Below are 43,618 nucleotides of genomic sequence, written 5' to 3'. Positions count from 1 at the left end.
GCCTGCTCAATCGCCGCAGGGGCTTGAAGTGGCTCACTCGTCCGCAGGGGCTTGAAAAGCTCACCCGTCCGCAGGGGCTTGAAAGATGCTGCTCACCCGTCCGCAGGGGATTGAATGGCTGGAGCGTGTCAGCCCGCTGTGTTGACCATTGAAGCTGCCGCGTATGTCAGGTAGTTCCACAGGGTGCGTTCGTGTTCCTCGGAGAGGTTGAGGTCCTCTACTGCCGCCTGCATGTGCTTCAGCCACGCGTCGTGGGCCGCGCGGTCGACCTGGAACGGGGCGTGGCGCATGCGCAGGCGCGGGTGGCCGCGGTTGTCGCTGTAGGTGCGGGGGCCGCCCCAGTACTGCATGAGGAACAGCGCGAGGCGCTCCTCGGCGGGGCCCAGGTCCTCCTCCGGGTACATGGGACGCAGCAGCGGGTCCTGTGCGACGCCCTCGTAGAAGCGGTGCACGAGGCGGCGGAACGTCTCCTCGCCACCCACCTGCTCGTAGAACGTCTGCTCCTGAAGCGTGTCGCGCGGGATCTCAGTCACCCGTCCATGGTCTCAGACACACCGGCCGGGGACCGGGGACCTAGGTCCCCTCCGACCGCGGAACGGGGGTCGCCGTTTTCCGGTTCGGGCAGGACAGTGGACATATGGGCGCAGAGCACACCCGGGACCTCGAGCAGCTCGCCGTACGGGCGCGGGCCCGGCTCGTGCGCGAGATCGATCACAGTGGTGCCTGGGACGCCGACCCCGCCTGGCGGGAGGCGTTCGCGGAGGTGCCGCGGCATCTGTTCGTGCCGTACTACTTCGTGGGTGCCCCGGGAGGCTACGAGCGGCTGTGGGGCGAACACCCCGACCCGGAGCGGCGCGAGCGCTGGCTGCGCGGCGCCTACGCCGACGAGCCGCTGGCCACCCGGCTGCGCGACGGCGTGCTGGTCTCCTCCAGCAGCCAGCCGTCCCTGATGGCGCGGATGCTCGCGGAGCTGCGGGTACGGGACGGGGACCGGGTTCTGGAGATCGGTGCGGGGACCGGGTACAACGCGGCGCTGCTCGCGCACCGGGTCGGTGCGGGGAACGTCACGTCCGTCGACCTCGATCCGGAGATCGCCGAGTCCGCCAGGTCTCATCTCGCCGCCGCCGGGTACCGGACGGGCGTCGTCACCGGTGACGGGACGCGCGGCTGCCCGGAGCGGGCGCCGTACGACCGGATCGTGGCGACGTGCGCGTTGCGTTCGGTGCCGACGGGCTGGCTCGGGCAGTGTGCGGCCGGTGCGCGGATCCTCGCGCCCCTGTCGACCGGGCTCGTGGCCCTCGATGTGAGGGAGGGGGAGGTGGAAGGGCGGTATGCGGAGGGGCGGTTTCTGCATACTTCCGCGTACTTCATGGCGCTGCGCGGCGGCCCGGAGCGGGCGCCCGAGCCCCGGGCCGGTGGCTTGCCGCACCCCGTGCTGCGCGAGGAGTTGTTCCGGTTCCTGCTGACGTTGACGTCGGGCCGCCTGGACCCGTACGACGCGCTCGCGCTGTGGGAGCGGGAGGGCAGGCCCGAGCGCGAGCGGTTCGGGGTGACCGTGCGCGGCGGGCGCCAGCGGGCCTGGCTGGACGATCCGGAGGGGCCCCACACATGGGAGTTGCCGGGCACCACCCTCTAGGTGCAGGTGCCCGGCAACGTCCTACGACTGCGTGTGCTCAGCCGCGCCGGATCGTGATCGTCGTCCACGCTCCGACGTGCACCCGGTCGCCGTCCTGCAGCGGTACGGGGACGAACGGCTGGATCGGCTCGTCGCCGTTGTTGACGGTCGTGCCGTTCGTCGAGTTCTGGTCGACGACCGCCCACGTACCGTCCGGCTGCTGCACGAGCACCGCGTGCTGGTGCGAGACGCCCGGGTCCTCCGGCGGCACCGACAGGTCGATGTCGGGGGACTCCCCGGTGGAGTGCCGGCGTCGGCCGATCGACAGCTGGTTCCCGGTGAGCGGGCGCTGCTGCTCAGGCGAGTACGCGGGCAGGTTGAGCCCCGAGGCCTCGGGGCCGCTGCGCTGCATCATCGCCATGAAGTAGTCGCGGTCCGGACCGATCGTCGCCGACCACGACATCGGGGCGTACTGCTGCTGCTGCGGCGGCTGCTGCTGCTGGAACGGCGGCGGGGTCGTGGAGGGACCCGCGGGCGCCGACGGGTCCGACGACGGAGGCGGCAGCATCCAGTCGTCCCCGTTCGCGCCACCGGGGCCACCAGGACCACCAGGACCGCCGAAGGAAGGGTTGGGCGGCGGGGGCTGCATGGGCCCCGGCTGCACGGGCTGCGGCGGGCCGGGTTGGCCGTGCGGACCCGGCTGGCCGTACGGGCCCGGGTGCGTGGGCGGAGCCGGCGCGGGCGCCGGAGCCTGCTGCTGGAAGCCCTGCGGGGCACCGCCACCGGTCTCGTACGGGCTCGGGCCGTCGAAGGACGGCGGGGGAGGCGGCGGGGCCTGACCCGACGGCTCGTTCCCGAACGACGGCTCGTTGCCGAACGGGGACGGCGGGATCGGCTCCGCGGGCCGGTTGATCTGCGAGGGCCGCGAGCCCTGGTACTCGTACGAGTCCGGGCCGGGCGGCGGAGGCTGCTGCTGGAACTGCAGCGCCGGGTTCGGGCCCTGCGGCTCGTGGGGCTGCGGGAAGCCGGGTGCGGCGGGGCCGCCCTGGCCGCCCGACGTGGGCATCGGCGGGTTCGGGGCCGCGGGCGTGTACGACGTCGCCGTGTTCGTGAGGAAGTTCCAGCGGCACTCCTCGCAGAACGGCGCGCCGCCCTCACGCGGCGTACGGCACTGCGGGCACAGTTCGGGCGTACCCGCCCCACCTTGCGGCGCCTGCGGCGCGGCCGGCTGCGGGTAGCCGTAACCGGCGGCCGGAGGCGGCGGAGGGGGCGGGGGCACGGCACCGGCCATGCGGTGACCGCAGACCTCGCACCAGTCTTCGGAACCCGACTGGTGTCCGTTCGGGCAGGTCGGCATGTCGGCGCTTCCCCCTCTCCTTCATGTGCAAGCAGGGCTTGCCGTAGTGCGTGGGTGGATATTTTGTACGTGGGAGGTTACTTCTTGACGCGAACTGTCTTGGTCGACCGGGTTTCGAGAGTCATCTCGTCGGCCTCCGCGACCTTCGCCTTCAATCGAACAGTACCTTCCGTGGCGTCCACAACGTCCACCACCTTCGAAAGCAGCTTGGCCGTATCCGCGTTCCCGGAGAGGGCCGCGAGCTGCACCGCGCGGCCCAACTTCGCGGTCGCCCCGTCCGAATCGCCCGACTTTCGTGCGTCAAGTCCCTGCTGGATGGCTTGTGCGAGTTCTTCCTGACCCGTGTAGTGGGCGACCTGCGGGTTGATCGACGTAGAGGCTGCCATGTCGTCCGTCCACACCGCCCGTACGAGACCCTGTGCGCCCAGCGGAACGGCCTGTGCCGAGCCGTCCGGCTGCGGGATCACCAGGGAGACGCGGGCGGCGAGCATCTCCTGGCCGAGATCGGCGTCCGGGACCCGCACGCACACGTGGTAGTCGCGGGACTCGTCGCCCCAGGAGCCGGTGGGGTAGTCGCCGGCCCGCGGGCCCGCCTCGGTGCGACGCTCCGTCAACTCCTCGACGCGCGGGGCGACTTGCTTCACGAACGTGATCTCCGAGCCGAGCGGTGTCCACAGGCGTAGAGCGACGTCCGCGATCTCCTTGCCCATCGCCGTCTCCATCATCTGCGTGAAGTCCTCGGCGAGATGGGCCGGGTCGGCGACGATGTCGGCGGTGCCGAGGAGGGCGGAGGCGATGCCTGTGACCTCCTTCACCTCCCAGTCCGTGCCGACGCCGCGGGCGTCGCAGGTGAAGCGGCCCGCGCCCGCCTCCAGCGTGGCGCGCAGATCCTCCGGCGACTCGTGCTCGTTGCGGCCGTCGGTGAGCAGGATGCCGTGCCGGATCGACACGTCCGCCGAGGCCAGGAGCCGGTCGGCCAGCCGCAGCCAGGTGCCGATCGCGGTGCCGCCGCTCGCGGACAGCTTGCGCAGCGCCTGCTTGGCCTGCCCGCGCGTGGTCCGGTCCGCGACGGCGAGCCGGCCCTCGCCCGGGTAGATCTCCTTGGCCACATGGGTGCCGGCGATCACCGCGAAGTGCACACCGTCGCGCAGCGCGTCGATCGCGGCGGCCGAGGCCTCGCGCGCGCCGCGCATCTTGGTGGGCGGGTAGTCCATCGAGCCGGAGCAGTCCACCATCAGCACCACCGCGGCGTCCGTGCCCTCGCCCGCGACGCTGAACAGGTGCGGCGCGCTGACCGCGCCGCCCACGGTGCCGCCCCCGGTCGAGGTCACCGTGACGATCGCGTTGACGTCACGGCCGCCCTCCGGCAGATATTCGTTCTGGTAGACCTCGACGGCGAATTGCGGAACGTGCGATTTCGAGAAATTTGCCATGGTGACATGTCCCCCCTGAACAAGACCATTTGTGCGCTTCCCGGCCTAGGGCCTGTCGTTTGGGTCAGGCCGGGCTCGCGGGGCCTGGCACGCACGCTCGCGGCGTTGTCGTCGGTCGACGACTTCCCCAAGCTCTCGGCTTCGCTCGAGCAGGGGAGGCCCCATTCGCGTCGCCTCCCTCCTCCGCCTTGCGATCGCACGCACCAGGCCCCGCTCCCTGATCCGGCCTGACCCAAACGACAGGCCCTACGCCGATCCTGCCCCCGACTGCGGCACAGGGAACGGCAGCACCGCCACTGTTACGTTGTCGTGGCCCCCGCCGTCGAGGGCGTGGCCGACCAGGACCTGGGCGCTGCGCAGCGGGTTGTCCGCCGCGTCCGCGGGCAGCAGGCGGGCCATCTCGTCGGCGGACTCCGCGTAGTTCCACAGTCCGTCGGAGCAGACCACGACCACTCCGGGGCGGTCCGGCTTGAACGACGCGGTGTGCGGCTCCAGTTCGTACGCGTCCGCGCCGAGCCAGCCCGTGATCGCGTGCGCCCGCTCGTCCGCGTACGCCTCCGCCTCGCTCATCAGGCCCGCCGCGACCATCTGCGCGGCCCACGAGTCGTCCTCGGTGAGCCGGGCGGCGGGCGCCTCGCGGTCGTCGGGCACCCAGTAGGCGCGGGAATCGCCGATCCAGCCGACGATGAGCAGCTCCTTGGTGACGACGGAGGCGACGAAGGTGCACGCCGGAGCGTTCTGGTGCGGCTTGTGCTCGCGGGCCGTCTCGGGCTCGTCCGCGAGGGCGTTGACCGCCTCGGCGGCAGCGACGATCGACTCGTGCATGGCCTGCTGCGGGTGGGTGCCGCGCGGCAGCGCCTCGTGCAGCGCCTCGGTGGCGGCGCGGGACGCGGCGAGCGAGGCGTCGTCGGGCCGGGTCGCCGACGACACGCCGTCGCAGACCACGGCGACGACGGCCGCGGAGCCGTCGGGCAGCGCGGCGGAGGAGATCGTGAAGAAGTCCTCGTTCCTGTGGTGCCGCAGGCCCCGGTCGCTGACCGCGGCGACCGCGTCCAACTCCTGCTCCATGTGGTCGCGTTCGCGGGGTTGGGCGTGGCCGCAGTTCTCGCAGTAGCCGTCCGGGTCGACGTGCCCGGCGCGGCAGGCCACGCACAGCTTGGTGCCGGCGGGAATGGGGTATCCCCTGCTCGAGTTTGTTCGAGAGCTTGGGGAAGTGGCGGACCCCAGTTGCTCGGGCGTCGCGGTGCGGGGGTCGGGCGCGGCGATCCTGAACTCCTCATCGGACGGTGGACCGTCGAAGCGTACGTCGGTGGGCAGTTCGGAGCCGCCGGAGTCCGTGCCCTCCAGGTCGGTCGGCAGGTGGACCGGGGCGGGCGGGTCCGAACTGTCCAGGTCGGGGGCGGCGGGCCACTCCACGGAGGCGTCGGAAGCGCCCGGCTCCTCGGCGCGCGGCTGCTCCTCGGCGCGCGGCTGCGCCGACAGGTCGTATCCGCATGCCCCGCAGAAGCGATCGGCCTCTTCGAGAGGCTCCTCGCAGCTGGGACACACTGACATAGCGGCCGCCTTGTGCGTCTGCGACATCCTCACACCCACGTCCGGGGGCGGTAGCGGTTGGCCCGCTCCACCAGTTCGATCCTCTCCTCGCCGCGCTGAGCGAGCCTGGCCAGAGTCCGGTACGAGCGTTCAAGACCGAGGCGGAGGCCGCGCTCGTCCAGATCGCTGCCGAGCACCACCGTGCGCACGGGGTCCTGTGGCGGACCGGAACCCTGCCTACCGGAGAGTACCCAGTCCAGGGCCGTGCCGAGCACTTCGGTGGACAACTGCTCGCGGCGCACCGCGTCGAGACCGAACCCGTCGAGCGCCTCGACCTGTCCCGCCGCGGCTGTCAGGTCGTGCAGCAACGGGTCGCCGTTCGCCCCCTGCGCCGTCCTGCCCCGCAGCCGCGAGCGCACCGCGGCGACCCGCGCCGCCGTGTAGTGGATCGACGACTCGGGCACCGACTCCAGGGTGCGCACGGCGCCGACCCGGTCGCCCGCGGCGAGCTGCACGCGCGCGAGGCCGAACGCCGCGCTCACGTAACTCGGATCCGTCGACCACACCAGGCGGTAGTACTCCGCCGCGTTGTCGAGCTGGCCGAGCACCTCCGCGCACACGCCGAGCGCCAGCTTCGGCGCGGGCTCGCCCGGGAACGCGTCGTATATGGCGTCGAAGGACAGCGCCGCGTTCGTGTGGTCGCCGATCGCGAGCGCCGCGACGCCCCGGTACCAGACCACCCGCCAGTCGTCGGGGTGGTCGGCCTCAAGGGCGGCCAGACCGCTGAGCGCGGCGTCCAGTTCTCGTCGACCCGCTCCGTCCTCACCTGCCGCTTCGCCCGGTCGACCGGCTTGTCCGGCCGGGGGCCCGGGGGTTGTCCCCCGGGAGGAGACGCCGCCCATTTCGAGGCGGGCCCGCAGCTCGCGCAGGCGCAGTTCGAGGGAGTCGGCGGGCGCCGCGTGCAGGGCCGCGATCAGCTCGGCGGGGGCCGAGGCGATGAGGCCCGCGAGGAAACCGGCGTTCGGATCGCCCGGGTCGACGCGCGGCACCGGGAGCGCGAGCGCGGTGCCCTGCGCCTGAAGCGGCTTGACGATCTCGGCGGACGACGGCGGCAGGGCGGGCGCGACGGGCGGCGGTGGCAGCGCGGCCGCGGCTTTCCGCGGACCCCGGCCGTTCCGTACGCGTACGGGCGTCTCGCGCGCCCCTAGCGCTGACACCTCGCCCGCGAGCAGGCCGAACAACTCGGTGTCCGTGACCTTCACTTCGGGCCCGAACAGCGTGGAGAGGGCGGGCCGCGGCCGGTTCGTCTGGAGCGCGACGACCTCGCGCAGGACGCCCGTCAGCTGCTCCGCCATCTCCTGCGCGGAGGCGAAGCGGCGGGCCGGGTCCGGGTCCGTGGCGCGCACGAGGAGCCGGTAGAACGACTCGTAGGTGCGGAACACCTCGATGTTGTCGGGGTCGGGCAGCGAGTCCACGAACACGTTCGTGTAGCCCTGGAAGTCGAAGGTGAGGAGGGCGAGCGTACGGGCCACGGTGTAGAGGTCCGAGGCGATGGAGGGCCCCAACTCGGCGACTTCGGGCGCCTGGAAGCCGACGGTCCCGTAGATCGCGCTCTCGTCGTCGTCCATCCTGCGGACCGCGCCCATGTCGATGAGCTTGAGCTGGTCCTCGGTCTGGATCGCGTTGTCGACCTTGAAGTCGCAGTAGAGGAGGTTGCGGCTGTGCAGATGACCGAGCGCCTCAAGGGCCTCGATGCCGTACGCGCACGCCTGCTCGACCGGCAGCGGGTCCCGCCTGCCCTCGGGGGTGCGCCGCTCGTTGGCGATCTCCTTGAGGGACTTGCCGCCCACGTACTCCATGACGATGTAGCCGTCCAGGGAGCCGGTGCGCTGGTCGAGGTGCTCGACGAAGTTGTAGATGCGGACGATGTTGGAGTGCTCGATCTCCGCGAGGAAGCGGCGCTCCGAGATCGCGGCGGCCATCGCGTCCTGGTCGCCCGTGTCTAGCAGGCCCTTGAGGACGACCCAGCGGTCGGAGACGGCGCGGTCGACGGCGAGGTAGACCCAGCCGAGCCCGCCGTGCGCCAGACAGCCCACGACCTCGTACTGACCGTGCACGACGTCGCCCGTGGCCAGCTTCGGCACGAAGGAGTACGGGTGGCCGCACTTGGTGCAGAAGCCTTCCGTGCGGCCAGGGCGCTCGCCCCGTGAACGGCCCACCGGGGCGCCGCAGTCGGAGCGCGAGCAGAACCGCTTCCGCTCGGGGACCTCGGGGTGCTCCTGCACCATCGCGCGCGGGTCGGGCCGCGGCACGTCCGGCACGTTGACCAGGCCGACGCCGAGCCGGGAACGGGCCGACGTACCCGCCGACGCACCGGAGCTGCGCACCGACACCGAGCGCGAGGTCGAACTTCCGGACAGGGAGCGGGAGAGCCGGCCCGACACGGACCGGCGGGACTGCGAGGAGCGCGCCGACGTCCTGGCCGATGCCCGCGAACTGGAGGAGTTCTGCGAGCCGCGCTGCCCGCCACCGGCGATCCCGGTCGGCGGCGACGCCACCATTCCGCTCGGCGACACGACCGGGGCCAGCCCGCACGTGCCGCAGTACAGCTCGCCGCCGCCCATGTCCTCGTAGGAACCGGTACAGCCGGGCCGCTGACAGGAGGACGCCGCGGCCGGAGCACCCACGGGGGCGACCTGCGGCCGGGCGGCGGGCCGGTGGGTGGGGGCGCTGCCCCCGTAGGTGCCACCGGACGCACCGGCCGGCTGCGGTTTCAGGCCGCACGTGTTGCAGTACAGCTCCCCGCCCATGTCCTCGTACGTGCCCGTGCAACCCGCTCTGCCGCACTTCTGTGGCGCCACGCTCACGACTCCCCCCTGGCCGATCTGTCGGCGGGCGCGGACAGCGCGTCCGCCGCCGCCCGTTGATATCGCAGCACCGCCGCCTCCGCGGCGCGCAGATTGCAGGGCGCGCTCCACAGCATGCGCCGCGCCGCGTCGTACCGCTCCACCAGGAACGGATCCTCGGCGAAACCGAGCCTCGCCACCTTCGCCTTGTACGCGTCGAGCCGCCCGCGCAGCTCCGCGCGGACCGCCAGCGGGGCCGTCACCGCCGTCAACGACTCACGCGCGCGCAGCAGTTCGTCCTCCGCCTTCGACTCCAGCGACTCCAGGAGCGGCGAGAGCCGGTTCCACTGGGCGCGCCTGCGGTACTCGGCCGCCGTCGCCAACTGCTCCTGCAGCACCGTCGGCGGACCCGACACCGCGGGCACGTCGGACCCGGCTATCTTCGCGAGCACCTCGATGCGCGCCGACCGCGCCTCGGCGAGCGTGCGGTCCGCGCGCGACAGCACGTCCCGCAGCCGGCCGAGCCGCACCTCCGCGTCCTGCCGGACGCCGAGCACGGCCTCGATCTCCCGGCGCACGTCCTCCAGGGCGCGGGCCTCCCGGTCGTACGCCGTGGTGTCGGGGCGGCCGCCGCCGGGCGCCGAACTCCCCGCCGCCTGCTGCCAGTACGTGAGCGGGTCGGAGACCACTTCCTCGCGCATCCGGGTCAGCGAGCCGGTGATCCGCTCCAGGTCGTCGCCCGCCGGATGCTCACCGGGACGCACTCCTACGGAGTGCGCGAGCTGCCGGGTGCGGGCCAGCTCGGCGGCGAGCATGTCGATACGGGCGGGCAGCGCAGACCACACGGCGTCGGCGGCCACCACCATGTCGAGGGACGACGCGTACAGCGCGTTCATCCGGTCGACGAGCGCCGCGAGGGTGAACTGCTCGGACAGCTTCGCGGGCCCGGTGATCGAGGGCGAGGCGCCGCCCGCACCCGGGCCCGCCGCGATGGTGACGGACTCGCCGCGCAGCAGCTCCGTCAGCTCCGTCAGGTCGCCGCGGTTGGGCAGCCGGCGCCGCGAGCGGATCTCCCGCGCCGTGCGCAGCGCGCCCGCGTACGCGTCGAAGTACGCCCACAGCAGCGTGATCTCCAGGTCGGCCGAGGCCCAGCGCTCCTGCGTCGTCCCGGTCAGCCGGGCGCCCTCCAGGAGTCTGCGCCCCGCGTGGTCCTGGAGGGCGAGCAGGGACGACTCGATCGCTTCGTGCTCCGCGCCGAGCCGGGCCAGGGCACGGTCCACCTCGTCCCGGTCCATCACTGGGCCGGCGGGTCCCGCGACGCCCATCGATCACCTCTCGCTTTCCCGAGTTCTCGTCAAGTCCCTGCCGTACTGCGTGTGTTACGTGTCCTGCCTACTTGTACTTCGGTGCGGGCGGCCCCGAGGAGGAGCCGAGCGCCGGCTTCAGCCAGTGGTCGTACGACTTCTGCCAGCCGTCCGACTTGCGGTAGTCCACCAGCACCTGGTTGACCCGGCGCACCAGGTCGTCCGCGCCCTTCTTCATGGCGACGCCGTAGAACTCCTTGGTGTAGGGCTCGCCCTTGACCTGCACCGTCGGGTCCTGCGCGGCCTGGCTCGCGGCGAGCGCGCCGTCGGTGACCACCGCGTCGACCTCGCCGAGTTGCAGCCGCACCAGGCAGTCCAGCTGGTTCGGCACGGTCGTGGAGATGTCCGTGCTCTGCGGCAGACCGCCCTCGTCCACCGGCTTCTTCTTGCCGTCCTCCAGCGACGACGCGGCCGTCGAACCGGTCGCCGTGCAGATCCGCTTGCCGGCGAGCGAGGCCCCGTACCCCTTGATGTCCGAGGTCTTCGGGGCGAGCACCTGCTGGCCGGTCTGGAAGTACGCGGTGGAGAACGCGACGTCCTTGAGGCGGTCGCAGCTGATGGTCATCGTGCGCACCACCATGTCGACGTCGCCGTGCTGGATCGCCGGGATGCGCTCGTTCGTGGGGATGGCGCGGAAGCGGATCGCGTCCCGGTCGCCGAGGATGTCGCCCGCGATCTCGTGCGCGAGATCGATGTCGAAGCCCTCCAACTCGCTTGTCTTCGCGGTGCTGTTGGGGTCGCGGTAGCCCCAGCGGTAGCTGTTCTGGTCGACGCCGACCGAGAGGTAGCCGCGGTCCTTGACGGCCTGCACGGCGCTGCCGCTCTCGCTGCCCGAGGGGGAGAGGCTGCGCTCCGGCTCCTTGCCCTTCACCGAGGCGTCGCAGTCGTCCGCCTTGGCCTGCCTGCCGTCGGCGACGCCACCGGAGGCATAGCTCGTCGTGCCGTCGTGCGAGGGGCGCTGTTGCTGGGTCAGCGGGAGCAGCAGCGCGAACACCGCCGTCAGGGCGCAGGCCACCGCCATGGCGGCCACGCCGCCCCAGCCGCGCAGAGTCACCCTTCGCGCCGTCCCTAGCTCGTTCATCGCCGCACCCCCTCTCACCTGTACTCCGAAAGCCTGCGCCCGATGCCGAACACCGCGCCACCCGCGGCGAGCACCGCCAACAGCGCAGCCCCGGCGGGCAGTCCGGTCATCGCGTCGAGACCGTTGCCCGCGTCGGCGCTGAACTGACGCTGCTCGTGAACGAGGGCCGTGTCCAGATTCTTGTCCACCAGATCGAAGCATTCACCTGTCGGCTTGTCCTTCTTCGAACCGATGATCTTGTCGAGCGCGCCCTGGTAGTTGCCGGAGTCGTCCTGCTCGCGCGCGTCCTGGTGGCGCTTTCGCCACTCCTTCATGCTGGCGTTCGCCTTGGTCACGGGCGCCCGGCCCGCGGTGTCGCCCTCGCCGTCGGCGAGCGCGTACGCGGCGTTCAGCTTGCCGGCGAGCGCGGTCATCTCCTGCTGGAAGTCGACGTCGTACTTGTCCTTGGTCTTGCCCTTCACCGACACCGTCTCGGCGCCGCGGCTGACCAGCGTCAGGTTCTCGCTGCCCCGCGCCTTCAGAGAGGCGATGCTCGCGTCGTGCAACACGTTCAAGGACCGTACGCCATGGTCGTACGACGAACTCAGCCCGCTGCGGGCGACGGTGTGACCGACGACGAGCCACAGCAGCACCACGGTGGACGCCGCGGTGGCGGCGAGCAGCCCCTGGTTGAACACCCGGTTCGTACGGCGGTAGTTGCGGCGCTGCGCCCACGCGAGGCCGGCGAGGGCGAGCACGCCGAGGGCGATCGCGATCCACGGGTAGGGCGTCGCCGAGTCGTAGTCGTCCCGCAGCCGCTGGTTCTCCGTCTTGTAGAGATCCTCGGCGGCCGGGAGCATCTCGGTCTGCATCTTCTCGTTCGCGTACCGCAGATAGGCGCCGCCCAGCGGGAAGCCCTGCCGGTTGTTGGCCCGGGCCCGCTCGATGAGGCCCTTGTACTGCGGCAGCAGCTTGTTCAGCTCCGCGATCGTCCCCGCCGAGCGGGTGCCGGGGTCGGTGCTGGTCGCCGCCGTCACCAGCTTGTCCGCGGCGTTCCTGATGTCGCGCTCGTACCGGTCGCGCGTATCCGCGGGTTCCTCGCCCCCCGCGAGGAACCCGCTGGACGCCGCCGTGTTGGCGTCGGCGAGCGAGCGGTAGATGTCGGCGGCGTCGGCGCTCAGCGGCTGGCTGGAGTGCAGCACGTCGTCGGCGGCGGCCGAGCGGTCCGTCATCTGCCAGGCCGTCGTCGCGCCGAACGCCACGACGAGCAGCGCGAGTACGGCGCCGATGATGCGGAGCCGGCCCGGCTCGGTCGTGGCCCCCGCCTTCAGCCGGTCCACGCCCTCCGCCCAGGCGGTGCGCCGCCGGGGCGTGGGCGCGGGTGCGCCGGGCGGGCCGCCGCCGCGTTGCGCCTGCGGTGGCACGCCCGGCGTCGGCGGTGTGGCGGGGCGCTCCGGCGGCGCCACGCTTCCGTTCGACGGGTATGTCACTTCGACCCTCCCCCATGGTCGTACGTCGGTCGCAAGTATCGCTTGGGCGACTGACATCCGCACAGCCATTCCCTGGATCTTGTGCGGAAGCGCTCCGTTCTGGAACACGTGGGGGAGGGGGGTTCGGTTCCCCGTTTGTGTTCGCGGCGGCGTTGTTGCGGTCGCGGGGCGCTGCCCCGGACCCCGCGCCTCAATCGCCGGCGGGGCTTGAGTGGGGGGCTGGGTTTGCGTACTCGGCGCGCGTACGCGCGTGGGACTCCGGGGGTGCGCCCACCGCGTCCAGGCCCAACAGGGCTGCCCCCAGGACCGGAGGTTCTGCCACCACCCGGGAGGTTGCCCGTGGGGCCCGCTCGGAGAGCAAGGTGCTGACACGGTCGTTGAGTTGGGGGTGGCGGGCGGCCAGGACGCTGCCGCCGAGGAGTACCGGGACCTCCTCTTCGAGGAGGTCGAGGCGGCGCAGGGCGACCGTTGCCATCGCCACCACCTCGTCGGCCATCCGCTCGACCAGGGCTCGGGCCACCGGGTCGCCGTCCGCCGCCGTGGCGAAGAGGACCGGGGTGAGCTCGTGGCGGCGGACCGCGGGGATGTGGCCCAGGTGCAGCGCCTCGATCAGGGCGTACATGGAGGGGAGGGAGAAGTGGGCGGGCAGGGCGTGCATCAGCGCCGTGGGGTCGCCGCGGCCGTCCTCCGCGCGTGCGGCGAACCAGATGGCCTCCTCCGCGAGGCCGCCCCCGCCGCCCCAGTCACCGGAGAGCCGGCCGATCGCGGGGAACCGGGCCGTGCGGCCGTCGGGCAGCATCCCCGCGCAGTTGACGCCCGCCCCGCACACGACGGCGACGCCGCGCGGCTCGGCGTCCTCCAGGAGCCCGGCGCGCAGCACGGCGAAGGTGTCGTTGCGGACGTCGACCCGCGATCCCCAGCGGCGCGCGGTCAGGGCGCGCGCCAACTCCCGTTCCTCCACGGGCAGGTCCGCGTTGGCCAGGCACGCCGACACATGGTCGACCGCGCCCACGCCCGCCTGCGCGAACGCCCGGCCGACCGCTTCCGCCAGGACGTCCACGGCGGGTTCCGCGTTCGTCCGGTGGGGCTGGAACCCGCCGCCGCGGGCCGCGCCGACGACAGTGCCGTCGGCCGCGACCACCGCGACGTCGGTCTTGCTGTTCCCCGCGTCGATGGCAAGGACGGTCATGCCCACGCGAGGTGCTCCCGGTTGTGTGCGATCAGTTCGTCCGTGAGCTGCTCGGCGTACTCGATCTGGCCGATCAGCGGGTGCGCGAGCAGTGCGTTGAAGACGCGGTCGCGGCCGCCCTTCAGGGCCGCCTCCAGGGCGAGGTCCTCGTACGCCGTGACGTTCGCGATCAGGCCTGCGTACAGGGGGTTGAGTGCCGGTACGGGCAGCGGCTTCGCGCCCTTGGCGTCGACCGACGCCTGCACCTCGATGACGGCGTCGTCGGGGAGGAAGGGGAGCGTGCCGTTGTTGTACGTGTTCACCACCTGGTGCGGGGAGCCTCCGCCGCCCAACAAGGAGGCGGCCAGGTCGACCGCCGCCTCGCTGTAGAAGGCGCCGCCGCGCTTGGCGAGCAGCTCCGGCTTCTCGTCGAGCGTCGGGTCGCCGTACATCTTCAGCAACTCGCGCTCCATCTCCGCCACTTGCGCGGCACGGGACGGCTTCGTGCGCAGCTCTCGTACGACGGCGTCGTGCTGGTAGTAGTAGCGCAGGTAGTAGGACGGGACGACGCCGAGGCGGTCGACGACCGTGCGCGGCATGTGCAGGTCCTCGGCGATGGCGTCGCCCTGCTCGGCGATCAGGCGCGGCAGCAGGTTCTCGCCGTCGGGGCCACCGAGGCGCACGCCCAGTTCCCACGTCAGGTGGTTGAGGCCGACGTGGTCCAGGTGCACCTGGGACGGCTCGACCTCGAGGAGGCGCGCGAACTTCCGCTGGAAGCCGATCGCGACGTTGCACAGGCCGACGGCCTTGTGGCCCGCCTGGAGCAGCGCGCGCGTCACGATGCCCACCGGGTTGGTGAAGTCGATGATCCAGGCGTCCGGGTTGGCGCGGCGGACCCGTTCGGCGATGTCGAGGACGACCGGGACCGTGCGCAGCGCCTTCGCGAGGCCGCCCGCGCCGGTCGTCTCCTGCCCGACGCAGCCGCAGTCGAGCGGCCACGTCTCGTCCTGGAGGCGCGCCGCCTGCCCGCCGACGCGGAGCTGGAGCAGCACGGCGTCGGCGTCCGCGACACCGGCGTCCACGTCGGACGTTGTACGTATAACGCCCGGGTGCCCCTGCTTGACGAAGATGCGGCGGGCGAGGCCGCCGACCAGTTCGAGGCGGTCCGCGGCCGGGTCGACGAGCACGAGCTCCTCGATCGGCAGCGTGTCCCGCAGACGCGCGAACCCGTCGATGAGTTCGGGTGTGTAGGTCGATCCTCCGCCGACCACGGCGAGCTTCATAGAAATCCCTTAGCCCTTTACTCCGGTGAGAGTGACGCCTTCGACGAAGGCCTTCTGTGCGAAGAAGAAGACGAGGCAGACCGGCGCCATCACCAGGAGCGTGGCCGCCATCGTCAGGTTCCAGTTGACGCTGTGCGCGGACTTGAAGGACTCAAGGCCGTAACTCAGCGTCCAGGAAGCCGGGTTCTGGGCCGCGTAGATCTGCGGCCCGAAGTAGTCGTTCCAGCAGTAGAAGAACTGGAAGAGGGCGACCGCGGCGATGCCCGGCTTGGCCATCGGCACCACGACCTTCAGCAGCGTGCGCAGTTCGCCGCAGCCGTCGACCTTCGCCGACTCGATGTACTCCTTCGGGATCGTCAGCAGGAACTGACGGAGGAGGAAGATCGAGTACGCGTCGCCGAACGCCATCGGGATGATCAGCGGCCACAGCGTCCCGGACAGGTGGAACTGCTGCGCCCACACCAGGTACATGGGGATCACGATGACCTGCGGCGGCAGCATCATCGTCGAGATGACGAGGAGCATCGCCGTGCGCCGCCCGCGGAAGCGGAACTTGGCGAGCGCGTACGCGACGGGTATCGCCGAGCACACGGTGAACAGCGTGCCGAGGCCCGCGTACACCAGCGAGTTCTTCCACCAGTCGAGGAAGCCGTCCGTCTGGAGGACCGCCTTGTAGTTCTCCCAGTGCCAGGAGTCCGGCCACAGGTCGCCGCTCATCGCCTGCCCGTCGCTCATTACGGACGTCAGGAAGACGAACACGAAGGGGAGGACGAAGAGCAGCGCGACCGCGATCGCGATGCTGTGCACGGCGATCCAGTGCAGGACCCGCTGCCGGCGGGCGCGCCGGCCCGCGGGCCCGTCGGCGTGCACGGGCTCGGCGTCCGTGTGCGTGGCGCCGGGGCTCAGTGTCGTAGTCGTCATGTCGATCAGTCCTCCGCCGCGAGCAGACCCGAGCGCTTGCGCATGAGCAGCGAGGTCACGGCCATGGCAATGGCGAACAGGACGAGCGAGAGCACGCACGCCGCGCCGGTGTTGAAGTTCTGGAAGCCCATCGAGTAGACGAGCTGCGGGACGGTGAGCGTCGAGTGGTCCGGGTATCCCGGCTGGATGACGCTGCCGGGGCCGATGGAGACGCCCGAGGCGATCTTTCCGGCGACGAGGGCCTGCGTGTAGTACTGCATGGTCTGCACGACGCCCGTCACCACGGCGAACATGACGATCGGGGTGATCGAGGGCCACGTCACGTAGCGGAACTTGGTCAGCGGCCCCGCGCCGTCCAACTCGGCGGCCTCGTACTGCTCCTTCGGTACGTCGAGCAGCGCGGCCATGAAGATGACCATGAGGTCGCCGATGCCCCACAGTGAGAGCAGGACGAGCGAGGGCTTGGCCCAGGTGGGGTCGTTGAACCAGTTGGGCCCGTCTATGCCGACCTTGGCGAGGATCTCGTTGACCGGCCCTGAGCCGGGGTTGAGCAGAAAGACGAAGGCGACGGTCGCGGCGACGGGCGGCGCGAGATACGGCAGATAGAAGGCGGTCCTGAAGAACCCGACCCCGCTCTTTATCTTCGTGACGAGCAGCCCGAGCGAGAGCCCGAACACCACGCGCAGCGCCACCATCACCACGACGAGCCACACCGTGTTCCACAGGGCGGGCCCGAACAGGGGCATGTCCCGGAACACGTACACCCAGTTCCGCAGCCCCACGAAAGTGGGCGCCTTGATCTGGTTGTAGTGCATGAACGAGAAATAGACGGTGGCGAGCAGCGGATAGGCGAAGAAGGCGCTGAATCCGATCAGCCAGGGGGAGAGAAATCCCAGGGTGCGCAGTCTGCGGCGGGCAGGCCTGGAAAGGGTGAGTGCCATACGAGAATGTCCCGTTCCTCAGTTCTGCGACTGCAGGGTGTCGGCGTCGATGAGTTTGTCGAGGCGCCGCAGGCCGCCCTTCAGGTCGTGGACCTCGCCGGCCTCCTCGCCGTAACTGAAGTCCTGAAGCTGCACGATGTACATGCCGCCGTTCGTGGAGGGCGGCATGACCTGGCTGTCCTTGTTCTGCGCGATGTCGACGAAGGCGCGGAACGTCGGATCGGCGTCCAGCTTCGGCGACTTGAGGGCGGCGTTCGTCGACGGCACGTTGTGGATCGCGTTGGCGAACTTCACGACCTGATCGGTGTCGGCGGTCAGGAATTTCACCAGCTCCCAGGCCGCGTTCTGATGCTTGCTGCTGTGCGCGATGCCGGCGACGGTGCCGGTCAGATAGCCGCGCCCGTACGTCTCGGCCTGGTCGTCGGGGACGGGCATCGGAGCGACGCCCCAGTCGAACTTGGCCTTCGCGTCGTTCAGCATCAGCCCGCGCCACTCACCGTCGAGATGCATGGCGAGCTTTCCGCTCAGAAAGGCATTCTGGTTGGACATCTCGTCGCCGAACGAGGTCCGGAACCTCTCCAGCGCCTTGTAACCGCCCTGCGCGTCGACGAGTTTCCGCGCCGTCTTGAAGAAGTCGTACGTGGCGGGATCCTCGGCGAGCCGCGAATTCCCGTCTCCATCGAAGTACTTGGGGCCCCACTGGGCGAACAGCCGGTCCGGGCTGTTCTGGTAGAGCCGGAAGTTCGGCATGAAGCCGACGCGCTTGTACGAGGAGCCGTCCTTGACGGTGAGCTTCTTGGAGTCGGCGACGAACTCGGACATGGTCCGCGGCGGCCGCTCGATGCCCGCCTTCTTGAAGGCGTCCTTGTTGTAGTACATGCCGAAGGCGTCCGCGAGCAGCGGCAGGGCGCACTGGTTCCCGCGGTAACCGGTGTAATCGAGAAGGGACTTGGGGAAGACCTTCTCCTTCTTCAGGCCGGTCTTCTTCATGAACGGATCGAGGTCGACCCACATACCGGAGTCGCAGTACTGGCCGACGTTGTTCGTGGTGAAGGAGGAGACGACATCGGGGGCCTCGTCGCCACCGGCCCGCAGGGCCTGATTGGTGGTGGCATCCGAGACGTTGCCGGTGGCCTGCACCTTGATGTTCGGGTGCAGCTTCTCGAAGCGGGCGATCGAGTCGTTGATCGCCTTCACCTCGCCGGGCGCCGACCAGCCGTGCCAGAACTTCAGCGTGACGGGCTTGGTCGGGTCGTCGGCGGCGCTGCCGGTACTCGGATTGGCGCAGCCGGCGAGCAGCAGTCCGGCCGCGGCGAGCCCTACGGGCGCGCGCAGGGGTATGCGCCATCGCGGCATGGCGAACGTCCTTTACGTGTACGGGAGTTGGGCTGGGAGAGGGTGTTACGCGGAGGTGCTGGTGTCGAAGACGGTGTCGCGGGCCTGGGTGAGGGCGGTGCGCAGGGCGCCGGTGAGGATGGGGTCGCCTGCCAGGTCGCTGGTGCGCAACTGGGGGCGGGGCAGGGCGAGTCCGGTGAGCTGTTCCTCGACCCGCTCGCGCAGGGCGTCGCCGCCGGCCCGGGCGACCTGACCGGACAGTACGACGAGCTCGGGGTCGACGACGGCGACGACGGCGGCGATGCCCGTGGCGATCCGCCGGGCGACCTCGTCGAGGACGCCCTGCGTGCCGAGTGCTTCACCCAAGTCCTTGACGCCACCGGCGAGTTCGCGGATCGCGGCGGCGGCGACGAGGCTCTGCAGCCCGCCGCCCCCGTCCGCGCGGGCCACGGCGTCGGACCCGCCGCGCGCCAGGGGAGCCCCCGGCAGCGGCATGTAGCCGATCTCGCCCGCGCCGCCGGTCGCCCCGCGCAACAGCGTCCCGCCGAGCACGATCGCGGCGCCCACGCCCTCGTCGACGTAGGCGAGCACGAAGTCGTCGTGGTCCTGCGCGGCGCCTTCGTACTGCTCGGCGACCGCGGCGAGGTTGACGTCGTTCTCGATGGAGACGGGGGTGCCGAGCACCTTGGCGAGGTCGTCGCGCAGGGTGCGGGAGTGCCAGCCCGGCAGGTGCGGGGCGTAGCGGAGCTGTCCGGTGTGCGGGTCGATGGCGCCGGGGGTGCCGATGACGGTGGCGGTCAGGTCGCCGTGCCCGAGCCCTGCCTGGGCGAGCGCCCCGTCGGTGGCCTCGGCGACGAGTTGGGCGGTGCGGTGCCGCACGTCCTCGCTGACGGCGTCGGCCTCGATGCGGCGGCGGCCGCGTTCGGCGCCGGTGATGTCGGCGACGACGGCGGTGATGCCGGTCGGGTCGGCGGAGAGGGCGGCGACGTGGCCCGCGCCCGGCTCGATCTCGTACAGGACGGCGTTCGGTCCCGGGCGGCCGGTCTGGCTGCCGGTGGTCCGCACGAGTCCGGCGGTTTCGAGGCGGCCGAGCAGTTGGGAGGTCGTCGGCTTGGAGAGGCCGGTCAGCTCGCCGATCCGGGTGCGGGTGAGCGGGCCGTGGGCGACGAGGAGGTCGAGCGCTGCGCGGTCGTTCATGGCGCGCAGGACGCTGGGGGTGCCGGGGGCGCCAGGGGTTGCGGCCATCGCGGGGGCCCACCTCCTCGTACTGAGTACTGTTAGGAAACTTTCCTATCTGGGTGCGAGGAACGTAAGGGGCTGGTGCGGGTGCGGTCAATAGGTGAGGCGGAGGCCGCGTTGTGCGACCTCCGCCCATGAAGCGCCCTGAAGTACTTGTGAAGCACCTCTGAACCGCCCCTGAAGTGCTTCCGGAACGCCTCTGAAACGCAAGAAACCCGGATCGACGATCAGGCTGAAACGCCTTCGATCCGGGCCAGGGCCTCGTCCGCGCCGAATGGTTGCAGGTAGGGCAACCAGCGCGGATCCCTATGCCCGGTCCCGATGATGCGCCAGGCCAGACCGGACGGCGGAGCCGGCGCGTGGCGCAGGCGCCAGCCGATCTCCACCAGGTGGCGGTCGGCCTTGGTGTGATTGCAGCGGCGGCACGACGCCACCACGTTCTCCCAGGCGTGCTGACCCCCGCGGCTGCGCGGGATCACGTGGTCGACGCTGGTTGCGACGCCACCGCAGTACATGCACCGGCCGCCGTCACGGGCGAACAGTGCGCGTCGGGTCAGAGGAACGGGCCCCCGGTAGGGAACCCGGATGAAACGCTTGAGCCGGACCACGCTGGGGGCGGCGACGGTGCGTGTTGCGCTGTGCATAAAGGCGCCGGACTCCTCGAGGCATGTGGCCTTGTTCTCGAGGACGAGTACGAGCGCGCGGCGGAGCGGTACGACGCCGAGCGGCTCGTACGACGCGTTGAGGACCAGGACATGCGGCACGGATGCCTCCTTGTACGCCGGCGGCGCGTGGCTCGCGCCGGGACGATCTCCCAGCCAGTCTCCCCTCACCGCTGGTCATGGCGCCACCATGTCCACGTAACGGGCTGGGAGTGTTTTCGACCACACGTCCCTCATTCCCCCAGCGGGCGGACGTGAGCACTGTCTCTCCCTCGAACATGACGACGATCCACACACAATGCCCCGTTAGTGTGGTGGGTCTGCCCGCTCCTGTCCCCGAGCATCGCCGCGAGGCGGGCAGATGGCTACGCCTGGAGGTACCTGCCGTGATCTTGTCCGTCCTGTCGGCCACGGGGGCGAGCGATGCCTCGTCCGACCCCGCGAAACCCACCCTCAAGGACGCCCAGGAGCAGGCCGGACAGGCCGCCGGCTGGGTCGAGCAGAACTGGTCCACGTGGCTGAGCGTGGGCCTGCGGGTCCTGCTGATCATCGTCATCGCCTTCGTGCTGCGCGCCGTGATACGCCGCAGCATCACCAAGTTCGTCGAGCGGATGAACCGCAGGAGCGAGGCCGGTGCCACGTCCGCACTCGGTGGACTTCTTGTGAACACCGAGCGGCGCCGCCAGCGTTCAGAGGCGATCGGCAGCGTGCTGCGCTCGGTCGCCTCGTTCCTGATCCTGGGCACCGCCGCCCTCATGGTGCTCGGCGCCTTCAAGATCAACCTCGCGCCGCTGCTCGCTTCCGCGGGTGTGGCCGGTGTGGCGATCGGTTTCGGCGCGCGCAACCTGGTCACCGACTTCCTCTCCGGTGTCTTCATGATCCTTGAGGACCAGTACGGCGTCGGGGACACGATCGACGCGGGTGTCGCCTCCGGCGAGGTCATCGAGGTCGGCCTGCGCGTGACGAAGCTGCGGGGCGCCGAGGGCGAGATCTGGTACGTGCGCAACGGCGAGGTCAAGCGGATCGGCAACCTCTCGCAGGGCTGGTCGACCGCGGCCGTCGACGTCACCGTGCGCGCCGACGAGGACCTCGACAAGGTCAGGGCGACGCTGACCGAGGTCGCCGAGACCATGGGCAAGGCCGAGCCGTGGAACGAGATGCTGTGGGGCCCGGTCGAGGTGCTCGGCCTGGACAGCGTGCTGCTCGACTCCATGGTGGTCGGCGTCTCCGCCAAGACCATGCCCGGCAAGTCCCTCACCATTTCGCGCGAGCTGCGCTGGCGCATCAAGCGGGCCTTCGACGAGGCGGGCATCCGCATCGTCGGCGGCGCCCCGCCCCAGCCCGACGACTCCCCGGCCGACCCGTCGGCAGCGGTATCGGCCCCATCGGCCTACGCCTCCGCCACGTCTCCGCAGTCGCTGGCGGCGTCGCCGATCCAGCCGACGAACCTGGCGAAGTAGGCGGGGGCCTGTGTGGGCGGGGGCGGGGGCCGGGTCTCCTGCACCCCCGTTGCGTTCGCCGCGGATGTCGGTGAGGCGGTCGACCGTCAATCGGCCGCGTGCCTCGAGGTGTCAGCCACCGGCCACCTGTCGATGCGCGGCTCGCACGATGTCGCCGGCCTCTTGGACGGCCTGCTCCCGCGCCTCGGGGGCCGGGCTGTCCACCGCCCGCTCCGCGGCGTGCAGACTGCGCGCGGTCTCCGGATACCGCTCGATCTCGACGATCACGCCCCACCGCCGATAGAACATCCGGATCGGTACGACGCTGTCCTCGTCGCCTGCCCGTACGAACGCCTTCTGCAGGTCCTGGAAGAACTCGGGCAGTCGGGACGGCACAACGGTGGCCACGGCCTGCCGCAATGCCGGCAGCGTCAGCTCGGGAGCGGGAATGAGGGGTCTCTCCTCGTGCGCGTACGGCGTGGTCATCGGCCGCCCCTTCCGCTCGCCGAGCATCTCTGTGACACGGGCCCACGCTAGCGCTCCCGTCACGCCCTCTCGTCGACGAGCGAAGACGCTTCGGACGAGGCGCCTGTGGCGCAGGTGTCCCATTCCGCGTAGACGGTCTTCCCAACGCTCCTGGGTTCCCAGCCCCAGCGGTTCGCCAGCGCCGACACCAGAAGCAGCCCGCGCCCGAACTGGTCCTCGCAATCGGCCGGTCGCGGGCATGGCAGTCGTTCGCCGCGTGGGTCGCTCACTTCTACGCGGAGCACGGTGTCGGTGGTGTGGAGGTGTACGCGGATCAGGCGGGCGCGGAGGCTGCCGTGGAGGAGGGCGTTCGTGAGCAGCTCCGACACGACGAGGGCCGTGTCCCCGGCCAGGCTCCGGTGCCCCCACTCGGCCACGAGGCGGGCGGTGCGGCGGCGGGCGAGCGGGACGCTGCGGGCCACGGGCGTGTAGTCGAGGGTGTCGGTGTGGCGGACGGCGCCTTTGGGTTCGGACTCGGGTTCGGCCATGACGCGCACCTCCTTGTGCGGTCGGGGAGTTGACGGTGGCTGTGCCGCGACTGCGGGTGGGCAGGGCGGTGCACTTCCGCCAACTGGCTGCGCCGGGTGGCTTGATGGATACGGACAGTAGCGGCCCTTATTCTCGGCACGCAAGAAGCTTGGGGAATTTAATCCCCAGCGAGTGACGGTCGTCGACGGGAGGTGGCCCGAAGGGCACCATGGACTCCGTGAAGCGACCAGCTCAACTCGGTAATCGAGCCTCAACTGTCTTGGGGCGGCGACTCGGTGGGGAACTCCTGCGCCTTCGTGACGCCTCGGGCAAGACGCAGCAGCAGGCAGCCGTGACGATCAACGCGACCCAATCGAAGATCGTGAAGATGGAGCGGGGCTGGGTCCCAATGCGTGACCCGGACATCCACATGTTGTGCGAGTTCTACGGCGCGGCCGATCGCAAGACGGTCGCCAAGCTGTCCGAGTTGGCCGGACTGGACCGGGAACGCCGCAAGGCGCAGGGCTGGTGGCGCCACGTGGCAGCGGGCGAATTCGCCGAGTACATCGCCATGGAGGACGCGGCGACGCGGGTACGGAACTGGCAGCTCTCCCTTGTCCCCGGGCTGCTTCAAATCCCCGCGTACACCAGGTCCTTGGCTGTGAATACGGGCCCCTGGGAAACTCCCGACTTCGTCGAGCACGCGGTCGATGTGAAGCGGCAGCGGCAGAAGCGCCTGTACGGCGAGCGTCCGCTGACCTGGTTCGGCGTGGTCTGGGAGGCCGCCCTTCGCCAGCAGGTGGGCGGACCCTCGACCATGCGGGCCCAGTTGGACCACCTCCTGGATGTCGGGGAGCTGCCCAACGTCACCATTCAGGTGCTGCCGTTCCGGGCCGGCGCCCACCCCTGCGTCACAGGGGCGTTCAGCGTTCTTTCCTTCGCTGAGGCGGGGTCGTTGGACGTGGTCCAGTCGGACACCGTCACTGGTATGGGGTGGGTCGAGGACATCGAGACCGGCGCCAGGTACGGCGACCACTTCGACCGCACCGCCCGGATGAGCCTGTCCGCGCGCGAATCCCTCGAGCTCATCAACTCGCTACGCAAGGAGGCGTGACCTGTGACCGAATTCCGGTTCCGCAAGTCCACTTACAGCAATGCCCAGGCCGATTGCGTCGAGGTCGCCCGCAACGTCCCCCGGACCGTGGCGGTCCGCGACTCGAAGGACGCCGACGGCTCCATAGTCCTTATCGCCCCGACCAGTTGGGCCCGCTTCATCGATGCGCTGAGGTGACCTTCATCGCTCCCTGCGTGCGCCCACAGCCACGTACAGCATCGTGCCCACCGTGAACGCGGCCAGCGCCACCGCCCACGCGCCCCGCTGCGGGCCCGGTTGCATCGACCAGGTCCACGCCGTGGCGGTTCGCATGCCGGGTGCCGAGTACGACAGGTAGACCGAGCCGAAGTAGAGCATGGGCGGCAGCCAGCTGAGCCGGGCGCCCAACAGCACCGCGGCGATCGCCGTGATACCCGTGGCACCCAGGACGTTGCGGACCATCGCCGCCGCGCCGAACTCCTGTACGTGGCCGGGCACGGCCAGGGCGAGGGTCGTCGCGGCGACGGCGGTGAGGGCGAGCAGGTGGGCGAGGCGCGTCGGCCACCAGGGGCGGGCAGCGGTGCGGTCCAGCTCCTGTGCGTACTGGTGCAGGCTCACGCCGATCGAGGCCGAGGCGAGCAAGGGCGCCAGCGCGAGGAGCGGGATGCGCCTCTGCGGGTCGACGTAGGTATCGGGGCGGGTCGCTGCCCATAGGGTGAAGAGGGTGGCCGCGGCGAAGGCCGTGAGGGCGGTTGGCAGCCCCCGCGAACGGGCGTAGAGGGCCAGTGCGGTCACAGGGCCGGTACCTCGCTCGCTGTACGCGCACAGCGGTCGGCGGGCTCGAAGTAGCTGGTCAGCCAGGCGTGGCGCTCGGCTGTGGTCATCGACCGCAGGTGGTCGTAGGTCCGCTGTTCGGCCTTGAGGCGTCGCAGTTCGGCACGGTCGCGCTCCGCGCGTGCGTCTTTCAGTGATTTCTTGCGCATCGACTCCTGGCCGTCCGTAGGAGCGAGCCACCGCACCACGGCGTCGTCCACGGTCCTGACGCGCCCCGTCGTCGCGTTCGCGCAGTCGGACCCCTCCACCAACGTGACCGCCGCCTCCCACGCGTAGTGATCCGGGTCGGCGATCCTCCCGCGCACCACGGTCCAGCCGAACGGAGTGAGCATGGGCAGCGCTGTCTCGTCGGCGTGTGGTCTGCGGTGCAGGTCCTCGAAGCGCACGGGGAGGTTCCGTACGTCCTTCAGGCGGCCGGTGAGGTTAGACAGCGCCCGGGTCACCTCCGGCAGTAGCGCGGAACGGGTGGCGTTGACGCAGATCTGCGGCGTGGTCGTCCTCGTGCAGACCTGGTGCCCGGCGCGCGGGTCGCGCTGCGCCATGGTGTCGCTCGTCCCGGACAGTACGAGCGCGGTGGACAGGGCAACGGCGAGTGGGACCAGCGTCGTCCAGCGGCGGCGCGCCGCGTGGGCCGCCGTGACGGCCAGCGCGAGGCCGAGGAACCAGCCGGCCGTGAGCAACGGGTGCCACCAGGCGAGCACTTCGTGGTCGGGGGAGTAGCCCGGGGCCGGGCCCAGAAGACGGACCGGCCCCGCCGCGGTGATGAACGCGCCGAACGTGCCGTAACCCGCCAGCGCGAGCACGGGGGCCGTGAGCCGCCACGGCACACGGGCACCTGCCACGTGGCCGATCAGTGTGCAGGACATCAGTACGGCGGCGGTGCCGAGGAACGCGGTCGGCACGAGGCCGCCCGGCGAGGCGTAGGGCGCGCAGGCCAGCAGGGCCGCCGCGACCGTGACGGCATAGGCGGCCACGATCCACAGGGCCGTGGGCAGAGCCGAGGTCAGGAACTGGGCGAGGGCGGGCCGGGCCGCGCAGGCTCGCAGTTCGTCGGTGCGCCGCCGCCGTTCCCGCCCGCCCTGCCAGCAGCCCGCGGCGAGGGAGAGCGGACCGCCGAGCAGGACGCCGACCAGGCTCAGCGCACGCGTGGTCTCCGCCCAACTCCCCTGCCACTCCGCCGCCTTGGCGGCCAGCGCCCAGGCGAGTGCGAGGACCAGTGCGAGGCCGGACCAGGGGACGACGCCGCGCAGCGACTCCGCACGGAACGGATGTGGTGTGCGGTGAGGGCGCATCGGGGTGTCAGCGGCCGGACGGTCGAGGAGCATGGTCATGCCCGGCCTCCGCGCGTCGCGGCGGCGCGGTGCGCGCGCAGCGCCGTGGTGTAGCCGCGTTCGATGGCGTTCCCGTCGCCGTCGCGACCGAGTGCGGCGAGCGACTGCGGTGTGCCACGGTAGGCGACCCGTCCGCGCTCGATGAGCGTCACGTCCGTGCAGGCGGCGGCGACGTCCTCCACCAGGTGTGTCGACACCACGACGGTGGACTCCTCACCCAACTCTCTTAGCAGCGAACGGAATTCGACGCGCTGTTCGGGGTCGAGACCGGCCGTCGGCTCGTCGAGGAGGAGCAACCGGGGCGCGTTGACGATGGCCTGTGCGATACCGACGCGGCGCACCATGCCCCCGGACAGCGTCTTGACCTTCGCGTCGACGCGGTCCGCGAGGCCCACGCGGCGCACGGCGCGTTCGACCGCCGCCGGGACGGTGTCCCTGGGCATCTCCTTCAGCCACGCCACGTAGGCCACGAACTCGCGCACGGTGAAGTTCGGGTAGTAGCCGAAGTCCTGTGGAAGATAGCCGAGTTGACGGCGGGCAACCCGTCGGGCGTGGGACGCTCTCAGGTCCGACCCGAGCAGTTCCACCCGGCCGGCGCTCGGCCGGGCCACCGTCGCCAGGACGCGGATCAGGGAGGTCTTGCCTGCGCCGTTGGGTCCGAGCAGGCCGTGCACGCCGGTGCCGAAATCCAGGTCGACGGAGTCGAGAGCGGTGGTCCTGCGGTGCCGGACGGTCAGCCCTGTCACCCGCGCCGCGCCAGTCGTCTCGGTCACGGCGTCTCCATGAGGTCGTACGAGGCTCTGCGTACGGTGATGAGGGCGGCGCACAGGACGAGTGCGGCGGCCCAACCCGACTGGGCGGCGGGGCCGTTGAAGTAGAGCGCGAGGGATTCGGACAGCTGTGACGAAAGCTGCTGGGGTCCTGCTCCGGCCGCGGGTACGGCCACCGCCACCAGCCAGCCGCCGCCGATCACCGCGGTGGCGGCACGTACGCCGACGTATCCGCCGAGGGCGAGCGTGGCCAGGGTCAGCGCGAGGCCCGGCAGCAGCCAGGCGGCGGGGCCGGGGCCTACGCCTGTTGGGCTCGGCAGCAGCAGACCCGTCACCGCCAGCACGGGAAAGGCCACGGCCAGTACGGTGCCGGTCCGTGCGAGCAGCAGTGGCAGCCCGCCGCGGGGTGTCGACGCGGCGATCTCGTGGAGCGGGTCGGTGTGCCGGCCGTACGAGGCGGCGACGCCTGCCACCGGGACGATGGGTGCGCAGGTGAGAAGCAGTGGCAGCGCTCCCGTGAAGTGCGCCCCGTGCGCGAGCGCGAGGGCGCCTGCCGCGACGGCGAAGAGCGCGACGAGCCACGCTCCGCGTACGGCGCGCCCGACCGCCCACCAGGCCCCCCGTCCCCACGTCACGGGGCTCCGCCCCGGGCCCCGCGCCTCAATCGCCGGCGGGGTTTGAAAGGCCTGCTCAAACGCCGCAGGGGCTTGGAAGCGCACCGCGCCCAGCACCAGTTCCCGCACCGCCGCGACCGCCACGCCCCCGGCGCCGACCGTCACCGCCCCGGACACCCGTGCGGCGCACACTTCGCACGCCTCCACGTGGCGTTCCACGGACCAGCAGTCCGGCTCGAGCAGGGAGCCCGCGGCGTACCGCTGGGCCGCCTGCTCGCTCACATGCCATGCGGTCATGACGTACCCCCCAGCGGCTCCAACGCGGCCAACGCGGCCCGCAGTTCACGGCGGGCCCGTAGTGCCCGCGTCTTGACCGTGCCTTCTGGTATGCCGAGCACCCGCGCCGCCTCCCGCGTGGTCAGTCCGTCGACGACGGTGGCACGCAGCACCGCCCGCAGTTCGGGCGAGATGCGGTCGAGGGCCGTGCCCACGTCCCCGTACTGGAGCCCGGCGAGCACGTCGTCCTCGGCGGATGGCGCCACCCCGACAACCGGCGGTTCGACCCGCGCGGCCCGTGCCTGCGCCCGCCCCGCGTCGACCAGGCGGCGTGCCGCGATCGTCCACAGCCAGCCGCCGACCTCCCCGCCCCGGTGCGCGGCGGCCGAGCGCCACACCGCCAGGAACGTGTCCTGCAGCACCTCGCCCACCGCCTCCGGATCCCCGCACCGCCGGCTCAGCCGCGCGTGCAGCCACCCGGCGTGCCGGTCGTACAGCGCGGCGAGCGCGTCGGTGTCCCCCTGGGCGACGGCGCGCAGAAGCGTCGCGTCTCCCGTGTCTCGATCGGCCCCCATGGGGCGGAACAGTCTCACGAACCGTCTATCGGCGACCGGCCCTCATACGGTTCACGCGGGGCCGACGCGGAACATCGCCGACCTCAGTCCGCCACCCCATACGCCCCCACCGACCACAACGAAACCCCGTACCGCGTCGCCCTCTCGTCCCCCACCACCCGCACGAACCGCACCCCCTTCGCGTCCATCCGCACCGACTCGCGCCCGCCCTGCCCGTCCCGGACGGTCGCCGCCGTGCGCCAGGTGTGGCCGTCGGGGGAGGTCTGGACGCGGTAGTGCTTGGCGTAGGCGTCCTGCCAGTGGAGGGTGACCAGGCCGAGGCGAACCCGGTCGGGGAACTCCACCTGCCACCATTCGCCGTCCTTCGCGGGGGACGACCAACGGGTCGACGGCTTGCCGTCGTTGGCGTCGGCCGCCGGGAAGTCCGGGGTCTCGTCCGCCGATGAGGAGGCCTTGCCGGAGCGGGCCAGGTCGGGGCCCGACGTGCGGGGGTAGGCGCGGACCGAGAGGGTGCGGGTGCGGGTTTCGGCGCCGAAGTGCAAAGCGATTTCGTACGTGCCCGCCGGGGTGGTCGACGGGACCGTCACCTTCACCGGTACGTCGACGCTCGTGCCGCGCGGGAGTTCGGACTGGTGCGGGAGGTCGACCTTGATGCCGTGCGGGGCCTTCGCCGTCAGGCGGCCGCGTACGGCGCCCGGGCGCTGCGCCGTCAGGTGGGCCGTCAACCGCTGCGGCGCGCCGCCGATCTCGGCGTCCGCCTCGGTGCGGGCCAGGGTCACGGAGGCCGCGGGGGAGTCCGCGTACCAGGGGACCACGTGGGACACCGCGTCGGCGGAGGCGCCCGTGACACGTACCGCGTCCGCGCGGGTGCCGTGCGCCTTCAGTTCCGTGAAGCCGCCGGCCGCGAGCGCGCCGATCCGCTTCCAGCCCGTGCCGGGGACGTACGCCTCGACCGTGCCCGAGGTGCCGGGCTCTGTGAGGACCGTGACCGTGGACAGGGCGCGGGGGCGCGGGAGTTCGGCCTTCGCGCCCTTCGACGCATCGGAGTGGCCCGTGCCCGACCAGGAGGCGAACTCCTTTTCGGCGTGCGTCAGGAACGGGGCGAGGACTCCCTTGCCGACCGTGACGTGCGACGTGTCCAAGTCCTTGCGGAGGGCGGACAGTCGGCGTGCCGCCTTCCACGCCGCCGTCTTGTCGTCGCGGCTCGCCGCCTCCAGCATGTCGACCGCGGCCTCGCCCGCCTGTCCGTAGCGGCCCAACTTGTCGGCCCAGGGACGGACTTCGGAGCCCAGGTCCGTGCCATCGAGAGTCGAAGGCGTGCGGCGCATCTGGGTGAACGCGTCGCGCAGGGCCGCCGCCGTCTTCTTGGTGCCGGCCGCGTCCGTCGTCGTACGCGCCTTCCCGAACGCCGAGATCAGCGGTTTCAGGTACGCCGACTCGTCCGCGCCGAGCACCGACGACGCGTCGTTGCCCGCGAGGGCGTTCAGCGCCTGCCGTGTCTCCCGGGAGCCGTCCGCCAGGTCGTCGATCGCCGCCCGCCAGGACTCCTGTGCCCGGTAGTCGCGCGGGTTCCAGGCGTAGTCCGCGGTCGTGAACAGCGGGATGCGGGAGGCCGCGGGCTGCTCCATCGCCGTGGCGAGCACCGCCGCCGAACCGGAGGCCACTGCGGGCTCCCGGCCCCGGTACGGGCCGAGGAAGATCCGGTCCTGCGCGTAGTCGTTGACCGGGTAGTTGTCCATCGTGAGCAGCTTGTGCCCGCCGCCGAACGCGCCCTGTACGCCCGCCAGTTCACGGCCGGTGATCGTGCGCGGCACCACGCCGACGCCCGTCCACGCGACCTCCACCGCGTCGTCCAGGTCGCGGGCGAGCGCCGTCCGGTACTCCGTCGTGCCGTCCTGGTAGTACTCGGTCGGCATCAGGGACAGCGGCCCGGCGCCCGGGTGACGGGCCGCCAGGTGCTTCGCCACCGTGTTCGCGACCTTCGCCTGCGCCTTCGCCGCGGAACCCGGCCCGGAGCCGAACTCCCGCGCGTCCGACTCGCAGTGCCACTCGCTGTACGACACGTTCTGGAACTGGAGCTGGAACTCCCGCACCCCGAGCGCCCACATCGCGTCGAGCTTGCGGGTGAGTGTCCTGATGTCGTCCGGCGACGACATGCACATCGCCTGGCCCGGAGCCACCGCCCAGCCGAGCGTCACGTGATTGGCGCGGGCCCGCTCGGCGAGCGCGCGGAAACCGGCACGCTGGGCGGCCGGGTACGTCTCGCGCCAGCGGGCCTGGCGGTACAGGTCGTCGCCGGGCGCGTACAGGTAGCGGTTCTGCTTGGTGCGGCCCATGAAGTCGAGCTGCGCCAGGCGCTGCTCCGTCGTCCACGGCGTGCCGTAGAAACCCTCGGTCAGTCCGCGGACCGCCGTGCCCGGCCAGTCCCGTACGACGACCCCCGCGACGGTCCGCCCGTCGATCAGTTGCCGGAATGTCTGCGCCGCGTGGAACAGGCCGTCCTCGCCGACGCCCTCGACGGCGACGGTCGGCGTCCCCGCCACGCGGCCCACGGCGAGCCGGTAGCCGCCGGACGGCAGATCGCCGCGGGCGCTCGCGCCGAGTCCGCGCAGGGTCGCGTCGAGCGGACCCGCCTCGGGGGAGTGGTGGCGGGCGGCGGTCCTGGCCCCCGGGGCCCCGGTGCCGAGCCGCACCACGAGCCGCGCGCCGCCGGGCACGTCGGCCTCGGTGTGGACCTGCCGGACGTCCCGCGCCCCCGCGTCCGCGAGCGTCTTGCGCACCGCGTCCACGGCGTACGGGTCGGAGCCCGGCGGCGCCAGGAGCGTCACCTCGTCCGGGACCGTGACCCCGTCCGTGTGGTCCGACGCCTTGAGGGACTGCGGTCGCGGCCACACCGCGGGCAGCTTCACGTCCGGCTTCATGTCGCCCGTGGACGTCCCTGGCTTGGGCGGGGTGGCCACGGCCCCTGTGGCCCCGCCCAGCGTCCCGGCGATGACGGCGACCGCGACGGCGGCCGCCCTCTTCCTGCGCCGCAGCTGCTGCACGGCGTACTCCTCATGGTTCGAACCCGACTCAAGAGGGACAAGAATAGAAGGGAGGCAGCCGTCGACGGGCGGAATCGCCCCTACCGACGAGTTGCCTGGTGGGACGGGAGTTTTTTCGGTTGTCCCGGCCTTGGACCCAAGTTCCTTTCGTCGTACACAATGTGACCAGCAACACGTTCTTTCGTGGAAAAGGTCTGCGCCCGTGCATCCTGGGTAGGGCTTCCGATTCCCGACGCCTTACGACGAAGGAGGCCCCCGTGGCCGCATCAGCTCAGCTCCTGCTCTCGGCCCTCTCCAAACAGGCGGACCTCAGCATGCTCGACGACGCCGACGTCACCAGCACCTGCTCCTTCGAATCGCCGCTCACCAGCGAGCCCGCCTTCGCGGACTACACCCCACTGACTTCCGAGCCGCCCATGAACGACGAGGCGCCGCTCACCTCCGAGCCCACCCCGAACGGCCTCGCCGCGGGCTGCCCGAGCGGCCTCGCCGCCGGCTGAGTACATGACGAAGGCCCGGCTCGCCGCGCTGCACGGAGTGGCCACCTCCTACTCCCCGGCGCCGGGCCGCACCGTCCACGCCTCGGACGTGGCGGTGACGGCGGCCCTCGCGGCGCTCGGCGTGGATGTCACCGCGGACCCGGCCGAGCCGCCCGAGCGGCTGCTGCCGCCGACGGTCGTCGTGTGGGACGACGGAAGCGTGCCGCGCTGGATCGCGGGCCTGCCCGCAGGGGCCGAGCTGCGGCTGCGGCCCGAGGGCGGGGACCGCTTCGACCCCTGGGACCCAGGCACCGCCACACCGCTCGGAACGCACCGGCTGCGCGTCGCCGCGCCCGACGGGCGCGCGGCCGAGGCCCACCTGATCGCCGCCCCCGCGCAGGCCCCCACCCCGCCGCGGCGCACCCACGGCCTGCTGGTCCAGCTGTACTCGCTGCTGTCCACCCGCTCCTGGGGCATGGGCGACCTCGCGGACCTCGCCGACCTGGCGTCCTGGTCGGCCCGCACCCACGGCACCGGATTCCTCCAGGTCAACCCGTTGCACGCGGCGGTGCCCGCAGGTCCGGAGGGCGGCACGGACCCGTCTCCGTACCGCCCCTCCTCCCGGCGCTTCCCCGACCCCGTCCACCTGCGGATCGAGGACATCCCCGAGTACGCCTACGTCCCTCAGCACGCCAGGGAGGCCGCCCGGCTGCGTGAGGCGGTGCTCGCCAAGGGCGAGTTGATCGACCGGGACGCGGTGTGGGCGCTGAAGCGGACGGCGCTCGAAGCGGTCCACCAGGTGCCGCTCACCCCCGGCCGCCGCGCCTCCTACTGCGACTTCCTCGCCGAACAGGGCACGGCCCTGGAGGACCACGCCACGTACTGCGCGCTCGCCGAGGTGCACGGCCCCGACCGGCACACCTGGCCGGCCGCCCTCCAGGACCCGCGCTCGGCGGCCACCGAGCGCGCCCGCCGGGAGCTGATGGACCGCGTCGACTTCCACTCCCGCCTCGCCTGGCTCACCGAAGGGCAGCTCGCCGCCGCCCAGCGCGCGGCGCGCGAGGCGGGCATGGAGATCGGGCTCGTGCACGACCTCGCCGTTGGCGTGCACCCCGGCGGCGCCGACGCGTGGGCGCAGCGCGACGTCTTCGCGCAGGGCATCAGCGTGGGCGCGCCCCCGGACGCGTTCAACGCGCGCGGCCAGGACTGGGGCCTGCCACCGTGGCGCCCCGACCGCCTCGCGGAGACCGGCTACGCCGCCTTCCGCGATCTGCTCCGCAATCTGATGCGGCACGCCGGCGCCATCCGCATCGACCACGTGATGGGTCTGTTCCGGCTCTGGTGGATCCCGCAGGGCGAACCCCCGACCGAGGGCACCTACGTCCACTACGACGCCGAGGCCATGCTCGCCGTGCTGCTCCTGGAGGCGTCGCGTTCGGGCACGTACGTCATTGGGGAGGACCTCGGCACCGTCGAGCCGGGCGTGCGCGGGACGCTGCACGCGCGCGGGGTGCTCGGCACGTCCGTGCTGTGGTTCGAACGCGACTGGGAGGGCGACGGGCGGCCCGTCCCCGCCGAGGCGTGGCGCGCGGACTGCGTCGCCACCGCCACCACCCACGACCTGCCGTCCACCGCCGCACGCCTCAGCGGCGACGACGTACGGCTGCGCGAGCGGCTCGGCCTGTCGACGGCGAGCGGGGCGGAGACGGCGGCCGAGGTGGCGGAGTGGCTCGCCCTGTTCGCCCGGACGGGGCTGCTCGCCTCCGGGACGCACGGCGAGGAGGAGGCGGTGCGGGCGGTCCACCGGTTCCTGCTGAGTACACCGGCCCGGATGATCGGGGTGTGGCTGCCCGACCTGGTGGGCGACCGGCGCCCGCAGAACCTGCCCGGTACCTGGGCCGAGTACCCGAACTGGCGGCTGCCCGTCGCCGACGCCACGGGCCGGCCCGTCACCCTGGAGGAACTCGCCGCGTCACCCCGCGCGCACGCCCTGCTCGGCGTGTTCGCAACGGCACGCGCGGGAGCCGAACCGCCCCTTACAGGCCCCCCGGACGCGCGCCCCGTTTAGGCGTTCGCTACGTTTGGCTCGTGGACAAAAAGAACGCTCTGCGCGCCGGCGCCCTGGCCTCCGGTACGACGCTGATGATGCTGCTCATGACGTCCCCCGCGCTCGCGCTCACGCGCGACGACGGCGACGACCCGGGTAAGGGCCTGAGCGTGATCGAGACGCTCGGCCTCTACGTGGCCGCGCCGATCGTCCTGTTCCTGGTGATCGCCGGACTGGTCACGCTCGGCGACAAGTCCCGCAAGCAGCAGAAGCAGAGCTGAGGCTCCGCCTCCCAACGACTTCCCGTCGAGGGCACCCGTCGCGTTCGGTCGCGGCGGGTGCCCTCGACGCGTCTGTGCGGGCAGGATGAGCGGGTCGATCCGGGCGTGACCGCTTCTGGAGGCCTCATGGACAGCACTGGCTCATCGCACGACACCCGCTCAGTGATCGTGGTCGGCGCGGGCCCGACCGGACTGCTGCTCGCGGGTGACCTCGCCGCCGCGGGCGTTCCCGTCACCCTCGTCGAGCGGCGCCCCCACCGGACCAGCAACCTCTCCCGCGCCTTCGCCGTGCACGCCCGCACGCTGGAACAACTCGACGCGCGTGGCCTCGCCGACGAGCTGGAGGCCAAGGGCCAACAGCTGCAACGGCTGCGCCTGTTCGGCAGCCTCTTCCTCGAACTGGCCGAGCTGCCCACGCGCTTCAACCACCTCCTCGTCGTCCCGCAGTACGAGGTCGAGAAGCTCCTGGAGCGGCGGGCCGTCGACGCCGGGGTCACCTTCGCGTACGAGACCGAGGTGACGGGCCTGGCGCAGGACGCGGACGGTGTCACGCTCCACGTACGCGCGCAGGGGGAGCCGGAGGACCTGCGTGCGGCGTACGTCGTCGGCACCGACGGAATGCGCAGCTCCGTGCGGACGGCGGTGGGTCTGCCGTTCCCCGGGAAGTCCGTCATCCGCTCGGTCGTCCTCGCCGACGTACGGCTCGGCGAGCAGCCCGACAACGTCCTCACCGTGAACACGGTCGGCGACGCCTTCGCCTTCATCGCCCCGTTCGGTGACGGCTACTACCGGGTGATCGCCTGGAACCGCGCGCACAACGTGTCCGACGACGCTCCCCTCGACCTCGAAGAGATCAAGGAGACCGCCCGGCTCGCCCTCGGCGACGACTACGGCATGCACGACGCCCGCTGGATGTCCCGCTTCCACAGCGACGAACGCCAGGCGCCGAAGTACCGCGTCGGCCGGGTGCTGCTGGCCGGTGACGCCGCCCACGTGCACACGCCTGCGGGCGGCCAGGGCATGAACACGGGGATCCAGGACGCGGCGAACCTCGGCTGGAAACTGGCGGCCGTGGTGAGCGGCCGGGCCTCCGCGGAGCTCCTCGACACCTACGAGGCGGAACGCCACCCCGTCGGCAAGGCGGTGCTGCGCAGCAGCGGCGGCCTGGTCCGCCTGGCGATGGCCAAGCGCCCCTGGACACTCGCGGCCCGCTCGGTCCTCACCCAGGCCGTGACCAGGGCCCGCCCGGCCCGCGCCCGCGTGGTCGGGCAGCTCACCGGCATCGGCTTCCGCTACCCGGCTCCCAGGGGCGCCCACCCGCTCGTCGGCAGGCGTGTCCCCGACGTCGCGCTGCAGGGCGGGACCAGGCTCTACGAGGCCCTGCGCGCGGGCGAGTTCGTGCTGATCCTGCCCCAGGGCTCGCCGGACAAGCTGGACGGCCTCCGGGTCGCCCATTGGGCGAGCGAGCGGCGCACCGCGCTCCTGGTGCGGCCCGACGGATACGCGGCGTGGGCCCGGGACGAGGGGGCGGAAGGGGGAGTTAAGTCCACCGACGTCCCCGAGGTGTTCGCCGGATACTCATTGCGGTAACGGCAAGCAGCCGAAGGCGCGGTCGAGTTGGGGGAGCTGGGGACATGAAGCGGGTCGAGGCGGTCAGGCGGTGCCACCGGCTGTGGTGGCTGTCCATGGTGGCGATGCACTGGTCGACGATGCTGCACATCGCGATATGGACACCGGTCCCGGGCCTGCTGCCCTGGGCCGCCGCGGGCATGCGCCGCGTCGTGGACCGCGAGCGGGCCCTCGCGGCCGCGTGGTCGGGCATAGCCGTCGAGTCGGCGCCCGCGCCGGTGCTCGGGAAGGAAAGGGAGCGCATCGGTCCGTTCGCCCGCTACCGCTGGGTGTTCGGGGACGCCCAGCGGTTCCGCGAGTGGCGCTGGACGACGATGTACTCCTTCGTGGGCGGCCTCATCGCCTGCGTTCCCGGGGCGCTCATTCTCTACGGCCTGTGGGGCCTCTTCCTCGCCGTCTTCGGCTCGTACCTGTCCCAGGAAGCGGGCTGGTAGGGCCTCTGGTACCTGTTCCTCCACGTCGAGGACGTCCCGACGGGCCTGATGGCGGGCCTGCTCGGCCTCGTCGTCGGCAAGACCGGACTGTGGCTCGCCCCCTGCACGGTCGACCGCCACGCCCGCTTCGTCCGCGCCACGCTCTCCCCGACCGAGCAGGAGCTGATGGCCGCCCGCATAGCCCATCTGTCCGCGACCCGCACCGACGCCGTGGACACCTCGGCCGCCGAACTGCGCCGCATCGAGCGGGACCTGCACGACGGAGCGCAGGCCCGGCTCGTCGCGATGGGCATGACCCTGGACGCCGCGGAGCACCGCCTGGGCGACGACCCGGAGGCCGTCAGGGCGCTCCTCGTCGAGGCCCGCGCCTCCTCGTCCGCGGCGCTCCAGGAGCTGCGCGACCTGGTCCGCGGCATCCACCCGCCGGTCCTCGCCGACCGCGGACTCGCGGACGCCGTAAGGTCGTTGGCGCTGCTCAGCCCGCTGGCGGCGGAGGTCACGGTCGAGCTCCCGGCCCGCCTGGAAGCGCCGGTCGAATCGGCGGTCTACTTCGCGATCGCCGAGACGGTCACCAACGCGGCCAAGCACGCGGAGGCCGAGCGGCTGTGGATCGACATCGCCTACGACGCGGGGACCGGGGCCCTGCGCGTCGGCGTCATCGACGACGGCCGCGGCGGTGCGGACCCGGCCCTGGGCAGCGGCCTCGCCGGAATCGAGCGGCGACTCGCCACCTTCGACGGCGTCCTCGCCGTCAACAGCCCGGCCGGTGGGCCGACCCAGATCTCCATGGAGGTGCCGTGCGCGTTGTCGTCGCCGAAGACCACTTCCTGCTGAGGGACGGTCTCGTGCGGCTCCTGGCGGCGTACGGCCACGAGGTCGTCGCCGCCGTGGACAACGGCCTCGAGCTGCGCAAGGCGCTCGTCGCCGAGCGGCCGGACGTCGCGATCGTCGACGTGCGGCTGCCGCCGGACTTCAGCGACGAGGGCCTGCGCGCGGCACTGGCCGCCCGCGAACAGATCCCGGGACTACCGGTGTTGCTGCTCTCCCAGTACGTGGAGCCGCTGTACGCGCGGGAGTTGCTGGCGGACGGCGCGGGAGCGGTTGGCTATGTACTGAAGGACCGGGTCACGAACGGTGCCGAGTTCCTGCGCACCATCCACCAGGTGGCGGGCGGCGGCACGGTGATGGACCCCGAGGTGGTGTCGAAGCTGCTGGCCCGCAAGGTCCGCGACCAGCGGATCGGCTCCCTGACCGGCCGCGAGCGCGAGGTGCTCGCGCTGCTCGCGCAGGGCAGGTCGAACGCGGGGGTGGCCGAGGCACTGGTCGTCACGGAGAAGGCCGTCACCAAGCACATCGGCAACATCTTCACGAAGCTCGGCCTGTATCCGGGGGAGAGCGACAACCGGCGGGTGCTGGCGGTGCTCGCGTATCTGGAGGGATAGCACATGGTCAGTATGTTCACTTGTGCTTAAAGTAATCGACGCAAAGTTTCGATGGACGTGATGGGTGGGGCGCTGCGACGGTAACGGGGTAACAGACCCCGATCGCGAGAGGTCCGACCCTGATGGCAGTCCTGGACCGTACCCGTAGACCGGTGGAGCCGAGCGCGGCGGCGGGCCGCGCGGCCGGCGGGCTCGGTGTCGGGCTCGCGCTCGCCGTGCTCGCCACGGTCGTCTGGTCCGGCAGCTTCGTCACCGCGCGCGGGCTGCACGACAGCGTGCCGCCGATCCAGCACGCGTTCTGGCGCTGGGTGGTGGCGATCGTGGCGGTGGCGCCGTTCGGGGCGCGGGCCGCGTGGCGTGAACGGGCCTTGCTGCGGCGGCACTTGGGGTTCGTGGCGCTGGCTTCGCTGCTCGGCATCGCGGTCTACAACACGCTCGTCAACCAGGCGGGGCTGACGACCTCCGCCGGCAACATGGGCATGATCATGGCCGCGTCGCCGGTGCTCATGGCGGTGTACGAGCGGCTCGGCGGGGCGCGGCTCGGGCCGCGTCGGGTGGCCGGAACTCTGGTCGCCTGTGCGGGAGTTGTGCTTTTGGTGAGCAAGGGCTCCCTGACGCCCGACTTCGCGCCCGGCGACCTGTGGGTGGTCGTGGCGGCCGTGTGCTTCGGCTCGTACAGCGCGCTGCTGCGCCGCAAGCCGCGCGAACTCGGCGGTGTGGCCTTCCTGTTCGCGACGTTCGTGCTCGGCGCGCTGATGCTGCTGCCCGTGTACGCGGCGAGCGTGGCGGTGCAGGGCGGCTTCGAGGTGCGGGCGGGAACGGCGCTGCCGCTGCTGTACGTGGGCGTGGTGTCATCGGCGGTCGCCTTCTTCGCGTGGAACAAGGCGATCGCGCTGGTGGGCGCGGCGCGGGCGGGCGTCGTGTACTACCTGCAGCCGGTGTGCGTGGCGGTGCTGTCGTACGTCGTCCTCGGGGAGTCGATGGGGTGGGCGCAGGTGGGGTGCATGGCGCTGATCCTGGGCGGGGTGGTGCTGGCGTCGGTCGGGGCGCCGCGGTTTGCCGAAGCGGCAACAAAGCGGAGGTCCCGGCGGGTGTAGCGGCAGGATCGAAGGGTGACACGGAATTCCCAGGAGCCGGAGGAAGCGATGCCCCACCTGCCCGTTCTGCCCGACCTGCCCGAACCGATCCACCGCCTCGTGCCGTCGCCGGCCGGCCGCATCCACCTCGTGGAGCAGGGGACGGGCCCGCTCGTCCTGCTCCTGCACGGGTTCCCCGAGTCCTGGTACTCGTGGCGCCGCCAGCTCCCGGCGATCGCCGCCGCCGGATACCGGACGGTCGCCATCGACGTACGCGGGTACGGGCGGTCCTCGCGGCCCGACGACATCGCCGCGTACCGGATGCTGGAGCTCGTCGAGGACAACGTCGCGGTGGTGCGGGCCCTCGGCGAGGAATCGGCGGTCGTGATCGGGCACGACTGGGGCGCGAACATCGCGGCCACGTCGGCGCTGGTCCATCCGGAGGTCTTCCGGGCGGTCGGCCTGCTGAGCGTGCCGTACGCGCCGCGGGGCGGGCCGCGGCCCAGTGAGGTGTTCGCCGGGATGGGCGGCGGGGCGGAGGAGTTCTACGTTTCGTACTTCCAGGAGCCGGGGCGGGCGGAGGCGGAGATCGAACCGGATGTGCGGGGGTGGCTGGGCGGGATCTACGCGGCGCTCTCCGGCGACACGATGCCGGGGGCGGGCGCGGCCGACCCGCACTTCATCGCGCGGGGCGGTGGGCGTATGCGGGACCGGTTCCCGGGGGAGCGGCCGGGGTGGCTGGGTGAGGCCGAACTCGACGTGTATGCGGGGGAGTTCGAGCGTACGGGGGTGCGGGGGGCGCTGAATCGGTACCGGAACATGGATCGGGACTGGGAGGATCTGGCGGCGTACGACGGGGCGGCGATCGGGCAGCCGTCGTTGTTCATCGGGGGTGGGGCGGATGCGTCCACGGTCTGGCTCGCGGAGGCGATTGCGGCGTATCCGGAGACGTTGCCGGGGCTTGTGGGTTCCCATGTTCTGGACGGGGCGGGGCACTGGCTCCAGCAGGAGCGTCCCGCGGAGGTCAACGAGCTGTTGGTGGAGTGGCTGCGCGCGCTGCCCCGGGGTTGACGCCTCGGGGCTCCGCCCCGGACCCCGCGGGCTCTCGTCACAAGTACGGGGCTCCATTGGAGCCCCTGCGGCGATTGAGCAGGCCCGTCCGGCAGGACTTTCGGGAAGGGGCGGGGTGGGGGTTCGTGCAGGTCGGAGGGGTACCGTCGGGGCGTGAGTGCGATGCGTGGGGCCCAGGTGGGCGAGGCCATGGAGCGGCGGCAAGTAGGCGTCTATCTCGGCGCCTTGGCGGCCGGCGCCGTGGTCGGCCTCGCCGCCCCGGGTGCAGGCCCCGGTCTCGAACACGTCATCAACCCCGTCCTCGCCGCCCTCCTCTACGTCACCTTCCTCCAGGTCCCCGCCAGGGAACTGCTCCGGTCACTGCGCTCCGGCCGCTTCCTGGGCGCCGCACTCAGCGTCAACTTCCTCGTCGTCCCACTCGTCGTCGCCGCCATGTTCACGTTCCTGCCCGACGACCACGCGGTGCGCCTCGGTGTGCTGCTCGTGCTGCTCTGCCCGTGCGTCGACTACGTGATCGTCTTCAGCGGACTCGCGGGCGCCGCGAGCCAACGGCTGCTCGCGGCCACACCCCTGTTGCTGCTCGCGCAGATGGTGCTGCTGCCCGGCTACCTCTACCTGTTCATGGGGTCGGGCCTGAGCGACGTCGTGGAGGCCGGGCCCTTCGTCCGGGCCTTCCTCACGCTGATCGTCGTGCCGCTCGCCCTCGCCTGGCTCACGCAGGCCTGGGCCGCCCGCCGCCCCGCCGGGCAGCGCGCCTCCGACGCCATCGGCACGGCGATGGTGCCGCTCATGGCCGCCACCCTGCTGACCGTCGTCGCCTCCCAGATCCCCAAGCTGGACGACAACGTCGGGGACGTGCTGCGCGTCGTGCCGTTCTACGTGCTGTTCCTGCTGGTGATGGCGTTCGCGGGGCGCGCCGTGGCCCGCCTGTTCCGGCTCGACGTGCCCTCCGGCCGGGCGGTCGTGTTCACCGGCGCCACCCGCAACTCCCTCGTCGTCCTGCCCCTCGCCCTGTCCCTGCCGGACCCGCTGGCCGTCGCCGCGGTGGTCGTCGTCACGCAGACGCTGGTCGAGGTCGTCGGCATGGTGGTCTACGTGAGGGCGGTCCCGCGGCTGCTCGCCTGAGCGCCGTCACAGCCGCAACTCCATCAAAGGAAGCGTGCGCCCCGGGATCGAGCCCGACGGGATCACGCCCGTGTGCCGCCCGCCCATCGCCTCGTAGAACGGCACCGCGTTCGGGTCCGCCGCCCAGCTCACCGCTCTGAACCCGGCCTCGCGCGCCGTGTCCTGCATGTGGTCGAAGAGCAGCCGGCCCACCCCGAGCCCGATCGCGTCGGGGTCCACGAACATCAGGCCCAGCTCACCCACCGGCGGCGCCCCTTCGAGCGTGACCAGGCCGAGGAGCCGGCCGGAGCCGCCATCGGTGGCCTCGGCGACCGTCGTGCGGCGGCGCACGACCTCGGAAGGGTGCAGCGTCAGCTCCTCCACACACGCCGCCATGAACGCGTCGTCGTAACCCCAGTGGGCCTTGGAGCGCAGCGCGAGGGCCGACAGCCGGCCCGCCTCGTCGGGGCGGGCCGGGCGGAGGTGTGCCGTGGGTGCCATGAGGTCAGCGTAGGACCGCCGCGCGAGCGGATACGTTGTGGCGTATGAGCAGCGAGAAGCGAGTGCCGGGGACCGACCGGTGGGACGTGAAGAAGCTGGTGATCCTGCGCACCCTGCGGGAGTGCGGCACCGTCACCGCCACCGCGCAGACGCTGCTCATGACGCCGTCCGCCGTCTCGCAGCAGCTCACCAACCTCGCCAAGCAGCTCGGCGTGCCGCTCCTGGAGGCGCAGGGGCGGCGGGTGCGCCTTACCGACGCCGCGCAGCTCGTCCTGCGGCACGCGGAGGTCGTCTTCGCCCAACTGGAGCGCGCCGACGCCGAGTTGGCGCAGTGGGCGCACGGCGAGACGGGGACGGTGCGGGTCGCCGCGTTCTCCACCGCCGTGCCCGCGCTCGTGGTGCCCGCCGTGCGGCAGCTGCGCTCCGCGCACCCCGGCATCACCGTCCGGGTGCGGGAGGCGGAGGCCGGGCTGGCGTACGAACTGCTCGCCACCGGCGACGTGGACCTCGCCCTGTCGCTCGCCGCGCACGCGCCGACGCCCCGCGACCCCAAGTTCACACGGGTGCCGCTGCTCGCCGACCCGCTGGACGTCGCGCTTCCGGTGGGGCATCCGCTGGCCGGCGAGCCGGGCCTGCGGCTCGCCGACCTCGCCGGTGAGCCGTGGATCTTCGGCGGGTCCGGGCCCTGGTCGGAGATCACGACGGCCGCGTGCGAGGCCGCCGGTTTCGTGCCGGAGCAGGCGCACAGCGCGGCGGGGTGGACCGCGATCCTCGCCATGGTGGAGGCCGGGATGGGGGTCGCCCTTGTACCGCGGATGGCGGCGGCGCGCCGGGACGGCGTCGTGATGTGCCCGCTCGGCGCGGACCGTCCCGTACGGCATGTGGTGGCGGCCGTACGGAAGGGCTCGGAGGAGGGGACGGCGGTGCGGCGCGTCCTGGAGGCGCTGACCGTTCAGTGAGCCGCTCCCCGGTCTCCCGACAAGTGGACCTTTCAGTAAAACTGAAATGCCACCTCGAAAACTTTCGATGGACCTTTGGCTTGTCGCGCGCGAGAGTGGGTCCATGACCCAGACGACACCCGCCCAGGACGCCCAGGACCAGGACCCGCACGCCAACGACGCCGCCCCCTACGGAGGCGGCGACCCGTACGCGGACTACCGCACCTTCGGTGACGCCGACACGTTCACCGATCTCGTGGACCTCGCCGACCGGCGGCTCGGCGGCGGTGTCATCGCCGCGAACGACGAGTTCTTCGCGATGCGCGAGAACCTGCTGCTGCGCCACCGTGCGGTGTTCGACCCGGAGCACTTCGGGCACAAGGGCAAGGTCATGGACGGCTGGGAGACCCGCAGGCGCAGGGGGACTGCGGACTCCCCGTTCCCGGCGCCCGAGGAGCACGACTGGGCGCTCGTGCGGCTCGGCGCGCCCGGCGTCATACGCGGCGTGATCGTCGACACCGCCCACTTCCGCGGCAACTACCCGCAGAAGGTGAGCATCCAGGCCGCGAACGTGCCCGGCTCGCCCGGCCCCGCCGAGCTGCTCGCCGACGACGTGAAGTGGGAGGAGATCGTCCCGAAGAGCCAGGTCAAGGGCCACGCGGCGAACGCTTTCACCATCACGAGCGAGAGCCGCTACACGCACGTCCGCGTCTGCCAGCACCCCGACGGCGGCATCGCCCGCCTGCGCGTGCACGGCGAGGTCGTCCCCGACCCCGAGTGGCTCGACCTGCTCGGCACGTTCGACCTGGCGTCGGTGCTCAACGGCGGTTCCTACGAGGACGCGTCCGACAAGTTCTACTCGTCGCCGACGCAGATCATCCTGCCGGGCACGTCGCAGAAGATGGACGACGGCTGGGAGAACCGCCGTCGCCGCGTCCGCGGCACCAACGACTGGGTCCGCTTCCGCCTCGCGGCGCAGGGCACGATCCGCGCCGTGGAGATCGACACGGCGTATCTGAAGGGCAACTCGGCCGGCTGGATCGCGCTGAGCGGCCGGGACGGCGAGACCGGCGAGTGGTTCGAGATCATCCCCCGCACCCAGCTCCAGCCCGACACCCTGCACCGTTTCCCGCTTCCGGAGGAGGTCGTGGCCACCCACGTACGCCTCGACGCGTTCCCCGACGGCGGCGTGGCCCGGATGCGCGTGCACGGTTCACTGACGGACCAGGGCCGCACGACCCTCCGCGACCGCTTTTAGGGTCGCGGGGAACTGCGCAAACCCCCCACCCAACTGAGAGCCGCGACGCGATCTCTCCACGCAACGAACCGCGCGCAGCGCACATGAACGGGGAGGGGTTGCCGGGCCCCGGGGACCGCACCCCACCCCCCAACGCAGCGCG

40 protein-coding genes are annotated in these 43,618 nt (G+C 71.8%); 16 read left to right on the top strand and 24 right to left on the bottom strand.

What is annotated here, in order from left to right:
* Positions 1 to 128 precede the first annotated feature (128 nt).
* Entirely contained in the window at positions 129 to 533 is a 405-nt protein-coding gene (locus tag ABT004_RS22535) for a globin (protein ID WP_351339720.1), read from the bottom strand.
* Positions 534 to 637: 104 nt separating this feature from the next.
* Here ABT004_RS22535 and ABT004_RS22530 point away from each other — a divergent pair, with 104 nt between their 5' ends.
* Positions 638 to 1,636, top strand: a complete 999-nt coding sequence (locus ABT004_RS22530) for a methyltransferase domain-containing protein (protein WP_351339717.1) — start codon at positions 638 to 640, stop codon at positions 1,634 to 1,636.
* A gap of 37 nt (positions 1,637 to 1,673) precedes the next feature.
* Here ABT004_RS22530 and ABT004_RS22525 read toward each other — a convergent pair whose 3' ends face one another.
* The 14 genes from ABT004_RS22525 to ABT004_RS22460 all read right to left on the bottom strand — a co-directional run bounded on the left by ABT004_RS22525 (position 1,674) and on the right by ABT004_RS22460 (position 20,349).
* Positions 1,674 to 2,972 carry an FHA domain-containing protein gene (locus tag ABT004_RS22525; RefSeq protein ID WP_351339714.1) on the bottom strand — a complete coding sequence of 433 codons (1,299 nt, stop codon included), beginning with the start codon at positions 2,970 to 2,972 and terminating at the stop codon, positions 1,674 to 1,676.
* 77 nt (positions 2,973 to 3,049) lie between these two features.
* On the bottom strand, positions 3,050 to 4,405 hold the full coding sequence (locus ABT004_RS22520) for a vWA domain-containing protein (protein WP_351339711.1): 1,356 nt from the start codon (positions 4,403 to 4,405) through the stop codon (positions 3,050 to 3,052).
* Between the two features lie 246 nt (positions 4,406 to 4,651).
* Positions 4,652 to 5,959 (bottom strand): protein phosphatase 2C domain-containing protein, encoded by a 1,308-nt coding sequence (locus ABT004_RS22515; protein ID WP_351339708.1) that lies wholly within the window; start codon positions 5,957 to 5,959, stop codon positions 4,652 to 4,654.
* A 29-nt stretch (positions 5,960 to 5,988) separates the two neighbouring features.
* The gene (locus tag ABT004_RS22510) at positions 5,989 to 8,562 is read right to left on the bottom strand and encodes a serine/threonine-protein kinase (RefSeq protein WP_351339729.1); all 2,574 of its coding nucleotides are present in this window, start codon (positions 8,560 to 8,562) and stop codon (positions 5,989 to 5,991) included.
* Between the two features lie 239 nt (positions 8,563 to 8,801).
* Positions 8,802 to 10,109 carry a hypothetical protein gene (locus tag ABT004_RS22505; protein ID WP_351339705.1) on the bottom strand — a complete coding sequence of 436 codons (1,308 nt, stop codon included), beginning with the start codon at positions 10,107 to 10,109 and terminating at the stop codon, positions 8,802 to 8,804.
* A gap of 67 nt (positions 10,110 to 10,176) precedes the next feature.
* Positions 10,177 to 11,229 (bottom strand): glutamate ABC transporter substrate-binding protein, encoded by a 1,053-nt coding sequence (locus ABT004_RS22500; RefSeq protein WP_351339703.1) that lies wholly within the window; start codon positions 11,227 to 11,229, stop codon positions 10,177 to 10,179.
* 14 nt (positions 11,230 to 11,243) lie between these two features.
* A complete protein-coding gene (locus ABT004_RS22495) occupies positions 11,244 to 12,698 on the bottom strand; it encodes a GlnX family signal transduction membrane protein (protein ID WP_351339700.1) in 1,455 nt (484 codons plus the stop codon).
* Positions 12,699 to 12,888: 190 nt separating this feature from the next.
* A complete protein-coding gene (locus tag ABT004_RS22490; protein ID WP_351339697.1) occupies positions 12,889 to 13,887 on the bottom strand; it encodes an N-acetylglucosamine kinase in 999 nt (332 codons plus the stop codon).
* Complete coding sequence (locus ABT004_RS22485) at positions 13,884 to 15,149, bottom strand: 6-phospho-beta-glucosidase (RefSeq protein WP_351339694.1); 1,266 nt, start codon at positions 15,147 to 15,149, stop codon at positions 13,884 to 13,886. Before ABT004_RS22485 ends, ABT004_RS22490 begins: the two co-directional genes overlap by 4 nt.
* Before the next feature lie 9 nt (positions 15,150 to 15,158).
* Positions 15,159 to 16,070: a carbohydrate ABC transporter permease gene (locus tag ABT004_RS22480; protein ID WP_351339691.1), complete on the bottom strand. Its 912-nt coding sequence runs from the start codon at positions 16,068 to 16,070 to the stop codon at positions 15,159 to 15,161.
* A 5-nt stretch (positions 16,071 to 16,075) separates the two neighbouring features.
* The gene (locus ABT004_RS22475) at positions 16,076 to 17,011 is read right to left on the bottom strand and encodes a carbohydrate ABC transporter permease (RefSeq protein ID WP_351339688.1); all 936 of its coding nucleotides are present in this window, start codon (positions 17,009 to 17,011) and stop codon (positions 16,076 to 16,078) included.
* Between the two features lie 18 nt (positions 17,012 to 17,029).
* Positions 17,030 to 18,367 (bottom strand): ABC transporter substrate-binding protein, encoded by a 1,338-nt coding sequence (locus tag ABT004_RS22470; RefSeq protein WP_351339685.1) that lies wholly within the window; start codon positions 18,365 to 18,367, stop codon positions 17,030 to 17,032.
* Positions 18,368 to 18,412: 45 nt separating this feature from the next.
* Positions 18,413 to 19,591: an ROK family transcriptional regulator gene (locus ABT004_RS22465; RefSeq protein ID WP_351339682.1), complete on the bottom strand. Its 1,179-nt coding sequence runs from the start codon at positions 19,589 to 19,591 to the stop codon at positions 18,413 to 18,415.
* 221 nt (positions 19,592 to 19,812) lie between these two features.
* Complete coding sequence (locus ABT004_RS22460) at positions 19,813 to 20,349, bottom strand: HNH endonuclease (protein WP_351339679.1); 537 nt, start codon at positions 20,347 to 20,349, stop codon at positions 19,813 to 19,815.
* Between the two features lie 284 nt (positions 20,350 to 20,633).
* Between ABT004_RS22460 and ABT004_RS22455 the strand changes: the two genes are divergently transcribed.
* Positions 20,634 to 21,707, top strand: coding sequence for a mechanosensitive ion channel family protein (locus ABT004_RS22455; RefSeq protein WP_351339677.1), 1,074 nt, complete (start codon positions 20,634 to 20,636; stop codon positions 21,705 to 21,707).
* A 111-nt stretch (positions 21,708 to 21,818) separates the two neighbouring features.
* Here ABT004_RS22455 and ABT004_RS22450 read toward each other — a convergent pair whose 3' ends face one another.
* On the bottom strand, positions 21,819 to 22,172 hold the full coding sequence (locus tag ABT004_RS22450; RefSeq protein WP_351339674.1) for a hypothetical protein: 354 nt from the start codon (positions 22,170 to 22,172) through the stop codon (positions 21,819 to 21,821).
* 59 nt (positions 22,173 to 22,231) lie between these two features.
* Positions 22,232 to 22,699: an ATP-binding protein gene (locus tag ABT004_RS22445; RefSeq protein ID WP_351339671.1), complete on the bottom strand. Its 468-nt coding sequence runs from the start codon at positions 22,697 to 22,699 to the stop codon at positions 22,232 to 22,234.
* 260 nt (positions 22,700 to 22,959) lie between these two features.
* Here ABT004_RS22445 and ABT004_RS22440 point away from each other — a divergent pair, with 260 nt between their 5' ends.
* Both ABT004_RS22440 and ABT004_RS22435 read left to right on the top strand, forming a co-directional pair.
* On the top strand, positions 22,960 to 23,793 hold the full coding sequence (locus ABT004_RS22440; RefSeq protein ID WP_351339668.1) for a helix-turn-helix domain-containing protein: 834 nt from the start codon (positions 22,960 to 22,962) through the stop codon (positions 23,791 to 23,793).
* A 3-nt stretch (positions 23,794 to 23,796) separates the two neighbouring features.
* Positions 23,797 to 23,970 carry a DUF397 domain-containing protein gene (locus ABT004_RS22435; protein WP_351339666.1) on the top strand — a complete coding sequence of 58 codons (174 nt, stop codon included), beginning with the start codon at positions 23,797 to 23,799 and terminating at the stop codon, positions 23,968 to 23,970.
* A gap of 3 nt (positions 23,971 to 23,973) precedes the next feature.
* On the opposite strand, the gene ABT004_RS22430 is transcribed toward ABT004_RS22435, so the two are convergent.
* The 6 genes from ABT004_RS22430 to ABT004_RS22405 form a co-directional block, all read right to left on the bottom strand.
* Entirely contained in the window at positions 23,974 to 24,567 is a 594-nt protein-coding gene (locus ABT004_RS22430) for a hypothetical protein (protein WP_351339663.1), read from the bottom strand.
* Positions 24,564 to 25,937 carry a hypothetical protein gene (locus ABT004_RS22425; protein WP_351339661.1) on the bottom strand — a complete coding sequence of 458 codons (1,374 nt, stop codon included), beginning with the start codon at positions 25,935 to 25,937 and terminating at the stop codon, positions 24,564 to 24,566. Before ABT004_RS22425 ends, ABT004_RS22430 begins: the two co-directional genes overlap by 4 nt.
* The gene (locus ABT004_RS22420) at positions 25,934 to 26,710 is read right to left on the bottom strand and encodes an ABC transporter ATP-binding protein (RefSeq protein ID WP_451192224.1); all 777 of its coding nucleotides are present in this window, start codon (positions 26,708 to 26,710) and stop codon (positions 25,934 to 25,936) included. Before ABT004_RS22420 ends, ABT004_RS22425 begins: the two co-directional genes overlap by 4 nt.
* The gene (locus ABT004_RS22415; RefSeq protein ID WP_351339659.1) at positions 26,707 to 27,618 is read right to left on the bottom strand and encodes a zf-HC2 domain-containing protein; all 912 of its coding nucleotides are present in this window, start codon (positions 27,616 to 27,618) and stop codon (positions 26,707 to 26,709) included. Before ABT004_RS22415 ends, ABT004_RS22420 begins: the two co-directional genes overlap by 4 nt.
* Positions 27,615 to 28,172 (bottom strand): RNA polymerase sigma factor, encoded by a 558-nt coding sequence (locus tag ABT004_RS22410; protein ID WP_351339656.1) that lies wholly within the window; start codon positions 28,170 to 28,172, stop codon positions 27,615 to 27,617. Before ABT004_RS22410 ends, ABT004_RS22415 begins: the two co-directional genes overlap by 4 nt.
* 83 nt (positions 28,173 to 28,255) lie before the next feature.
* Positions 28,256 to 31,216: a glycoside hydrolase family 84 protein gene (locus ABT004_RS22405; RefSeq protein ID WP_351339655.1), complete on the bottom strand. Its 2,961-nt coding sequence runs from the start codon at positions 31,214 to 31,216 to the stop codon at positions 28,256 to 28,258.
* Positions 31,217 to 31,473: 257 nt separating this feature from the next.
* Here ABT004_RS22405 and ABT004_RS22400 point away from each other — a divergent pair, with 257 nt between their 5' ends.
* The 10 genes from ABT004_RS22400 to ABT004_RS22355 all read left to right on the top strand — a co-directional run bounded on the left by ABT004_RS22400 (position 31,474) and on the right by ABT004_RS22355 (position 40,800).
* Positions 31,474 to 31,716, top strand: coding sequence for a hypothetical protein (locus tag ABT004_RS22400; RefSeq protein ID WP_351339652.1), 243 nt, complete (start codon positions 31,474 to 31,476; stop codon positions 31,714 to 31,716).
* Between the two features lie 4 nt (positions 31,717 to 31,720).
* Positions 31,721 to 33,763 (top strand): 4-alpha-glucanotransferase, encoded by a 2,043-nt coding sequence (malQ, locus tag ABT004_RS22395; RefSeq protein WP_351339649.1) that lies wholly within the window; start codon positions 31,721 to 31,723, stop codon positions 33,761 to 33,763.
* A 20-nt stretch (positions 33,764 to 33,783) separates the two neighbouring features.
* Positions 33,784 to 34,023, top strand: coding sequence for a hypothetical protein (locus ABT004_RS22390; RefSeq protein ID WP_351339646.1), 240 nt, complete (start codon positions 33,784 to 33,786; stop codon positions 34,021 to 34,023).
* 72 nt (positions 34,024 to 34,095) lie between these two features.
* Positions 34,096 to 35,613, top strand: a complete 1,518-nt coding sequence (locus ABT004_RS22385) for an FAD-dependent monooxygenase (protein ID WP_451192246.1) — start codon at positions 34,096 to 34,098, stop codon at positions 35,611 to 35,613.
* Positions 35,614 to 35,657: 44 nt separating this feature from the next.
* Positions 35,658 to 36,086, top strand: coding sequence for a hypothetical protein (locus ABT004_RS22380; protein ID WP_351339640.1), 429 nt, complete (start codon positions 35,658 to 35,660; stop codon positions 36,084 to 36,086).
* A gap of 48 nt (positions 36,087 to 36,134) precedes the next feature.
* Positions 36,135 to 36,920: a sensor histidine kinase gene (locus ABT004_RS22375; RefSeq protein ID WP_351339637.1), complete on the top strand. Its 786-nt coding sequence runs from the start codon at positions 36,135 to 36,137 to the stop codon at positions 36,918 to 36,920.
* On the top strand, positions 36,884 to 37,528 hold the full coding sequence (locus tag ABT004_RS22370) for a response regulator (RefSeq protein WP_351339635.1): 645 nt from the start codon (positions 36,884 to 36,886) through the stop codon (positions 37,526 to 37,528). The genes ABT004_RS22375 and ABT004_RS22370 overlap by 37 nt, the downstream gene beginning before the upstream one ends.
* A gap of 122 nt (positions 37,529 to 37,650) precedes the next feature.
* On the top strand, positions 37,651 to 38,625 hold the full coding sequence (locus ABT004_RS22365) for a DMT family transporter (RefSeq protein WP_351339633.1): 975 nt from the start codon (positions 37,651 to 37,653) through the stop codon (positions 38,623 to 38,625).
* 48 nt (positions 38,626 to 38,673) lie between these two features.
* Complete coding sequence (locus tag ABT004_RS22360; RefSeq protein ID WP_351339630.1) at positions 38,674 to 39,675, top strand: alpha/beta fold hydrolase; 1,002 nt, start codon at positions 38,674 to 38,676, stop codon at positions 39,673 to 39,675.
* Between the two features lie 162 nt (positions 39,676 to 39,837).
* A complete protein-coding gene (locus tag ABT004_RS22355) occupies positions 39,838 to 40,800 on the top strand; it encodes an arsenic resistance protein (RefSeq protein ID WP_351339723.1) in 963 nt (320 codons plus the stop codon).
* A gap of 6 nt (positions 40,801 to 40,806) precedes the next feature.
* Here ABT004_RS22355 and ABT004_RS22350 read toward each other — a convergent pair whose 3' ends face one another.
* A complete protein-coding gene (locus ABT004_RS22350; RefSeq protein WP_351339628.1) occupies positions 40,807 to 41,280 on the bottom strand; it encodes a GNAT family N-acetyltransferase in 474 nt (157 codons plus the stop codon).
* A gap of 44 nt (positions 41,281 to 41,324) precedes the next feature.
* Between ABT004_RS22350 and ABT004_RS22345 the strand changes: the two genes are divergently transcribed.
* Both ABT004_RS22345 and alc read left to right on the top strand, forming a co-directional pair.
* A complete protein-coding gene (locus ABT004_RS22345) occupies positions 41,325 to 42,239 on the top strand; it encodes a LysR family transcriptional regulator (RefSeq protein ID WP_351339625.1) in 915 nt (304 codons plus the stop codon).
* A 103-nt stretch (positions 42,240 to 42,342) separates the two neighbouring features.
* Positions 42,343 to 43,476, top strand: coding sequence for an allantoicase (gene alc / locus ABT004_RS22340; RefSeq protein WP_351339623.1), 1,134 nt, complete (start codon positions 42,343 to 42,345; stop codon positions 43,474 to 43,476).
* The last annotated feature ends 142 nt before the right edge of the window (positions 43,477 to 43,618 follow it).

Origin of the sequence: Streptomyces sp. NPDC002790, assembly GCF_040295505.1 — a bacterium.
Taxonomy (GTDB): domain Bacteria; phylum Actinomycetota; class Actinomycetes; order Streptomycetales; family Streptomycetaceae; genus Streptomyces.
Note: the sequence above shows the minus strand (reverse complement) of the source record. Positions and strands in the feature narration are given on the sequence as shown.

Bases quoted from the DNA above. Each gene is read 5' to 3' on its own strand.
- ABT004_RS22530 (WP_351339717.1), top strand. From the start codon at position 638: ATGGGCGCAGAGCACACCCGGGACCTCGAGCAGCTCGCCGTACGGGCG.
- ABT004_RS22525 (WP_351339714.1), bottom strand. From the start codon at position 2,972: ATGCCGACCTGCCCGAACGGACACCAGTCGGGTTCCGAAGACTGGTGC.
- ABT004_RS22520 (WP_351339711.1), bottom strand. From the start codon at position 4,405: ATGGCAAATTTCTCGAAATCGCACGTTCCGCAATTCGCCGTCGAGGTC.
- ABT004_RS22515 (WP_351339708.1), bottom strand. From the start codon at position 5,959: ATGTCAGTGTGTCCCAGCTGCGAGGAGCCTCTCGAAGAGGCCGATCGC.
- ABT004_RS22510 (WP_351339729.1), bottom strand. From the start codon at position 8,562: ATGGGCGGCGGCGAGCTGTACTGCGGCACGTGCGGGCTGGCCCCGGTC.
- ABT004_RS22505 (WP_351339705.1), bottom strand. From the start codon at position 10,109: ATGGGCGTCGCGGGACCCGCCGGCCCAGTGATGGACCGGGACGAGGTG.
- ABT004_RS22500 (WP_351339703.1), bottom strand. From the start codon at position 11,229: ATGAACGAGCTAGGGACGGCGCGAAGGGTGACTCTGCGCGGCTGGGGC.
- ABT004_RS22490 (WP_351339697.1), bottom strand. From the start codon at position 13,887: ATGACCGTCCTTGCCATCGACGCGGGGAACAGCAAGACCGACGTCGCG.
- ABT004_RS22485 (WP_351339694.1), bottom strand. From the start codon at position 15,149: ATGAAGCTCGCCGTGGTCGGCGGAGGATCGACCTACACACCCGAACTC.
- ABT004_RS22480 (WP_351339691.1), bottom strand. From the start codon at position 16,070: ATGACGACTACGACACTGAGCCCCGGCGCCACGCACACGGACGCCGAG.
- ABT004_RS22475 (WP_351339688.1), bottom strand. From the start codon at position 17,011: ATGGCACTCACCCTTTCCAGGCCTGCCCGCCGCAGACTGCGCACCCTG.
- ABT004_RS22470 (WP_351339685.1), bottom strand. From the start codon at position 18,367: ATGCCGCGATGGCGCATACCCCTGCGCGCGCCCGTAGGGCTCGCCGCG.
- ABT004_RS22465 (WP_351339682.1), bottom strand. From the start codon at position 19,591: ATGGCCGCAACCCCTGGCGCCCCCGGCACCCCCAGCGTCCTGCGCGCC.
- ABT004_RS22450 (WP_351339674.1), bottom strand. From the start codon at position 22,172: ATGACCACGCCGTACGCGCACGAGGAGAGACCCCTCATTCCCGCTCCC.
- ABT004_RS22445 (WP_351339671.1), bottom strand. From the start codon at position 22,699: ATGGCCGAACCCGAGTCCGAACCCAAAGGCGCCGTCCGCCACACCGAC.
- ABT004_RS22425 (WP_351339661.1), bottom strand. From the start codon at position 25,937: ATGACCATGCTCCTCGACCGTCCGGCCGCTGACACCCCGATGCGCCCT.
- ABT004_RS22415 (WP_351339659.1), bottom strand. From the start codon at position 27,618: ATGACCGCATGGCATGTGAGCGAGCAGGCGGCCCAGCGGTACGCCGCG.
- ABT004_RS22410 (WP_351339656.1), bottom strand. From the start codon at position 28,172: ATGGGGGCCGATCGAGACACGGGAGACGCGACGCTTCTGCGCGCCGTC.
- malQ (WP_351339649.1), top strand. From the start codon at position 31,721: ATGACGAAGGCCCGGCTCGCCGCGCTGCACGGAGTGGCCACCTCCTAC.
- ABT004_RS22380 (WP_351339640.1), top strand. From the start codon at position 35,658: ATGAAGCGGGTCGAGGCGGTCAGGCGGTGCCACCGGCTGTGGTGGCTG.
- ABT004_RS22375 (WP_351339637.1), top strand. From the start codon at position 36,135: ATGGCGGGCCTGCTCGGCCTCGTCGTCGGCAAGACCGGACTGTGGCTC.
- ABT004_RS22365 (WP_351339633.1), top strand. From the start codon at position 37,651: ATGGCAGTCCTGGACCGTACCCGTAGACCGGTGGAGCCGAGCGCGGCG.
- ABT004_RS22360 (WP_351339630.1), top strand. From the start codon at position 38,674: ATGCCCCACCTGCCCGTTCTGCCCGACCTGCCCGAACCGATCCACCGC.
- ABT004_RS22355 (WP_351339723.1), top strand. From the start codon at position 39,838: ATGCGTGGGGCCCAGGTGGGCGAGGCCATGGAGCGGCGGCAAGTAGGC.
- ABT004_RS22350 (WP_351339628.1), bottom strand. From the start codon at position 41,280: ATGGCACCCACGGCACACCTCCGCCCGGCCCGCCCCGACGAGGCGGGC.
- ABT004_RS22345 (WP_351339625.1), top strand. From the start codon at position 41,325: ATGAGCAGCGAGAAGCGAGTGCCGGGGACCGACCGGTGGGACGTGAAG.
- alc (WP_351339623.1), top strand. From the start codon at position 42,343: ATGACCCAGACGACACCCGCCCAGGACGCCCAGGACCAGGACCCGCAC.